General features: G+C 53.7%; 59 protein-coding genes and 1 riboswitch (1 of these 60 running past the window's edge). Of the genes, 56 read left to right on the top strand and 3 right to left on the bottom strand.

Annotation, left to right across the window (positions count from 1 at the left end; translation table 11 throughout):
• The 29 genes from infB to ACY1JZ_RS18250 form a co-directional block, all read left to right on the top strand.
• Positions 1–2,099: the 3' portion of a translation initiation factor IF-2 gene (gene infB, locus ACY1JZ_RS18390; protein ID WP_462630414.1), read on the top strand. 520 nt of this gene lie to the left of the window's left edge; the window shows 2,099 of its 2,619 coding nt (coding positions 521–2,619); its start codon lies beyond the left edge, outside the window; it ends in the stop codon at positions 2,097–2,099.
• A gap of 7 nt (positions 2,100–2,106) precedes the next feature.
• Positions 2,107–2,463: a 30S ribosome-binding factor RbfA gene (gene rbfA, locus ACY1JZ_RS18385; protein WP_270171785.1), complete on the top strand. Its 357-nt coding sequence runs from the start codon at positions 2,107–2,109 to the stop codon at positions 2,461–2,463.
• Positions 2,460–3,452, top strand: coding sequence for a DHH family phosphoesterase (locus tag ACY1JZ_RS18380; protein WP_462630412.1), 993 nt, complete (start codon positions 2,460–2,462; stop codon positions 3,450–3,452). Before rbfA ends, ACY1JZ_RS18380 begins: the two co-directional genes overlap by 4 nt.
• On the top strand, positions 3,453–4,355 hold the full coding sequence (gene truB / locus ACY1JZ_RS18375) for a tRNA pseudouridine(55) synthase TruB (protein ID WP_462630411.1): 903 nt from the start codon (positions 3,453–3,455) through the stop codon (positions 4,353–4,355).
• Positions 4,356–4,439: 84 nt separating this feature from the next.
• A complete protein-coding gene (locus tag ACY1JZ_RS18370) occupies positions 4,440–5,414 on the top strand; it encodes a bifunctional riboflavin kinase/FAD synthetase (RefSeq protein WP_270171778.1) in 975 nt (324 codons plus the stop codon).
• A 163-nt stretch (positions 5,415–5,577) separates the two neighbouring features.
• Complete coding sequence (gene rpsO / locus ACY1JZ_RS18365; protein ID WP_270171776.1) at positions 5,578–5,847, top strand: 30S ribosomal protein S15; 270 nt, start codon at positions 5,578–5,580, stop codon at positions 5,845–5,847.
• 137 nt (positions 5,848–5,984) lie between these two features.
• Positions 5,985–8,090, top strand: a complete 2,106-nt coding sequence (pnp, locus tag ACY1JZ_RS18360) for a polyribonucleotide nucleotidyltransferase (protein WP_462630410.1) — start codon at positions 5,985–5,987, stop codon at positions 8,088–8,090.
• Between the two features lie 201 nt (positions 8,091–8,291).
• A complete protein-coding gene (locus ACY1JZ_RS18355; RefSeq protein WP_462630409.1) occupies positions 8,292–9,284 on the top strand; it encodes a polysaccharide deacetylase family protein in 993 nt (330 codons plus the stop codon).
• A gap of 39 nt (positions 9,285–9,323) precedes the next feature.
• Positions 9,324–10,589: a M16 family metallopeptidase gene (locus ACY1JZ_RS18350; protein WP_462630407.1), complete on the top strand. Its 1,266-nt coding sequence runs from the start codon at positions 9,324–9,326 to the stop codon at positions 10,587–10,589.
• The gene (dut, locus tag ACY1JZ_RS18345; RefSeq protein WP_462630405.1) at positions 10,570–11,013 is read left to right on the top strand and encodes a dUTP diphosphatase; all 444 of its coding nucleotides are present in this window, start codon (positions 10,570–10,572) and stop codon (positions 11,011–11,013) included. The genes ACY1JZ_RS18350 and dut overlap by 20 nt, the downstream gene beginning before the upstream one ends.
• 127 nt (positions 11,014–11,140) lie before the next feature.
• Positions 11,141–12,040: a dipicolinate synthase subunit DpsA gene (gene dpsA / locus ACY1JZ_RS18340; RefSeq protein ID WP_270171766.1), complete on the top strand. Its 900-nt coding sequence runs from the start codon at positions 11,141–11,143 to the stop codon at positions 12,038–12,040.
• Positions 12,037–12,630, top strand: a complete 594-nt coding sequence (locus ACY1JZ_RS18335; RefSeq protein ID WP_462630404.1) for a dipicolinate synthase subunit B — start codon at positions 12,037–12,039, stop codon at positions 12,628–12,630. The genes dpsA and ACY1JZ_RS18335 overlap by 4 nt, the downstream gene beginning before the upstream one ends.
• A gap of 250 nt (positions 12,631–12,880) precedes the next feature.
• Complete coding sequence (dapG, locus tag ACY1JZ_RS18330) at positions 12,881–14,098, top strand: aspartate kinase (protein WP_462630403.1); 1,218 nt, start codon at positions 12,881–12,883, stop codon at positions 14,096–14,098.
• A gap of 65 nt (positions 14,099–14,163) precedes the next feature.
• The gene (gene dapA, locus ACY1JZ_RS18325; protein WP_462630402.1) at positions 14,164–15,027 is read left to right on the top strand and encodes a 4-hydroxy-tetrahydrodipicolinate synthase; all 864 of its coding nucleotides are present in this window, start codon (positions 14,164–14,166) and stop codon (positions 15,025–15,027) included.
• Between the two features lie 448 nt (positions 15,028–15,475).
• A complete protein-coding gene (locus ACY1JZ_RS18320) occupies positions 15,476–17,155 on the top strand; it encodes a ribonuclease J (protein ID WP_270171758.1) in 1,680 nt (559 codons plus the stop codon).
• 121 nt (positions 17,156–17,276) lie between these two features.
• Positions 17,277–18,014 carry a ClpP family protease gene (locus ACY1JZ_RS18315; RefSeq protein ID WP_462630401.1) on the top strand — a complete coding sequence of 246 codons (738 nt, stop codon included), beginning with the start codon at positions 17,277–17,279 and terminating at the stop codon, positions 18,012–18,014.
• Positions 18,011–18,247, top strand: a complete 237-nt coding sequence (locus ACY1JZ_RS18310; protein ID WP_270171756.1) for a YlzJ-like family protein — start codon at positions 18,011–18,013, stop codon at positions 18,245–18,247. The genes ACY1JZ_RS18315 and ACY1JZ_RS18310 overlap by 4 nt, the downstream gene beginning before the upstream one ends.
• An 81-nt stretch (positions 18,248–18,328) precedes the next feature.
• A complete protein-coding gene (locus ACY1JZ_RS18305) occupies positions 18,329–20,938 on the top strand; it encodes an FtsK/SpoIIIE family DNA translocase (protein ID WP_462630541.1) in 2,610 nt (869 codons plus the stop codon).
• Positions 20,939–21,163: 225 nt separating this feature from the next.
• Positions 21,164–21,949 carry a spore cortex-lytic enzyme gene (gene sleB / locus ACY1JZ_RS18300; protein ID WP_462630400.1) on the top strand — a complete coding sequence of 262 codons (786 nt, stop codon included), beginning with the start codon at positions 21,164–21,166 and terminating at the stop codon, positions 21,947–21,949.
• A gap of 137 nt (positions 21,950–22,086) precedes the next feature.
• Positions 22,087–23,385 carry an EF-P 5-aminopentanol modification-associated protein YfmF gene (yfmF, locus tag ACY1JZ_RS18295; protein WP_462630399.1) on the top strand — a complete coding sequence of 433 codons (1,299 nt, stop codon included), beginning with the start codon at positions 22,087–22,089 and terminating at the stop codon, positions 23,383–23,385.
• The gene (gene yfmH, locus ACY1JZ_RS18290; protein ID WP_462630398.1) at positions 23,382–24,668 is read left to right on the top strand and encodes an EF-P 5-aminopentanol modification-associated protein YfmH; all 1,287 of its coding nucleotides are present in this window, start codon (positions 23,382–23,384) and stop codon (positions 24,666–24,668) included. Before yfmF ends, yfmH begins: the two co-directional genes overlap by 4 nt.
• Positions 24,665–25,411, top strand: coding sequence for an elongation factor P 5-aminopentanone reductase (gene ymfI / locus ACY1JZ_RS18285; protein ID WP_462630397.1), 747 nt, complete (start codon positions 24,665–24,667; stop codon positions 25,409–25,411). The genes yfmH and ymfI overlap by 4 nt, the downstream gene beginning before the upstream one ends.
• Positions 25,412–25,579: 168 nt before the next feature.
• Positions 25,580–25,834, top strand: a complete 255-nt coding sequence (locus ACY1JZ_RS18280) for a DUF3243 domain-containing protein (RefSeq protein WP_270171729.1) — start codon at positions 25,580–25,582, stop codon at positions 25,832–25,834.
• A gap of 184 nt (positions 25,835–26,018) precedes the next feature.
• A complete protein-coding gene (locus tag ACY1JZ_RS18275; RefSeq protein ID WP_270171727.1) occupies positions 26,019–26,777 on the top strand; it encodes a DUF3388 domain-containing protein in 759 nt (252 codons plus the stop codon).
• A 14-nt stretch (positions 26,778–26,791) separates the two neighbouring features.
• Positions 26,792–27,694, top strand: a complete 903-nt coding sequence (locus ACY1JZ_RS18270) for a helix-turn-helix domain-containing protein (protein ID WP_462630396.1) — start codon at positions 26,792–26,794, stop codon at positions 27,692–27,694.
• Positions 27,695–27,723: 29 nt separating this feature from the next.
• On the top strand, positions 27,724–28,212 hold the full coding sequence (locus tag ACY1JZ_RS18265) for a YajQ family cyclic di-GMP-binding protein (protein WP_270171724.1): 489 nt from the start codon (positions 27,724–27,726) through the stop codon (positions 28,210–28,212).
• Between the two features lie 175 nt (positions 28,213–28,387).
• Positions 28,388–29,716, top strand: coding sequence for a 30S ribosomal protein S12 methylthiotransferase RimO (rimO, locus tag ACY1JZ_RS18260; RefSeq protein ID WP_270171723.1), 1,329 nt, complete (start codon positions 28,388–28,390; stop codon positions 29,714–29,716).
• Positions 29,713–30,291, top strand: coding sequence for a CDP-diacylglycerol--glycerol-3-phosphate 3-phosphatidyltransferase (pgsA, locus tag ACY1JZ_RS18255; protein WP_270171722.1), 579 nt, complete (start codon positions 29,713–29,715; stop codon positions 30,289–30,291). The genes rimO and pgsA overlap by 4 nt, the downstream gene beginning before the upstream one ends.
• Positions 30,292–30,484: 193 nt before the next feature.
• Positions 30,485–31,735, top strand: a complete 1,251-nt coding sequence (locus tag ACY1JZ_RS18250; RefSeq protein ID WP_462630540.1) for a competence/damage-inducible protein A — start codon at positions 30,485–30,487, stop codon at positions 31,733–31,735.
• Between the two features lie 123 nt (positions 31,736–31,858).
• Here the strand turns inward: ACY1JZ_RS18250 and mciZ are convergent, their stop codons facing one another.
• Positions 31,859–32,011 (bottom strand): Z-ring formation inhibitor MciZ, encoded by a 153-nt coding sequence (mciZ, locus tag ACY1JZ_RS18245; RefSeq protein ID WP_270171721.1) that lies wholly within the window; start codon positions 32,009–32,011, stop codon positions 31,859–31,861.
• Between the two features lie 103 nt (positions 32,012–32,114).
• Here mciZ and ACY1JZ_RS18240 point away from each other — a divergent pair, with 103 nt between their 5' ends.
• The 4 genes from ACY1JZ_RS18240 to fur all read left to right on the top strand — a co-directional run bounded on the left by ACY1JZ_RS18240 (position 32,115) and on the right by fur (position 35,234).
• Positions 32,115–32,687 carry an NUDIX domain-containing protein gene (locus tag ACY1JZ_RS18240; RefSeq protein WP_270171720.1) on the top strand — a complete coding sequence of 191 codons (573 nt, stop codon included), beginning with the start codon at positions 32,115–32,117 and terminating at the stop codon, positions 32,685–32,687.
• 3 nt (positions 32,688–32,690) lie between these two features.
• On the top strand, positions 32,691–33,920 hold the full coding sequence (locus tag ACY1JZ_RS18235) for an endonuclease Q family protein (RefSeq protein ID WP_462630395.1): 1,230 nt from the start codon (positions 32,691–32,693) through the stop codon (positions 33,918–33,920).
• 28 nt (positions 33,921–33,948) lie between these two features.
• Positions 33,949–34,584 (top strand): stage II sporulation protein M, encoded by a 636-nt coding sequence (gene spoIIM / locus ACY1JZ_RS18230; RefSeq protein ID WP_462630394.1) that lies wholly within the window; start codon positions 33,949–33,951, stop codon positions 34,582–34,584.
• A 188-nt stretch (positions 34,585–34,772) separates the two neighbouring features.
• Positions 34,773–35,234 carry a ferric iron uptake transcriptional regulator gene (fur, locus tag ACY1JZ_RS18225; protein WP_270171714.1) on the top strand — a complete coding sequence of 154 codons (462 nt, stop codon included), beginning with the start codon at positions 34,773–34,775 and terminating at the stop codon, positions 35,232–35,234.
• Between the two features lie 42 nt (positions 35,235–35,276).
• On the opposite strand, the gene ACY1JZ_RS18220 is transcribed toward fur, so the two are convergent.
• Positions 35,277–36,464 (bottom strand): S8 family peptidase, encoded by a 1,188-nt coding sequence (locus ACY1JZ_RS18220; RefSeq protein ID WP_462630393.1) that lies wholly within the window; start codon positions 36,462–36,464, stop codon positions 35,277–35,279.
• 161 nt (positions 36,465–36,625) lie between these two features.
• On the opposite strand from ACY1JZ_RS18220, the gene ald reads away from it, so the two are divergent.
• From ald to ytfJ, 23 genes are all read left to right on the top strand, one after another.
• Positions 36,626–37,768 (top strand): alanine dehydrogenase, encoded by a 1,143-nt coding sequence (gene ald, locus ACY1JZ_RS18215; RefSeq protein WP_270171710.1) that lies wholly within the window; start codon positions 36,626–36,628, stop codon positions 37,766–37,768.
• 77 nt (positions 37,769–37,845) lie between these two features.
• Positions 37,846–38,085: a DUF4227 family protein gene (locus ACY1JZ_RS18210; protein ID WP_270171708.1), complete on the top strand. Its 240-nt coding sequence runs from the start codon at positions 37,846–37,848 to the stop codon at positions 38,083–38,085.
• A 71-nt stretch (positions 38,086–38,156) separates the two neighbouring features.
• Positions 38,157–39,053 (top strand): site-specific tyrosine recombinase XerD, encoded by an 897-nt coding sequence (gene xerD / locus ACY1JZ_RS18205; RefSeq protein WP_462630392.1) that lies wholly within the window; start codon positions 38,157–38,159, stop codon positions 39,051–39,053.
• Positions 39,054–39,261: 208 nt separating this feature from the next.
• Positions 39,262–40,086 (top strand): purine-nucleoside phosphorylase, encoded by an 825-nt coding sequence (locus ACY1JZ_RS18200; protein ID WP_270171705.1) that lies wholly within the window; start codon positions 39,262–39,264, stop codon positions 40,084–40,086.
• Between the two features lie 177 nt (positions 40,087–40,263).
• Positions 40,264–40,431 (top strand): aspartyl-phosphate phosphatase Spo0E family protein, encoded by a 168-nt coding sequence (locus ACY1JZ_RS18195; protein WP_462630391.1) that lies wholly within the window; start codon positions 40,264–40,266, stop codon positions 40,429–40,431.
• Positions 40,432–40,881: 450 nt separating this feature from the next.
• Entirely contained in the window at positions 40,882–42,057 is a 1,176-nt protein-coding gene (locus ACY1JZ_RS18190; RefSeq protein WP_270171701.1) for a D-alanyl-D-alanine carboxypeptidase family protein, read from the top strand.
• A 115-nt stretch (positions 42,058–42,172) separates the two neighbouring features.
• Positions 42,173–42,526, top strand: a complete 354-nt coding sequence (gene spoIIAA, locus ACY1JZ_RS18185) for an anti-sigma F factor antagonist (RefSeq protein ID WP_270171699.1) — start codon at positions 42,173–42,175, stop codon at positions 42,524–42,526.
• Complete coding sequence (gene spoIIAB, locus ACY1JZ_RS18180; RefSeq protein WP_270171697.1) at positions 42,523–42,969, top strand: anti-sigma F factor; 447 nt, start codon at positions 42,523–42,525, stop codon at positions 42,967–42,969. Before spoIIAA ends, spoIIAB begins: the two co-directional genes overlap by 4 nt.
• A 20-nt stretch (positions 42,970–42,989) precedes the next feature.
• A complete protein-coding gene (gene sigF, locus ACY1JZ_RS18175; RefSeq protein WP_462630390.1) occupies positions 42,990–43,745 on the top strand; it encodes an RNA polymerase sporulation sigma factor SigF in 756 nt (251 codons plus the stop codon).
• A gap of 195 nt (positions 43,746–43,940) precedes the next feature.
• Complete coding sequence (locus tag ACY1JZ_RS18170) at positions 43,941–44,588, top strand: stage V sporulation protein AA (protein WP_462630389.1); 648 nt, start codon at positions 43,941–43,943, stop codon at positions 44,586–44,588.
• Positions 44,581–45,012, top strand: a complete 432-nt coding sequence (locus tag ACY1JZ_RS18165; protein ID WP_462630387.1) for a stage V sporulation protein AB — start codon at positions 44,581–44,583, stop codon at positions 45,010–45,012. Before ACY1JZ_RS18170 ends, ACY1JZ_RS18165 begins: the two co-directional genes overlap by 8 nt.
• A gap of 33 nt (positions 45,013–45,045) precedes the next feature.
• Entirely contained in the window at positions 45,046–46,842 is a 1,797-nt protein-coding gene (locus tag ACY1JZ_RS18160; protein WP_462630386.1) for a spore germination protein, read from the top strand.
• Between the two features lie 114 nt (positions 46,843–46,956).
• On the top strand, positions 46,957–48,288 hold the full coding sequence (gene lysA / locus ACY1JZ_RS18155) for a diaminopimelate decarboxylase (protein WP_462630385.1): 1,332 nt from the start codon (positions 46,957–46,959) through the stop codon (positions 48,286–48,288).
• Between the two features lie 373 nt (positions 48,289–48,661).
• On the top strand, positions 48,662–49,093 hold the full coding sequence (locus ACY1JZ_RS18150; RefSeq protein ID WP_270171687.1) for a peptidylprolyl isomerase: 432 nt from the start codon (positions 48,662–48,664) through the stop codon (positions 49,091–49,093).
• A gap of 121 nt (positions 49,094–49,214) precedes the next feature.
• Positions 49,215–50,015 (top strand): polysaccharide deacetylase family protein, encoded by an 801-nt coding sequence (locus ACY1JZ_RS18145; protein WP_462630384.1) that lies wholly within the window; start codon positions 49,215–49,217, stop codon positions 50,013–50,015.
• A gap of 101 nt (positions 50,016–50,116) precedes the next feature.
• Positions 50,117–50,286: riboswitch (FMN riboswitch) on the top strand.
• Between the two features lie 131 nt (positions 50,287–50,417).
• Positions 50,418–51,521 (top strand): bifunctional diaminohydroxyphosphoribosylaminopyrimidine deaminase/5-amino-6-(5-phosphoribosylamino)uracil reductase RibD, encoded by a 1,104-nt coding sequence (gene ribD, locus ACY1JZ_RS18140; RefSeq protein ID WP_462630539.1) that lies wholly within the window; start codon positions 50,418–50,420, stop codon positions 51,519–51,521.
• A gap of 43 nt (positions 51,522–51,564) precedes the next feature.
• Complete coding sequence (gene ribE / locus ACY1JZ_RS18135) at positions 51,565–52,233, top strand: riboflavin synthase (RefSeq protein WP_462630383.1); 669 nt, start codon at positions 51,565–51,567, stop codon at positions 52,231–52,233.
• 152 nt (positions 52,234–52,385) lie between these two features.
• Positions 52,386–53,618, top strand: a complete 1,233-nt coding sequence (locus ACY1JZ_RS18130; protein ID WP_462630382.1) for a bifunctional 3,4-dihydroxy-2-butanone-4-phosphate synthase/GTP cyclohydrolase II — start codon at positions 52,386–52,388, stop codon at positions 53,616–53,618.
• Positions 53,619–53,709: 91 nt separating this feature from the next.
• Entirely contained in the window at positions 53,710–54,180 is a 471-nt protein-coding gene (gene ribH / locus ACY1JZ_RS18125) for a 6,7-dimethyl-8-ribityllumazine synthase (RefSeq protein WP_270171682.1), read from the top strand.
• 21 nt (positions 54,181–54,201) lie between these two features.
• On the top strand, positions 54,202–54,981 hold the full coding sequence (locus ACY1JZ_RS18120; RefSeq protein ID WP_270171681.1) for a segregation and condensation protein A: 780 nt from the start codon (positions 54,202–54,204) through the stop codon (positions 54,979–54,981).
• Positions 54,950–55,600, top strand: coding sequence for an SMC-Scp complex subunit ScpB (gene scpB, locus ACY1JZ_RS18115; protein WP_462630381.1), 651 nt, complete (start codon positions 54,950–54,952; stop codon positions 55,598–55,600). Before ACY1JZ_RS18120 ends, scpB begins: the two co-directional genes overlap by 32 nt.
• Positions 55,601–55,649: 49 nt before the next feature.
• The gene (locus ACY1JZ_RS18110) at positions 55,650–56,348 is read left to right on the top strand and encodes a DUF2953 domain-containing protein (protein WP_462630380.1); all 699 of its coding nucleotides are present in this window, start codon (positions 55,650–55,652) and stop codon (positions 56,346–56,348) included.
• On the top strand, positions 56,321–56,791 hold the full coding sequence (ytfJ, locus tag ACY1JZ_RS18105) for a GerW family sporulation protein (protein ID WP_270171676.1): 471 nt from the start codon (positions 56,321–56,323) through the stop codon (positions 56,789–56,791). The genes ACY1JZ_RS18110 and ytfJ overlap by 28 nt, the downstream gene beginning before the upstream one ends.
• A 444-nt stretch (positions 56,792–57,235) precedes the next feature.
• Here the strand turns inward: ytfJ and ACY1JZ_RS18100 are convergent.
• On the bottom strand, positions 57,236–57,671 hold a 436-nt coding region (locus tag ACY1JZ_RS18100), incomplete at its 5' end, for a polyprenyl synthetase family protein (RefSeq protein ID WP_462630379.1).

The following is a 57,671-nucleotide window of genomic DNA, read 5'->3' as shown; positions in this document are numbered from 1 at the left end:
GCGGCCCAAGCACATCACAAGGGCAGCGCAATGATAGTACCCGTCCATCACAGCCTGCACGTTCAGGCGACAGCCGTCCGCAAGGAGGCGCGCGCGGTCCAGCTTCATCTTCCGCTGATTCCAGCCGCAGCAGCTCCAACGTCAGCCAGCAGAGCCGTTTCAACAGCAGCAACAACAACAATAACAACCGCAACAAGCCGAAGACAGGTACAGCCCAAGGCAAGGGCGGTCGCTTTGAGGATCGCAAAGATGGCGGCTTCCGCGGCGGCAACAATCGTGGCGGCGGAAGAAATAACCGGGGACGCGGCGGTTCGCAGGTTCAAGAACGGCGCGAGAAGATCGACAATACACCGAAGAAAATTATTGTTCGCGGCAACATGACCGTTGGCGATCTGGCAAAGCTGCTTCATAAAGATGCCTCCGAGGTCATCAAGAAGCTGATCTTCCTCGGCGTGATGGCAACGATCAACCAAGAGCTGGATCTGGATGCCATCCAACTGGTGGCTACTGAATTCGGCGTTGAGGTAGAGATCAAAATTCCGGTTGAGGAAGACCAGTTCGAGACCATCGAGGAGAAGGATGAAGAGGCCGATCTGAGAAGCCGCCCACCGGTCGTTACAATCATGGGTCACGTTGACCATGGCAAAACGACCTTGCTGGATGCGATTCGCCATACGAATGTAAGTGGCGGCGAGGCTGGCGGTATTACGCAGCATATTGGTGCTTACCAGGTAGAGGTGAACAGCAAGCGGATTACGTTCCTGGATACACCAGGTCACGAAGCGTTTACTACGATGCGGGCCAGAGGCGCGCAGGTAACGGATATTACGATTCTGGTCGTAGCTGCCGACGACGGCGTCATGCCGCAGACGGTTGAGGCGATCAACCATGCCAAGGCGGCAGGTGTGCCAATCATCGTTGCAGTCAACAAGATCGACAAACCGGAAGCCAACCCGGATCGCATCAAGCAGGAGCTGACCGAGTATGAGCTGGTTCCTGAGGAGTGGGGAGGCGACACGATCTTCGTTAACCTGTCTGCCAAGCAGCGTATCGGGCTTGAGGATCTGCTGGAGATGATCCTGCTTGTAGCGGAAGTGAACGACTACAAGGCGAACCCTGACAAGCGTGCTAGAGGCACGGTGCTGGAGGCGGAGCTGGATAAGGGCAAAGGACCCGTTGCTCGCATCCTCGTGCAGCACGGCACACTGAGCGTCGGTGACGCATTTGTAGCGGGCAACTGCTTCGGACGTGTACGCGCAATGGTCAATGATAAGGGACGCCGCATGAAGGAAGCCGGTCCTTCGACTCCGGTCGAGATTACCGGTCTAACCGAGGTGCCTCAGGCAGGAGATCCATTCCTCGTGTTCGAGGACGAGCGCAAGGCGCGTGCAATTGCTGATCGCCGCGCGATCAAGCATCGTCAGACAGAGCTGGGCTCCCATACTCGCGTTACGCTTGACGATCTGTACCAGCATATTAAGGACGGCGAGATCAAGGACCTGTTCGTTATTATTAAAGCGGATGTTCAAGGCTCGCTTGAGGCGCTCAAGGGCTCGCTCAACAAGATTGAAATTGAGGGCGTGCGCGTCAAAATTATTCATAATGGCGTCGGTGCCATTACCGAATCGGACATTAACCTGGCGGTTGCGTCCAATGCGATCGTCATCGGCTTCAACGTTCGTCCAGAGCCGCAAGCGATGGCGACAGCCGAGCAGGAGAAGGTGGACATTCGTCTGCACCGCGTCATCTATAGTGTGATTGATGAGATCGAGCAAGCGATGAAGGGGATGCTTGATCCTGTATTCAAGGAAAAAGTGATCGGCCATGCAGAAGTGCGTAACATCTTTAAAGTGAGCAAGGTCGGGACGATCGCAGGCTGTATGGTCACTTCGGGCAAGATTGCACGCAACGCAGAAGCGCGTGTCATTCGCGCAGGCATCGTTGTTTTCGAAGGCAAGGTCGATACCCTCAAGCGGTTCAAGGATGATGCCAAGGAAGTTGCGCAGGGATACGAATGCGGTATAACCCTCGATAAGTTCAACGATATTAAAGAGGGCGACGTCATCGAAGCCTTCGTGATGGAAACCGTAGAGAGGTGAGTAAGGAATGGCGAATATTAGGGTAGGACGGGTTGGCGAGCAGATCAAAAAAGAGCTCAGCCTCATTATCCAACAGGAACTGAAGGACCCGCGCATCGGATTTATTACGGTTACGGGTGTGGAGGTTACAAGCGACCTGTCACAAGCTAAGGTATATCTTAGCGTGCTCGGCTCCGAGGAACAGAAGGAGGAGACGCTTAAGGCACTGGGCAGAGGCAACGGCTTCCTTCGTTCCGAGCTCGGCAAACGGATGAAGCTCCGCCATACGCCAGAGCTGATCTTCAAGTTCGATAGCAGCATCGAGTATGGCAGTCATATCGAAGCCTTGCTGGAGCAGATCAATAAGGGCGGCAACCCGCAATGACACAAGCCGAATTCCTGTATGAACAGCAGTTGGCAGCAGCGCTGGCATTTGTGAGCGAGGGAGACGACTTTCTGGTCGTCTCTCATGTTCAGCCGGATGGCGATGCCATCAGCTCGACCGTTGTTGTCGGCTGGCTGCTGCGTCAGCTCGGCAAGCGGTTCACACTCATTAACGAGAGCGAGCTGCCTTCCCGTCTTGGCTTTCTGATGATGTGTGGGGATGTGGGGCGCTACGACGAGCAATTGCCGCCATCAGGCTTCACCCGTGTCATCAGCGTCGACTGTGCCGATTACAAGCGGATTGGGCTCGTTTCCTCTTCATTTCCCGAGGGCGTGCAGTTGCTCAATATTGATCATCATCCGACCAATGATAGCTTCGGCTCCGTCAATCTCATCCGCTCCGACGCGGCAGCGACAGTCGAAATCCTGTATGATCTGATTCGTCATGCAGGGCTCGCTCTTGATACTGAAGCGGCGACTGCGATCTATACCGGGCTGCTTACAGATACTGGAGGCTTTCGTTATGCGAACACCTCGCCGCATGTGATGGCGATCGCAGCGGAGCTGTTGAAGCTGGGGGTCAAGGGCAATGAGCTGGCAGATCATCTGCTGGAGAAAATGACCCGCCCTCAACTGGAGCTGCTGCAGCGAGGCTTGTCGCGGCTGAGCTTCACGGAGGACGGGCGTATCGGCTGGCTCTATATTGCTCCTTCCGATCTGGAGGAGACAGGAGCGGCTTCAGAGGATCTGGAGGGATTGGTCAATTATGCCCGCAACGTTGACGGCGTGGAGGTCGGCATGTTGTTCAAAGCCTCGCAGGAGGGGCAGACGAAGGTCAGTCTGCGCTCTGCTGGACGAGTGGATGTTGCCAGCATCGCGCAGTCCTTTGGCGGTGGAGGTCATGTCCGCGCTGCCGGGTGTAGGCTGGACTGCGGGCTGCAGGAAGCGATGAAGCAGGTTGTAGAGGCAGTAGAAAGGGTACTGATATAGATGGATGGAATATTGGCCGTATGGAAGCCTGCCGGCTGGACATCGCATGATGTGGTTGCCAAGGCGAGAGGGTTGCTAGGCACGCGGCGTATCGGACATGCTGGGACACTCGACCCGGATGTAACGGGCGTGCTGCCGCTGTGTGCTGGCCGTGCTACGCGCGTTGTAGAATATATGCAGCAGCAACCCAAGGTCTATGAGGCTGTGCTGCAATTAGGACAAGCAACCGATACGGAGGATTTGAGCGGAGTCGTTATTCAGGATGACGGCCCGGTAACGATTACGCTGGAGCAGGTGGAGAGGGCGCTGTCCCTATTCGCCGGAGAGATCGAGCAGACGCCGCCGATGTACTCAGCCGTCAAGGTGAATGGCAAGCGGCTCTACGAGCTCGCTCGAGAAGGCAAGGTTGTAGAGCGCAAGCCGCGCAAGGTAACGATCTATGAGACACAGCTTGTTGCTGCCGAGCTCGAGCAGCCTTATCCTCAGATCACGTTCTCGGTGACCTGCTCGGCCGGTACTTACATCCGTACACTGTGTGTCGATGTCGGCAAGGCGCTGGGCGTCCCTGCGGCGATGGCCCGACTAGTCCGCACCGGATCAGCCGGCATGACGCGTGAAGATTGCTTGACACTGGAAGAGATTGCTCAGTGCAAGGAAGAGGGGACGCTAGCACAGCGTCTGCTGCCCGCAGACAAGGCTCTGACGCATATGCCGGCTTATACAGCGGAGGAAGCATCCGTGGAGCGGCTGCTCAGGGGACAGAAGGTGCGGCTGGACGGTCTGTCGCCAGTACCTGTGGATGGCAGCCTGTGCAGACTCTACGCGCCTAACGGGCAGTTTCTCGGGATCTTCCAGCCCCTGCAAGATGAGGGAATGCTGAAGCCTGTGAAAGTTTTTAATTAAGAGACGGACGGAAGAAACGAGTCGGCATCATCATACAGACATGGAGGCCGTCTAAAGTTCAATAGAATTGCAGGTGGGACAGCAGTGGAGAGGATTTCGTTAACATACCCATTATCCAAGGAAACGCCGCTCGGCAGCCCGCAGGTGCTCGCGATCGGTCATTTTGACGGTGTGCATCTCGGGCATCAAAAGGTCATCTCAACAGCCGTTGCCAAGGCGCGTGCAGCCGGATTGCGATCGGCGGTTATGACGTTTTCTCCTCATCCGCGCGAGGTGCTTGGTCAAGGCGGGCAGAACACAAGCAGCTTGACGCCGCTTGCGGACAAGCTGGATCGGTTTGCCGAGCTGGGTGTAGACACCGCCTATATATTCAGGTTTGATGCCGCATTTGCAGCGATTTCTCCCGTGCAATTCGTGGAGGAGGTGCTTCGCCCGCTGCAGGTCAGAGGAGCTGTCGTCGGCTTTGACTTCTCCTTCGGACACCGTGGGGAAGGAAACCCGCAGATGCTGTCCGAGCTGGGTGAGTCGTTCATGGAGGTTGACATTGTAGAGCCATACGAGATCGATGACGCCAAGGTCAGCAGCACGCGCATCCGCGAGGCAATCGCTGCAGGGGAGCCGGAGACGGCGGCACTTCTGCTTGGCCGGTCTTACCGCATTACAGGCACGGTGGAGCACGGAGATGGAAGGGGACGGACGATTGGCTTCCCCACTGCCAATGTGTCGCCTAACAGCAATTACGCTCTTCCGCGGCTTGGCGTATACGCTGTAGTGCTGCATGTGAAGGGCAAGGTGCATGGCGGCGTTATGAACGTGGGCGTCAAGCCAACGTTCGAGACAGGGCTGACGCATCCAACCTTCGAGATCCATATCTTCGACTTTGATGAGGACATATATGGTCAGCAGGTGCAGGTTGAGCTGCTTCACTTCATACGAGCGGAGCGCAAATTTGCTTCGGTTCAGCAATTAATCGAGCAGATCGGTGCTGATTCTCAGCAGGCTCGACAGCTAGTGGAGTCATTTCTGCAGCGGCTGTCGGCAGGCGGGCTTGGACAATAGTTTGGAGTGGAGTTGGAAGTTAGGTTTACTTTCGGGTTCCATCTATGCTATAATTAACAACGTTGTGGGCCGGTAAGGCTTTCAACGAACCGTAGCTTGGTTGTCCGTCTCACCATCGGCGACGAGGCTGCTGGCGATTTTTGAATTAAGGAGGTGAAATAGGATGGCAATTACTCAAGAACGCAAGAACGAACTGATCGAAGCGCACAAGACTCACGCAAGTGATACCGGTTCACCGGAAGTGCAAGTCGCTATCCTGACTGAGAACATCGTGAATTTGACTCAGCATCTGCGGGAGCACAAGAAGGATCATCATTCCCGTCGTGGTCTGCTGAAGATGGTAGGTCAGCGCCGTAAGCTGCTTGCTTACCTGAAGAATAAGGATGTTAGACGTTATAGCGCATTGATCGAGAAGCTTGGCCTTCGTCGATAATACGGGGAAAGAAAGCAACCTGGTCCAACCGGGTTGCTTTTTAAAATATTCAGGCATTTCATTATGCCATACATAGGCCAAAGGCAGGAATTTCTGAAGAGCTCGTTGAAGCTTTGTAGAATAGGAGGGATATGTTAATGTTACAACGCGTAGAAATGCAGCTTGGAGGCCGCCCGCTCATCCTTGAGACAGGTCGTCTGGCCAAGCAAGCCAATGCTGCCGTTACGGTACGGTACGGAGATACAGTTGTGCTGTGTACAGTGACGGCATCTTCCCAACCGAAGGATCTTGATTTCTTTCCTTTGACGGTGAATTATGAGGAACGTTTGTATGCTGTCGGTAAAATTCCTGGCGGCTTTATCAAGCGTGAGGGTCGCCCGAGCGAGAAGGCTATTCTGGCTAGCCGCCTGACTGACCGTCCGATTCGTCCTTTGTTCCCGGAGGGCTTCCGCAATGATGTGCAGATTCTGGATCTCGTCATGAGCGTCGACCAGAACTGCTCGCCAGAGATGGCAGCGATGATCGGCACCTCTGCTGCGCTGTCCATTTCGGATGTGCCATTTAACGGACCGATTGGCGGCGTTATTGTAGGTCGTGTCGATGGCAAATTCATTATTAACCCGACGGTGGAAGAAGAGGAGAAAAGCGACATCCATGTTGTCGTGGCGGGCACCAAGGATGCCATTATGATGGTAGAGGCCGAGGCGGATGAAGTGCCGGAATCGGTCATGCTGGAAGCGATCATGTTCGGTCATGATGAGATTAAGCTGATTGTTGCGAAGCAGGAGGAGCTCGTTGCGGTTGCAGGCAAGCCTAAGATGGAGGTTGTGCTGCATGCAGTGAACGAGGAAGTGAATGCTGCTGTGCGCGACTATGCGAAGGATCGTCTGGTCGAAGCGATCCGTATCGAGGAGAAGCATGCGAGACAGGATGCGATCGATGCGGTTGAAGCTGAAGCGGTGACTCACTTTGAGACGGTATATGCAGATTCGCCAGAGCTTCTGGATGATGTGAAGGAAGTGCTGCATGACATTGTCAAGGAAGAGGTACGCAGACTTATAACAGTGGACAAGGTTCGTCCTGATGGCCGCAAGCTGAATGAGATTCGTCCGATCGAATGTGATGTATCGCTGCTGCCGCGCACGCATGGCTCCGGCTTGTTTACTCGTGGTCAGACGCAAGCACTCAGCATCTGTACGCTTGGCGCATTGGGCGATGTTCAGATTTTGGATGGCATCAGCCTGGAGGAATCGAAGCGTTTCATGCATCACTATAACTTTCCGCCATTCTCTGTTGGCGAAGCTAGACCGCTGCGTGCGCCTGGTCGTCGCGAGATTGGTCATGGGGCGCTTGGCGAGCGGGCCTTGTCTAAGGTTATCCCGCCAGAGAATGAGTTCCCTTATACGATTCGTCTCGTATCCGAGGTGCTGGAATCGAATGGCTCTTCCTCGCAAGCGAGCATCTGTGCCAGTACACTGGCGATGATGGATGCGGGCGTGCCGATCAAAGCGCCGGTTGCCGGGGTAGCGATGGGTCTGATTAAGGAAGGCGAGCATTTCTCCATCCTGACTGACATTCAAGGGCTTGAGGATCATCTGGGAGATATGGACTTCAAGGTGGCAGGTACCGCTGCAGGCGTCACAGCGATTCAGATGGACATCAAGATCGATGGCATCGATCGCAACATCTTGAATCAGGCGCTGGAGCAGGCACGAGAAGGACGGATGTTCATCCTGGGCAAGATGCTCGAGATTATTCAGCAGCCTCGTACCAGCTTGTCTCAATATGCGCCTAAGATTCTGATCCTGCACATTAACCCGGACAAAATCCGCGATGTTATTGGCGCAGGCGGCAAAATCATCAACAAGATTATTGAGGAGACCGGCGTCAAGATCGATATTGAGCAAGACGGTACTGTATTTATCGCCTCTTCTAATGAGGAGATGAACCAGAAGGCCAAGTCGATCATCGAAGGGATCGTCAAGGAAGTTGTTGTTGGCGAAATCTATGAGGGTACGGTTAAGCGGGTGGAGAAATTCGGCTGCTTCGTCGAGATTTTGCCTAACAAGGAAGGTCTTGTTCATATCTCGCAGTTGGCTGCTGAGCGTGTGGCGAAGACCGAGGATGTGGTTCAGGTCGGCGACAAGATTACAGTGAAGGTCACCGAGATTGATCAGCAAGGCCGTGTTAACTTGTCTCGCAAGGCCGTGCTTGCTGCACAGCCTCAGGACGCAAACAAATAGTTGGAAGGCGTGCTTACTACGCTCTGGCATCCTTGTCCTCGCTTTTATCATGTCGGTGGGACATGGGCGAAGATGGAGAATAAGGATGCTCACCAATCTTATCATTTGTCAAAGAGCCAGATTTCATCTGTCTCTTTTTGTTTGTTCTCATATTCTTGTCCCCTCTTTCATAGGATGAATTGAATGAGAGGGGCGGGAGCGATGAGATATGGCAAATGGGCAATGATGGCGGTTACGCTGCTCGTTATAGGTGCGGCGGCCTATCAGGGGGATATGATCGCTTACATCAAGCATGTCAAGACGGATCATACCGCGGGCGAGGCTTACCTGAATGTAATGACGGCACCCCAGGAGCTGGACTCGCTATATGAGCAGATTAGCCGCGAGGCGGCCAAGCGGAGGGTGGCGCCTGTCGATGCAGTCGTCGATAGGATATGGAAGGCGATCCCTGGCTATAACGGGCTGGAGGTTGATATAGAGGAGACGTACCGCAGAGCGCAGGCTGCAAGAGGCTTGCCGATCGAATATGTGGTTCACGAGATTGAGCCGGAGGTAAAGCTGAGCGATCTGGGTGCCTATCCGACCTACAAGGGCAATCCGAACAAGCCCATGGTGTCCTTGATGATTAATGTCGCTTGGGGCAACGAATATATAAAGCCGATGCTTCAGACATTGAGGGAGCATAAGGTCAAAGCGACATTCTTTCTTGATGGGAGTTGGCTGAACAATAACAGCGAGCTTGCAGAGCTCATTCAGAAGGAGGGGCATGAGCTATCCAATCATGCCTACTCGCATCCTGATATGAGCCGTCTTGGCCGGCAGGAAGCTACGTTGCAGATTTCCAGGACCGAAGCGCTGCTCAAGGAGAGGCTGAAGGTGGAAAATCGTTGGTTCGCGCCTCCTTCCGGAGATTTCAACCAGCAGACGGTGGAGATCGCTGCGCAGCAGGGACTGCGTACCGTGTTATGGACACTTGATACGATTGATTGGAGAAAACCGTCGTCGTCCAGTCTCGTGCAAAAGGTCAGATTGCGGGTTGAGCCGGGAACGCTTATTCTAATGCATCCTACCGCTTCCTCCAGTGGCGCCCTGGCTGGAATGATCCAAGAGATTCGTGCCAAAGGTCTTGAACTGGGGACGGTCAGCGAGACGCTGTCTGAAAAAAGAGTAGCTCCGGTTGAGCCGATGTCTTAATTCTGTTATAGTGGTATCATTGATTTGAGGAGGGATCCGGTGAAGAAATATACATTAAGCAATGGACTGCGTGTCGTGGTGGAGAATATTCCGACCTGCAGATCGGTTTCCTTCGGCATATGGGTAAAGACGGGATCGCGTAATGAAACGACGGATAACAATGGGATTTCGCATTTTATAGAGCATATGCTGTTCAAGGGAACGAGCCAACGCTCGGCCAAAGATATAGCCGACCTGTTTGATGGTATCGGCGGCAACGTGAACGCCTTTACCTCCAAGGAATATACCTGCTATTTTGCCAAGGTGCTGGATCAGCACCTGCCGCTGGCAGTGGAGGCGCTGGCCGATATGTTCTTCGAGTCGCAATTTGACGAAGAGGAATTGAAGAAAGAGAAAAATGTCATTCTCGAGGAAATATCGATGTATGAGGATACACCGGATGACAAGGTGCATGATGAAGCATCGCGCGCAGCGTTCGGAGTCCACTCGCTTGCGTACTCGATACTAGGCTTGGAGGAGCGGCTGCTAGGCATGAGCTCTGACGACTTGCGAGGGTATATGGCTGCCAATTATCGCATTGACAATACGGTCATCAGCGTAGCTGGCAATGTGGAGGATCAGGCGGTGCTTGAGCTGCTGGAGCGCTACTTTGGCCGCTTCAATCAAGCAGGTACATCGGATGCTTCGTCGATCCCAGTCTTCCAGAGCGATTATCTGTTTCACCAAAAGAAGACAGAACAGAATCATCTGTGCATTTCCTTTCCGGGATGCTCCATCTCTGATCCGAAGTTATATGCGATGATTCTACTTAATAATGCGATTGGCGGCGGTATGAGCTCACGGCTGTTCCAGGAAATCCGCGAGAAGCGCGGTTTGGCCTACTCGGTCTATTCGTATCATACCTCTTATGCTGATACGGGATTGTTTACCATCTATGCGGGGACGGCACCCAAGCAGACGAAGGATGTGCTGGACCTGACCGTGGAGATGATGGGCGAGCTTTCCCGCAATGGGCTGAGTGCAGCCGAACTTCATCGTGGCAAGGAACAGCTCAAGGGGAGCCTGATCCTTAGCCTGGAGAGCACGAGCAGCCGGATGAATCGCAACGGCAAGAATGAGCTGATGCTGGGAAGGCACTATACACTGGATCAGATGCTGGAGCGCATCGATCAGGTGACTGACGAAGATATTCGCGAGATTATGAATCGAATGCTGTCCGTACCGTTTGCCGTCGCGATGGTAGGCGCTAGCGATGAGGCAGCAGCGCAATTAAGGAGGGATACCCTTGTTTCCAGTTCAAATTAAACGGCTGCCAGGGAGCGAAGGGATCGAGCTGCCGCGCAAGATGTCAGATGCGGCCAGCGGCTTTGACCTTCAGGCTGCAGTAGCTGAGCCGGTGACGCTTGCTCCTGGCGAACGGCGCCTTATTCCAACAGGCTTCGCATTTGCGATGCCCAAGGAGCTGGAGGCTCAGATCAGACCGCGCAGCGGGCTGGCATACAAACATGGCATCACCTGCCTGAATTCACCAGGCACGATCGATGCCGATTACCGCGGCGAGGTGAAGGTGCTGCTGGTCAATCTCGGGCAGGAGCCATTCGTCATTAATCGCGGCGAGCGGATCGCGCAGATGGTGTTCCAGCTTGTGCCGCAGGTGGAGCTGGAGGAATGTGAGGAGCTGTCCGATACAGTTCGCGGCAGTGGCGGCTTTGGACATACCGGAGTATAGCTTAGATGTGACAAGACGGTGAAGCAGGAGTAAAATTTCCTGCCGCCGTCTTTTTTCATTTTCACCCTCCTTTGGGCTGGCGCATAAGATACCCTATACCGGGTGCGCGAGAAAGGAGTGAAACGATATGCTGACAGGTATTCATATCGTAATGCTCGGCGGCGATGCCAGAGCGCTAGAGATTGTGCGCAAGCTGGCAGAGCTGGATGCAGGCATCTCTCTTATCGGCTTTGACGGGCTGCACACGCCGCTTGCAGGCGCAGTTCATGCCGAGATGGGAGAGGAGCTGCTGGAAAAAGCAGACGCAGTGATTCTGCCTGTCGTCGGCACGGATGACCAGGGAGTCATTCAGGCGGTGTTCAGTGACCGCGAGCTCAAGCTGACGGATGTCTATATGTCCCGGCTTCCCAAGCATTGCAAAATATACACGGGTATAGCCAAAACCTATCTGCGGCAGTTGTGCGACAAGCACAGTCTGGAGCTGGTAGAGCTGCTGGAGCGGGATGATGTAGCGATCTATAATTCGATCCCAACGGCTGAGGGCGCTGTAATGATGGCCATACAAAATACAGATACGACCATTCATGGTTCGCAATCGGTCGTGCTGGGATTCGGACGGACAGGGATTACGATGGCCAGAACATTGCAAGGTTTGGGGGCTCATGTACAGGTTGGCGTCCGGCGAGAGGAGCACTATGCCCGCTGTGTGGAGATGGGGCTGAACCCTTTCTATATCAAGGATTTGCAGCTTCATGCGAGCAATATTGACTTGCTTTTTAATACAATTCCGACTATGATAGTCACAGCGCAGGTTATTGCGAAAATGCCTTCACGCGCCGTCATTATCGACCTGGCATCCAAGCCGGGCGGTACAGATTTTCGCTTCGCAGAGAAGCGAGGAATCAAGGCGTTGCTGGCACCCGGACTCCCGGGAATCGTGGCTCCCAAGACAGCGGGACGCATTCTGGCGGACTGTCTCAGTCGGTTAATACTGGAAGACGCACGATTACGGGGGGATGGACAATGAACTGGCATGGCAAAACTGTCGGATACGCTTTATCCGGCTCGCATTGCACCTTTGCGGAGGTTATGCCGCAAATCAAACGATTTATTGATGCGGGAGCGAATGTCATCCCGATTGTTTCCCATACAATCATGACGACGGATACCAGATTCGGCAAGTCAGCGGACTGGCAACAGCAGCTCAAGGATCTGACAGGTAATGAACTGATCTCTACCATTGTACAGGCGGAGCCACTGGGCCCGGCAAAGCTGATCGACGTGCTGGTTATTGCGCCTTGCACAGGCAATACGACGAGCAAGCTGGCTAATGCGCTGACAGATGGACCTGTGCTGATGGCTGCCAAGTCGCAGATGCGCAATCAGCGCCCAGTTGTACTTGCGGTTTCGACCAATGACGGTTTGGGGTTGAATGCGGCCAATATTGCCAAGCTGCTCGCTGCCAAGTACATTTATTTTGTGCCGTTTGGGCAGGATGATCCGATTCGCAAGCCGAATTCGTTGGTCGCTCGCATGGATTTGATTTTTGAGGCCGCCGAAGCGGCTTTGGAGGGAAAGCAGCTTCAGCCGATGCTGGTAGAACGTTATAATTATTAGATGACAAGTGCAAGTTCAAGCTGATGGAAGCGGAAGGAACCTGACATAGGCTGCAAAGGCCTTGAGTCTGCCGCGGCTCTTGTTCGCATCGTTGCACAGTATCTTTCCTTGTCCGCACCTTGAGTGTGTGGACAGTCGGAGCCATCCCAATTATCATTCGCGCATACAGAGCCGGGGAATATCTGTTCATTGTCTTGCTGTCCGCGCAAGGTGATTGACTGCTGCTTCTACACGATGGAGGAACAGCATTATGGCGATTCTGGTTCAAAAGTTCGGGGGAACCTCTCTATCAACGGCCGAAGCCAGAGAGAGAGTGGTTGCCCATATTGCAAGAGAACAGCAAGCGGGCTATCAATTAGTGGTCGTCGTGTCGGCAATGGGACGCCGCGGCGAGCCCTATGCGACAGATACGTTGCTGTCGCTCGTTAGCAATGAGACAGAGCAGCAGCTTCCGGCCAGAGAACGGGATCTGCTGATGTGTTGCGGAGAGCTGATCTCCGCTGCCTGCATGTGCAGCCTGCTGCATAGCAGGGGGATGAGCGCCACCGTCCTGACTGGCGGGCAGGCAGGCATTGTGACGGACGGCAAGTTCGGCAATGCGAAGATTATTGAGCTGAAGCCACAAGGCGTACTGAAGCAACTGGCAGAAGGCCAGATCGTTATCGTGGCAGGCTTTCAAGGACGCACGTCACAGGGGGATTTGACGACGCTTGGCAGAGGGGGCAGCGATACGACGGCAACGGCGCTCGGAGCTTCCCTGCAAGCTGAACGCGTCGATATTTATACCGATGTCAACGGTATTCTTACAGCAGATCCACGAATTGTCGAGAATGCGAAACCGCTTGCCATCGTCAGCTACGCCGAAATCTGTAATATGGCACGCCAGGGAGCCAAAGTTATTCACCCGCGGGCGGTCGAGATCGCGCAGCAGGCGGGTGTGCCGTTGCGTGTCCGTTCGACCTTCTCTGACGGGGGGGGCACGCTTGTTACACATGCCGCGGCTCCGTCCATCACCTCTCCGGTTAAAGATCGGCATGTGACCGGTATCGCACATGTGGAGGGCGTGACGCAGATTTCTGTTCAGTCTCAGGATCAGCAGGGCGATGTGCAACTGCAAGTGTTTCAAGCGATGGCGAGCCATCATATTAGTGTAGACTTTATCAATGTCAATCTGGGCGGAGCCGTCTACACCGTCTTTGATAGCGATGCCCGGCAGGCGTTGGAGGTGCTGCGGGGCATTGGCTTTGAGCCGCAAGCGGTTAGCGGCTGCGCGAAAGTATCGGTCATCGGCGGCGGCATGAATGGCGTTCCCGGAATTATGGCGAAAATTGTCGAGGCGCTCGCGGAGCAGGATATTCCGATATTGCAGTCGGCGGACTCCAACAGCACGATCTGGGTGCTTGTCCGCCAGCATGATATGGTGCCGGCGCTGCGCGCGTTGCATGCAAAATTCGAGCTTCATCTCTAGCATCTAAGCAGCTCGACCCTATGGGTCATAGACCGTTTTAATTATTATAATCGGAGGACAATCAGATGGATTTTGGAAGATTAGTGACCGCAATGGTAACCCCGTTCGATGCAAATGGTCAAATTGATTGGCAAACAACAGGACAATTAATAGATTATCTGATAGATGAGCAGAAGAGCGACAGCATAGTCCTCTCGGGTACAACAGGCGAGTCGCCTACACTGTCCGATGAGGAGAAGCTGGAGCTGTTCCGGTTTGGCGTGCAGCACGCGGGGGGACGCTGCAAGATCATTGCAGGCACGGGCAGCAACAATACGGCCCATTCCATTCATTTGACCCAGGCGGCGCAGAAGGTGGGTGTTGACGCTGTGCTCCTGGTGGCTCCTTATTATAACCGTCCGAATCAGGAGGGTCTGTATCAGCACTTCAAAGCGATTGCTGAGGCGGTGGATGTGCCGGCAATCTTGTATAATGTGCCGTCCCGGACAGGTGTCTCCATCAGTCCAGAGACGACCTTGCGGCTGGCTGAAGTGGATAATATTATCGGGACCAAGGACTGTACCTCATTGGATGAGATTACACAGGTTATTAATGGAGCGCCGGAGGGCTTCCTTGTATACAGCGGCGATGACAGCGCGGCATTGCCTGTGCTGGCCATTGGCGGTTATGGCATTATAAGCGTGGCGAGCCATATTGTCGGCAAGGAAATGAAGCAGATGGTTGAGTCATTTGTGGGAGGCGACGTCAAGGGAGCGGCTAAGCTTCACCAGCGTCTGCATCCGATCTTCAAAGGGCTGTTCCATCCCGCTCCGAATCCGGTCGGGGTCAAATACGCCCTTGAGGCGCGTGGCGTGCCTGTGGGCGGCGTCAGATTGCCGTTAGTGTGGGTAACGGAAGAGGAAGGCGAAGCGATTAAGAGTTTGCTGTAGACTTCATGTACATCAAGTGAACGGCTGCTTGTTCCGCTGTTGCGGAATAGGCAGCCGTTTGCTGTTGCTTCAAGGTGATCGCCACGATTGCGTTGCCCTAAGCGGCTCGCTCGGCTAAACCGTGTGCCCCGTTCTGTTCTTATGCACAAGTAGTGAAATGGGACGGAATTCAAGATGGAAAAATTGGCAGCTTAGAGTGAGCATTCATATTTTTGCACCGTGGTGATGCCTACAAAAAGGCTTGAATTCAACCTTTTCGAGGACTGAAGCAGAGGCTAGAGCATCAATCATGCTCAAAAGTCAGCCAGATCTCCTGCGGTCTTGACTTGTGTTTTGTTAAATTTATCATGTATAATGTTCTCAAGTGACTGAGTGCGGCAAATAAATTCATTGAAAATTAAATAACGTTATGGATCGACGTTGAACAACTTTAGGAGGATAGATACACTTGTCAAAGAAGAACAACCAAGATAAATTAATTATCTTTGCATTGGGCGGCGTCGGTGAGATCGGTAAGAATATGTATGTCGTCCAACATGGAAATGATATTGTCGTCGTTGATGCGGGCCTGAAATTTCCTGAGGAGGACATGCTCGGGATCGATATTGTAATACCTGATATTAGCTACTTGACTGAAAACAGGGACAAGGTACGAGGTATTCTGATTACTCACGGACATGAGGACCATATCGGCGGCTTGCCATATGTTCTGAAGCATCTGAATGTCCCTGTATATGGTACCAAGCTGACATTGGGCTTGATTGAGGGCAAGCTGAAGGAAGCGGGGCTGCTTGGTGAGACGAAGCGCATTCTAATTCATGCGGACTCCGAAGTTCAGCTTGGTACGATTAAAGCGTCCTTCTTCAAGACAAACCATAGCATCCCGGATTCGGTTGGGGTATGTCTGGACACGCCTGAGGGTCGAGTGGTTCATACAGGAGACTTCAAATTCGATCATACGCCAGTGAACAATCAGTATGCCGACTTGCAGCGCATGGCTGAGATTGGTCAGGAAGGCGTACTCGTGCTGCTCTCAGACAGCACGAATGCAGAGCGTCCTGGCTTCACGCCATCGGAGAGCATGATTGGCTCGAACTTTGAGGATATATTCCGCAAGGCACAGCAGCGTGTAGTTGTGGCTACATTCGCTTCGAATGTGCACCGTATTCAACAAGTCATTAACGCTGCGATGGCAACCAAGCGCAAGATTGCTGTCATCGGGCGCAGCATGGTCAACGTCGTCAACATTGCTTCAGAGCTTGGCTATCTGGAAATTCCAGAAGGCATGATTATCGAGCCGGATGAAGTGAACAAAATGGCAGCAGATCGTGTAGTAGTATTATCAACCGGAAGCCAAGGTGAGCCTATGTCGGCGCTGACGCGCATGGCTCGATCCACTCACCGCAAGGTTGATATTTTACCGGGAGATACGGTGATCATTGCCGCGACGCCGATCCCGGGCAACGAGAAATATGTAGGCCGCACAGTAGACGAATTGTTCCGTCTTGGCGCCAACGTGATCTACGGTCCGGGCTCGGTCTCGGGAGTTCACGTTTCCGGTCACGGCAGCCAGGAAGAATTGAAGCTGATGCTCAATCTGATGAAGCCGAAATATTTCATTCCGATTCACGGTGAATACCGCATGCTGCGCCATCACGCGCTGCTTGGCGAGTCCGTAGGTGTCGAGAAGGAAAATATATTCCTGCTGGATAACGGAGATACCGTAGAATTCCAGGGAGGCAGCGCCCGCAAAGGCAGTAAGGTGCCTGCTGGCAATGTGCTGATTGACGGTCTGGGTGTTGGCGACGTCGGGAACATCGTATTGCGTGATCGCAAGCTGTTGTCTCAAGACGGCATTCTAGTCGTAGTGGTGACGCTGAGCAAGCAGGACGGTACCATTTTGTCTGGTCCAGACATTATTTCTCGCGGGTTCGTCTATGTGCGCGAGTCCGAAGGACTGCTTGAGGAAGCGAATCGCATCGTCACGTCAACACTGCATAAGCTGATGAATGACAAGGTGAATGAATGGGCTTCGCTCAAAACGAACGTCAAGGATGCGCTCGGTCGGTTCTTGTATGAACAGACTCGCCGCCGTCCGATGATTTTGCCGATTATTATGGAAGTTTAGTCTACACAACACGCCCTCGACGCTCCTAGCAGCGGCGAGGGCTTTTTCGTGTGTGTCGTTCGTATAAAAGCAGCCGCACAACCCATACTATGACAAGTCAAAGTCTAGGGAGGGTATGGTCATGTCGTATAAGGATGAGTTAAAGCTGGAGGAGCCGCAGGTTCAGGAGGACAAGAAGAAAAGTGCGCTCGTGGAGTCGATTCAGCAGCTTGGGCAGATGCCGCAGGTCGCGCCGGAATCGAATATTTTCTGTATGACCATCATCGGGCAGATCGAAGGGCATCTCGTGTTGCCCCCGCAGAATAAGACGACCAAGTATGAGCATCTTATTCCGCAGCTTGTGGCGGCGGAGCAGAATGCTAAAATTGAAGGCATACTGATCGTGCTCAATACGGTCGGCGGAGACGTGGAGGCGGGGCTGGCTATTGCGGAGATGATCTCCTCCCTGTCCAAGCCTTCGGTTACACTGGTGCTTGGCGGGGGGCATTCGATCGGGGTGCCGATCGCAGTAGCAGGCGGAAAGTCGTTTATTGCCGAGACCGCTACGATGACGATTCATCCCATTCGATTGAACGGCCTCGTTATTGGTGTGCCGCAAACCTTTGAATATTTGGACAAAATGCAGGAGAGGGTGGTGCGCTTTGTGACGACTCACTCTAACGTGACCGAGGCCAAATTCAAGGAGCTCATGTTCAAGACGGGCGAGCTGGCACGGGATATTGGTACGACAGTTATCGGTGCCGATGCTGTCCGCTACGGACTGATCGACGAGATCGGCGGGATTGGAGAGGCGATCCGGGAGCTGAATCTGGCGATCGAGCGAAGAAAGTCAGGCATCGCGGGAGGGACGATCCAGTGACCTTATATACGAACATGCCCCCCGAGCTAGTGTGGGCCGGCTTCAATGAGGAGCAGCAGTCGCAGCCGCTGATTGAGATCGAGACGGCAGGCATACGGATGGAGATTGAGCCGGTAGGCCATGGCAGAGGCAAGATCGTCCGGCTGCTGCATGCTGCGTTAGATGATTATTTGCGGCCAGAGCTTAGCCCGGGACAGATCATCAATTATGCGAATATCTATTCGCCAAAATAATAGGAACATCTGACCACCTATGGTATAATGTTGTACCAAGAGGTGACTTTAGTGGCGAAACGTAAAAGCAAAAAAAAATCAATGGGCACAACCTTAAAATATGAAGTGTACGGCATTCTGATCATCACTCTATCTGTCATCGCCCTCTCGGGTGAAGCGACGGTCGGACGGGCTCTCTCCAAGCTGTTCGGCCTTATACTCGGCAAATTTTATTTTGTATTGCCGCTCGTTGGTATATATATTGGTCTGGCTGTGATGATCAAGCGAGCCTGGCCCTCAGGCTGGTCTACGCGCAAGACAGGCATGGTTCTGCTCGTCCTGGCGCTAACCTTGATGAGTTCGATTTCGGAGATCAAGCTTAAGCTTGCCGGGCTGCCTGAAGGCAGCAACGTCTCGGTGCTGAGCGTGCTTGGGGAAGGGATCAGGCAGGAGCTGAATGTAACCGGAGCGGATCCTACACCGATGATTGCCAGAGCCATTAGCGGCGGATATGTAGGGGCGGTGCAGTTGTCGCTGCTGAATGCCCTGTTTGGCTTGCTGATTGCCCAGTTCATCCTGATTGTGATGTTCGCCATCTCGGTCATGTTGATAACGAATAAATCCTATGTGGAACTGATTCGAATCCTCGTCAAGCGCGGCAGCCGTCTGGTCAAGCTGCTGAAGCAGAAATGGAAGTCTGCCCAGCAGGCACGGGCGAAGCAGCAGGCTCAGCGCGAGCGGCTGCGAGCCAAGGCTGCTGCAAAGCCGGCGCAGGTTCCTGTCCAGCAGCAGGCAACCGCTGACGATGAGGATGAAGATTACGAGGACTACTTTGAATATATGGGCACTACAGAGCCGGAGGCCAAGCCGCCCGCAGAGAAGAAGCGTATCAACCTGTTCTCCTGGCGCAAGAAGAACGAGTCAGGCGAACAGAATGACGAGGAGGAGAACGAGAAGCTCTCTCCACTCGAGCAAGTGGAGGAGTGGCCTCCACAGCAGCCTGCCGGACAGGCGGAGACAGGTAGTGCAGCTACAACTTGGCCGCCGGAGCCTGAGCTGCCAGACGAGGGTCAGGAGCATGTCGTTGCTTCATGGCCGGAATCGCTCATTCATCCGGTGGAGGACATCCTTCCAGCAATGCAAGGGGAGGACAGCGGGAGTATGGAAGACCTGGACGAAGCTGCGGCGGGAATGGATGCCGAGCACAACCCAGGAGCGCTAGTTGATGAAGCAGTGTCAGGAGATCAGATCGACACTGCTGGCGGTGCTGCCGCCCAACCAACTACACAATCGCGTCCCTATGTTCTGCCGAGCCTGAAGCTGCTGGCCAAGCCTAAGGGAGGCGGGCTTGAGGGGTTATCAGATGCTAACCTGCGTCATGTGCTGACGGAGACGCTCAAGAGCTTCAATGTGGATGCCAAGGTGCTGGATGTTGTGCGCGGCCCAGCCGTTACCCGGTATGAGGTGCAGCCGGGAACGGGTGTCAAGGTGAGCCGGATTGTTGGACTTACCGATGACATTGCGCTGGCGCTTGCGGCCAAGGATATTCGGATGGAAGCTCCGATTCCCGGCAAGTCTGCGATTGGCATCGAGGTGCCCAACACGGAGGTATCTGTCGTCACGATGCGCGAGGTGATGGAAACCTCGGCTTTCCAGAATGCGCCCTCCAATCTGTCTATCGCTTTTGGCCGCGACATCTCCGGGCAGCCGATCATAGGCAACCTGGCGCGCATGCCCCATCTGCTCGTGGCCGGAGCAACCGGCTCAGGGAAATCGGTCTGTATTAACGGGATCATCACCAGCATTCTGTACAAGGCCAAGCCGGATGAGGTCAAGTTTCTAATGATTGACCCTAAGATGGTGGAGTTGAATGTGTACAACGGGATACCCCACCTGCTCGCGCCTGTGGTGACCGATCCACGGCGCGCATCGCTGGCGCTCAAGAAGATTGTCGTGGAGATGGAGAAGCGCTATGAGCTGTTCTCCAAATCGGCAACCCGCAATATTGAGGGCTATAACATGCTGATGAAGGATAATCCGGCTGCAGTGCTGCCTTATATTGTCGTCATCGTCGATGAGCTGGCCGATCTGATGATGGTGGCTGCGGGCGATGTAGAGGATGCGATTACGCGCCTGGCGCAGATGGCGCGTGCTGCAGGCATTCACCTTATTATTGCTACACAGCGTCCGTCTGTAGATGTCATTACGGGCGTCATTAAGGCGAACATTCCATCACGGATTGCCTTCGGCGTATCCTCCCAGGTCGATTCTCGCACGATTCTGGATATGGTCGGCGCGGAGAAGCTGCTCGGCCGCGGCGATATGCTGTTCCTTCCTGTCGGTATGTCCAAGCCGATTCGTGTGCAAGGGGCATTTCTATCTGACCAGGAGGTCGAGATGGTCGTGAATTATGTGCGGGATCAAGCGGAAGCACAATACAAGGAAGATCTCGTTCCCGACATCGAGGAAGCGGCAGAGACTGTGGATAATGATTTGGACGAGTTGTATGAGCAGGCTGTCCAGATCGTATTGGAGGCCAAGCAAGCGTCAGTATCGCTGCTGCAACGACGGATGCGAGTCGGCTATACGCGAGCGGCTCGACTTGTCGATCAGATGGAGGCCAGAAATATTGTTGGCCCGTATGAAGGAAGCAAGCCTAGAGAAGTGTTAACAACATGGGAGCAATACCAGGCAGGCAAAATATCGTCCTGATGAAGAGAGCCTTGAAGCCGCGGCGTGTACGATTCGCCCGGCTTGAGGCTCTTTTTGCATAGGGTCAAGATGATGATGCTTTCGTCAGCGGCGGGACGATTCGCTGCGCCTTTCAGCCAGAACGGGAAATGTTATGCATAGAAGGATATCGTCTTTCTCATACTACCTTATAGCGGCATTCACCTATGTGAATGACTACAGGATGAGAAAGGCTGATTAAACCGCATGAAGAAGCGACTGATTGTGATGACCGCTGTCATCGTATGCATGCTGTTTGGCGCTTATGCCTTGAAGCAGGCAGGCGATGATCCGATTGCAGAGACCTTTAGCAACGCGACACTGACGATCGGATCATCAGGCCAGGATGTTAATGAACTTCAGGGGCGTTTGAAATTTTTAGGGTACTATGACGGAAAGATTGACGGCCAATTCGGTGAGAAAACTAAAAATGCTGTCACCTGGTTCCAATGGAAATTTGGATTAAAATCAGACGGTGTTGTCGGTGCCAAAACGAAGCTCAAGCTGTGGGAGGCCACGAAGAGCTGGAAGCCTTCAGGCAATGAAGGAGCGGCTACTGGAACAGGCTCTCAGAGTGGGGCAGAACAGAAGGGGGGCGGCTCCTCCAGCGACCTGGCGCAATCCAATCGTCTGGGTCTGTCGGCCAATGATCTGAAGATTATGGCGAATGCGGTATACGGGGAGTCGCGCGGCGAGCCGTATGAAGGGCAGGTGGCTGTAGCTGCGGTCATCTTGAACCGGGTCAAATCACCAAGCTTCCCGAACTCCGCCTCCGGCGTTATCTTCCAGCCGGGCGCCTTTACTGCCGTGGCGGATGGTCAGATCTGGCTGGAGCCCAACGACAGGGCGCGGCAGGCGGTGCAGGATGCCATCAGCGGCTGGGACCCGAGCGGAGGATGCCTGTACTACTTCAATCCGGTCACGGCAACTTCCAAATGGATCTGGACAAGACCGCAGGTGAAGACGATCGGCAAGCATATTTTCTGCATGTAGCAGCAGCAGTGAAGCAACCCGCAGCCAGCAGGAAAGCGGGTTGCTTCTTGTATTTACCATGGGTTAGAATGGTATAGAAATCGAACCGCTGGAATAGATTGACTACGTACTTCAGCGATGGAAGGGGCTATGCAAAAGTGACGGTAACGCCTTTTGAAAGAAGCTTGATGGATCGGGTGAGGCTGCATGTGCTGCCGACTAAGCGCTTTAAGACATTTGCCATATCGCTTTATGCGGGTGTGCCGTTAGCTGAGAACACCGTAACTGCTACCGCTCTAACCCCATTTGTGCTGCGCAGGGGCACTAGTGCAACGCCGGAGACGATCGCGTTTCGTGAACGTCTTGACAATATGTATGGGACCGGCTTCGGCTTTGATGTGTATAAAAGAGGGGATGCCCAGATTGTTCAGTTCCGACTGGATGCCATCCATGATCAATATGTATCCTCTTCCGTATCGCTGCTCCAGTCTGCGCTGGCGCTGCTAGGAGAGGTGCTCACTTCCCCCGCGATGGAGCCGGGAGTGGATCACGCCTTCCGCTCAAAATATGTGCAGGCCGAGAAGCAGACGCTACAGCAGCGGCTGGAGGCGATCATTAATGATAAGATTCGCTATGCCGCAGAGCGATGTCTCGAGGAGATGTGCGCCGGGGAACCGTACCGGTTTCACGCGCTCGGCCAGATTGCCGATCTGGCGGCAATCCATGAACGCTCGCTGTATGAGTCCTACCGCACATGGCTGGATCGTGCCTGCTTTGACCTATACGTGGTTGGAGATACAACACTTAGCGAAGTGCAGGAGATGGTGGCCTCGGCGTTCCGGGCAGGTGACGGACAACCCGCAGTATATAGCAAGCCTGCAGCAGGGTCCCATGTATCCGAAGTGAAGACGGTAGTGGAACGTATGGATGTCAGCCAGGGCAAGCTCAATATGGGACTTCGGACACGGACGACCTATGCCGACGATCAATATGCAGCCATGCTGATGTATAACGGCATTTTGGGTGGATACCCGCACTCCAAGCTATTTATGAATGTCAGGGAGAAGGCGTCCTTAGCCTATTATGCAGCGTCACGGTATGACGGCATCAAGGGTCTATGCTCGATTCAGTCAGGAATTGAAATTGCCAACTTCGAACGAGCCTCTCATATAATTCAGCAGCAGCTGGAGAGCATGCGCAAGGGAGAGCTGTCAGAGCTTGAGATGAGTCAGACGAAGGCAATGATTGTCAACCATCTGCGTGAAATGCAGGACTCGGCGTTTGAGATGATTGCCTATGATTTTAATTCGATCCTTACAGGACGCGAGCGCTCCGCGCAAGAGCTGATGCGTGAGGTGCAAGCGGTGGAAGCGGATGACATCGTGCGTGTGGCAGATGATGTGGTGCTGGACACGATCTATTTCTTGCGCGACGGGAAGGAGGGAGGAGAGCAATGAGACAACTGCATTATCCTCATATTAACGAGACGTTGTATCACGGTACCTTGCCTAACGGGCTGCAGGTGTATATTTTGCCTAAGGAAGGCTTCCAGAAGACCTATGCTACCTTCTCCACCCGCTTCGGTTCAATAGATAACCGCTTCTCTATCGGAGAGGAGCCACCGGTTCAGGTGCTGGACGGCATTGCCCATTTTTTGGAGCACAAAATGTTTGAGGAGCCAACAGGCGATATTTTCGCAACCTTCGCCTCTCAAGGTGCATCTGCCAACGCATTCACCAGCTTTGACCGTACCGCCTATCTGTTCTCGGCTACGGAATACATCGATCAGAACCTGCGGACGCTGCTTGATTTTGTACAGCATCCTTATTTTACCGATGAGAATGTAGATAAGGAGAAAGGCATTATTGAGCAGGAAATCAACATGTATAAGGATAATGCCGATTGGCGTGTCTATACCGGGATCATCGAAGCACTCTATGAGAAGCATCCGGTGCACATTGATATAGCCGGCTCTGTGGAATCAATCCGGCAGATTACGAAGGAAAGCCTGTACACCTGCTACAATACCTTTTATCACCCGAGTAACATGCTGTTGTTCGTGGTCGGCGGAGTGGAGCCTGAACAAGTGATGCAGCTTGTGCGCGATAATCAGGCGGCCAAGACGTTCCCAGAGCTGGGCGAGATTCGCCGCTATTTCGAGCCTGAGCCGCAGGGGGTCCGCAAGCAGAGACTGGAGATGAAGCTGCCGGTGTCGCTGCCCAAGTGCATGATTGGAATTAAAGACAAACAGCCCGTGGCTGATGCGCAGGAGCTGCAACGTCAAGACATCGTGACCAAGCTGCTGCTTGATGTATTGCTAGGGCAGAGCTCCCAGCTATACCAGTCGCTGTACGATGATCGCCTCATTTCGGATTCCTTCGGATATGAGTTCAACTCGGGCAATGGCTACTCCTTTTCCATCTTCGGCGGCGAGACCAGGAGCCCTGACGAGCTGCTGGATCGGGTGAAGCAGGCGGTGAATGAGGTGCGGGAGCAGGGCGTATCGGCCAGTGATTTTGAGCGCACAAGGCGGAAGCGGATAGGCAATTATCTGCGTATGCTGAATTCCCCAGAATCGATTGCCAATGAGTTCACCCGCCATAAGTTCCGCGGCGGTGATCTGTTCGAGCTATTGCCGATCTACGAAAGCATTACGCTGGAGGAAGTCAATGAACGATTGCGCACACACTTCGATTGGGAGCAATCGGCAATCTCCATTGTCTGCAGAGAGTCGCAATGAAGCCCCTCAAACAAATGACTGTGTTGGTGACAGGGGCGAGTCGCGGCATCGGAGCGTCAATTGCTAGGCGCTTCGCCGCGGAGGGGATGAACCTCGTCATCCATTACAACCATTCCCATGAGGAAGCCAATGAGACGGCTCGCGAATGCCTGGGGCTGGGAGCTAACGTGATGACAATCAGCGCAGACCTCCGTTCACGTGAGCAGTTGCAGCGGATGAAGGAGAAGCTGGAGGCTCATGACATGCTTCCAGATATCCTCGTGAACAACGCAGGCATCGCTCATTACGGGTTGCTGTCAGATGTAACGGATGAGGAATGGGAAGAGGTCATGGCTGTCAATCTCAAGGGCATGTTCTTATGCTGTCAACTGTTCATGCCTGCCATGATCGCGAACAAGTTCGGCCGAATTATCAACGTCTCCTCTGTATGGGGACTATCTGGCGCCTCCTGCGAGGTGCTCTATTCCACAACCAAGGGCGGTATGAATGCCTTCACGAAGGCGCTCGCCAAGGAGCTGGCTCCGTCAGGAGTGACTGTCAATGCCGTTGCCCCAGGAGCGGTAGACACCGAGATGAACGGCAATCTTAATGAGGAGGAGAAGGCAGCGCTGGAAGAGGAAATTCCCGTTGGGCGCTTCGGGAAGCCGGACGAGGTGGCTTCGCTCGTCTATTTCCTGGCTCTGCCTGAATCCGGTTATATTACGGGACAGATCATCAGTCCGAATGGCGGATGGGTTACCTGAGCTAAGCCTGTGCCGGCTTCACCAGGCTTGCTCGAACGAAAACAGTAATCGAGCTGGTGCGAGATGCCAGCCTGAGCCATCTTGCTTCCTGAATAACAGTCGGCTTTCACGCAAACAATAGGTATGGTTGCACATTTCCCAGTCACAATTTTAAGGAGGCGTAACGGCATGTCAACTGTACTGACTGATTATGATACGTGGAAGCAATTTTTGGCAGAGCGAGTAGAGCAGGCGAAGAGCCTTGGCTTGGGTGAGGACACCATCTCCAAGCTGGCCTATGAGATTGGCAGCTTCCTCGACGAGCGCGTTGACCCGAAGAACGATGAGCAGCGGGCGGTTAAGGAGCTGTGGGATGTCGGGGACGAGCAAGAGCGTCAGGTCATTGCCAAGCTGATGGTAAGACTGGCTGAGCAGTCGAAGTAAACGGTGTGCAGAAAAGCCTCCACAAGAAGGAGGCTTTTCTGCAATGTTTCTGGGAGAAGTAGCAGGAGACTGACGAATTTTGTAGAATGAGTTATAGAGCAAGTAACAAAAGCTTCGCCTTACACAGGCGATGACGATATGAAGTTGTGCTTCTCTAAACTCTCCTGAACGAGGTAATGGATACATGGAACCCAAACAATGGTATATGGAGTATAAAATACATAAAAATCGTCCTGGTCTGCTGGGCGACATCGCCTCCCTGCTAGGTATGCTTGAAGTTAATATTATTACCATCAACGGGGTAGAGGATCGCACTCGCGGCATGCTGCTGCAAACGGACGACGAAGAGAAAATAGAGCTGCTTGGCAAAATGCTGAAAAAAGTAGACAATATTACGTTGAATGCGTTGCGCCCTCCCAAGCTTGTGGATATACTGGCGGTTCGCCATGGCAGATATATTGAGCGGGATTCGGACGACAAGAAGACATTCCGTTTTACTCGTGACGAGCTTGGTTTACTCGTTGATTTTTTGGGTGAAATATTCAAGAAGGAGGGTAATCAGGTGATCGGTCTGCGGGGCATGCCGCGCGTAGGGAAGACCGAATCGATCATTGCCGGCAGTGTCTGCTCCAACAAGCGTTGGACCTTCGTGTCCTCGACACTGCTCCGCCAGACGGTGCGCAGCCAGCTATCAGAGGAAGAGATGAATCCGAACAATATCTTCATCATTGATGGCATTGTCAGTACGATTCGTTCCAATGACAAGCACTATAATTTGCTACAGCAAATTATGTCGATGCCTTCCACAAAGGTGATTGAGCACCCGGATATTTTTATGCAGGAGTCGAATTTCGATTACAGCGATTTTACCTGTATTGTGGAATTGCGCAACACGCCGGATGAAGAAATTACGTATGAAACCTTTACAACTTATGACTTTTAATAGGAGGTGATTCCATGTCCGAATTGGGAGCGCTGCTCAAGCAGGCCCGGGAGAAGAAAGGGTTCTCGCTTGAAGATATACAGGATCTGACTAAAATTCAAAAGCGTTATTTGCAAGCGATTGAGGAAGGGAACTACAAGGTATTGCCAGGCCGCTTTTATGTACGAGCTTTCGTCAAAAACTATGCGGAGGCGGTCGGTCTCAATACAGATGAGGTGCTGGAGCAATTCAACAGGGAAGCGCCGCCTTCTGTTACTGATTCTGCGCCCGAACCCGTCATGATGCCGCGGCGTTCAGCCTCAAGAAGCTCTGACCGATTCAGTAAATGGGGCTTTACATTGCTCATGTGGATGTTTCTTGTGCTGATCGTTGTTATCTTCTATATTTTCGTCATTAAGCAGCCGGACAATAATAATAAAATTGCGGACCAGAATACGAATATTACCAATGAAAGCAAGCCGCCTGCTGCTGACAATTCGCAGCCCCAAACCAACGAGCCAACAGGAGGCGAAGGTACAGGGCAGAATACCGGTGGTGGTCAGACGGAGCAGACGCCTCCGCCTAGCGCACCGGCTTCGGACTATACGCTGACCTTTGTGGAGAAGAAGGGCAGCACAGAATATTATACCGTTGATGCAGTAGGCGCCAAGACCTATACGATGAAGGTGAACGGGAAGGCCTGGAGCGAGATTCGCGAGGAGAACAATAAGGGCAAGGTGCTGCAGTCGGGGATGGACGATGCAGGCAAGGAATATACATTCGAGGTGCAGGGTGGAATTTTTTTCAATCTCGGCCGCGCTGACAATGTGGAAATCTCCTTGAACGGCAAGCCGTTGCAGTTGGAACAGACGAAGAGCACAAGCCGGAAAATAGTGATTGCGCAAGCGCCTTCTACTGGGGAGACAGGGCAGCAATAAGCAATAGATAGAGAGAAAGAGGGATGGCCATGAGTGAAAGTTCATTTGATATTGTATCCAAAGTGGATATGCAGGAGCTTGTCAATGCGATTACCCAGGCTGAGCGGGAGATAGAGACGCGGTTCGACTTCAAGGGAAGCAAAAGCAGTATCGCGCTGGAGAAGGAGGAGGTTGTAGTTGGCTCGGACGACGAGTACAAGCTCAATAGCGTTATCGACATCCTGCAATCCAAAATGATCAAGCGCGGGGTTCCCATCAAAAATCTTGAATACGGCAAGCTGGAACCGGCCTCTGGGGGCACCGTTCGTCAGCGGATCAAGCTGCGCCAAGGGATTGAGCAGGATGTCTCGAAGAAAATCAATATTATGATTCGGGACTCCAAGCTCAAGGTGAAGAGCCAGATCCAGGGTGACCAGATCCGAGTAAGTGGCAAAAGCAAGGATGATCTGCAGGCTGTTATGAAGCTGTTGCGCAGTGCTGATCTGCCTGTAGAACTGCAGTTTACGAATTATCGCTAGCAGTTGCCGTCCCCCTTTTAGTGCACCTGAGATGCACTAAAAGGGTTTTTAAAATTATCAGAATAATAAGGCGAGAGACGATCGCCATCTACCTGTCTTTTTGACACACGCTTTTGGATTGTATTATACTTGACTAAATAGTTTGGCGGTTACAGATCTGGGGGAATTGGAAATTATGACGGAAAGAGTAAAGGTAGTCACGCTGGGCTGCGAGAAAAATCTGGTGGACTCGGAGATTATGTCCGGCCTGATTCATGGTCGGGGGTATGAGTTAGTAGAGGAAGCAGAGCAGGCGACGGTTATCATCGTGAACACCTGCGGATTTATCGATGCCGCCAAGGAGGAATCGGTCAATACGATTCTGGATATGGCAGAGCTGAAGGAGACGGCACGGCTCAAGGCGCTTATTGTGTCAGGTTGCCTGACACAACGCTATAAGGAGCAGTTGATGCAGGAAATGCCGGAGATCGACGGTATCGTTGGCACGGGCGATTTCCATCATATTAATGACATTGTGGATGAAGCGTTGCGTGGCAAGAAGCCGATGAAGGTAGGCAATCCGGTGTTCGATTATGAGATGGCGCTGCCGCGTCAGGTGACGACACCACGCTATACGGCTTATGTCAAGATAGCGGAGGGCTGTGACAATGCATGTACCTTCTGCAGCATTCCGATCATGCGCGGCAAGTTCCGCAGCCGCTCGATCGATTCGATCCTTGCTGAGGTGAAGCAACTGGCGGCTCAAGGGGTGAAGGAGGTCAGCCTTATCGCTCAGGATTCGACCAATTATGGAACGGACTTGTACGATTACTTTGCCTTGCCGGAGCTGATGAACAAGGTGAGCGAGGTCGAGGGGATCGCATGGGTACGGCTTCATTACGCTTATCCTGGCTTCTTCACGGATGAACTGCTGGAGGTCATGGCGACCAATCCGAAGATTTGCAAATATATCGACATGCCGCTTCAGCATAGCGAGGACGCCATATTGAAGCGGATGCGCCGCCCAGGCAGGCAGCGGGATGCGCGCGAGCTGATTCGCAAGATTCGCGAACGGATGCCCGAGGCTGCGTTGCGCACATCGCTGATCGTCGGCTTCCCTGGGGAGACAGAGGAAGAATTCGAAGCATTGTGCGAATTTGTCCGGGAGATTAAGTTCGACCGTCTGGGCGTGTTCACGTATTCCAACGAAGAGGATACACCGGCCTCGCGCTTGCCGAACCATCTGCCGGATGAAGTGAAGCAATGGAGAGCCAATACGCTGATGGAGATTCAACGGGAAGTGTCGAAGCATAACAGCAGCAAATATGTGGGCAGGGAAATCGACGTCCTGATTGAACGCTATGATGGACGCAGCGATGTGTATATTGGTCGCTCCCAGTATGACGCGCCTGAAATTGATGGCGAAGTATTTGTATCCAAATGTTCTGTCGGTATCGGACAAATTCAACGGGTAAAAGTCACCCACGCATATGAGTTTGATCTATCCGGGGAGGGAATGGCATGAATCTGGCCAATCGTATTACGATGGCGAGAATTTTTCTGGTCCCGATTATCATGTTTTTTCTGCTGGTGAATCTGAATGTGGAGCCAATCACCTTTCAAGACTTCTCGATTACCTACAATCAGATTGTTGCCGCGCTTATATTCATCATTGCCGCGAGCACTGATGGCCTGGACGGTTATATCGCTCGCAAGAACAAGACGGTAACGAATCTGGGCAAGCTGCTAGATCCGCTCGCTGACAAGCTGCTGGTTGCTGCTGTGTTGATCTCACTGGTGGAGATGAATCGTCTGGATGCGGTCATTGCTGTTATCATTATTAGCCGCGAGTTTGCGATTACCGGCCTGCGCCAGATTGCACTGCTGGAGGGCAAGGTATTGGCGGCCAGTGCATGGGGCAAATGGAAGACAGCGGTGCAGATTACGATGATCATCGTGCTGCTGCTGAACAACTTTCCGTTTGCGTTCATTGATCTGCGCTTTGATCTGATTATATCGTGGGCTGCCGCGCTCATTACGGTTTACTCGGGCTTTGATTACTTTATGAAAAACAAGGATCTGATCCCGATCTCTGAATAGCAAGCTCTTCTTGACATCATCCCTTCACGGGATGATGTTTTTGCAACAGGTATGGAATCAGGTTGCTCTCGTGGCAGCCACCGCAGCATCCAGACTGCAAGCTGGAGGAGCGCCCAGCGTGACGTCTGCACTGCATCAGGCTGCCGCCAAGGCAAGTGCTGTCCACGAGAGTGAACCGAATGGGGGAACAAGAATGAAAGCAGAGATAATCGCTGTCGGCACAGAGCTGCTGCTAGGACAGATCGTGAATACGAATGCGCAATATATATCGCAAGGGCTGGCGGATCTGGGAATTGATGTTTACTATCAGACGGTGGTAGGGGACAATCATCTGCGGCTTCAGGAGGCGATTCGAATCGCCAGGGGACGGGCGGATCTCATTCTGATGACTGGCGGTCTAGGCCCGACACAGGATGATCTCACCAAGGATGCGCTTGCGGAGCTGCTAGGCAGAAGGCTGATCCTGCATGAGCCGTCTATGGCCAAGATCGAGGAGTTGTTCTCCTCGCGAGGTCTGGCAATGGTAGAGAGCAATCGCAGACAGGCGCTGATGCTGGAGGATAGCGACCCGCTTCATAATGAGACGGGATTGGCAGTCGGGAATGCGCTGACAGCAGAGGGCACGCACTATATACTGCTGCCAGGCCCGCCGCGTGAGATGAGACCGATGTTCGACGGTCCGGCGAAGTCATGGCTGAGGCAGGCACTGCCTGATGAGCGACCGCTCTACTCCAGACAGCTCAAATTTGCCGGTATTGGTGAATCGAATCTGGAGGCGGCGGTAATCGATCTGATTCAAGCCCAGACCGATCCAACAATTGCGCCTTATGCAAAGGAAGGAGAGGTTGCGCTGCGAATCTCTACGAAGGCGCATAGCGAAGCGGAGGCGCTTATCAGGCTGAATGACATGACTGCGCAAATCAGAGCCAGAGTGGGGCAGTACTTGTATGCACAGGAGGATATTCCGATCGAGGAAGCGGTTGTCCGCCTGTTGCGCCAATCGATGAAAACGGCCGCTGTCGCAGAGAGTCTGACCGGAGGGCTCGTCGCAGAGCTGCTTACGAGTGTACCTGGCAGCAGCAGTGAATTTCATGGCGGGGTTGTAACCTACACAAACGAGATGAAACAGCGTCTGCTCGGTATTCCGTTATCTCAACTTGAGGGACCCGAGGCTCCAGGCGCGGTCAGCGAGTCGACCGCCAGTCTGATGGCAGAGCGGGTGCGCGATCTGGCGGGCAGCGATTATGGCATCGCGTTGACGGGGGTGGCCGGTCCGGCTGAGAGCGAGGGCAAGCCGGTCGGGCTTGTCTATCTGGCGATCGCATCCCGCGAGGCGGCGACACAGAGCTATACGCTGCATCTGTCTGGCAATCGGCAGACGATCCGGGTGCGTGCGGCGAAGCAGGCGTTTTATCGGCTATGGCAATTGCTGAGCGGCAAATAACAGGTATAGACAGTAAAGCTGCCGCTTCCTTCATGAGGGACGGCAGCTTTCATATTGAACCCGTTACTCATAGACGGTGTTATTATCGTCATAGCCAAGTGCGCATCACGTAACCTCAGCTTTCTAGCGGTTTCGCTCCCGCTGGCGCTGCGACTGAAGGTAATCCTGCAGCAATGCATCTTGCGGTGCATGCTGACGGAGCTGCCGCAGCATGTGTCTGACCTGCCAGGCTTTCCCAGATAGCTTCAATTGCTTGTCCTCAATCATCTTCTTCATGTAGAGCGCCTCCCCTGGATTCGATATGGAATAGATATGCAACTGCTGCATGTTCTATGATGAATGTCTCTACAAAATAACGTGTGCAAAGGAGCAACAGATCATGACGACAATCCCGCCAAATAACGATTCGGCTGATTTTACGGAGCCGACCATTCATACGGAGCCTATCTTTCATGGAAAAGTGATTTCGCTACAGGTAGACACGGTGAAGCTGCCTGATGGCAAGACAGCCACCAGAGAGATTGTGCGTCATCCCGGAGCAGCGGCGGTCATCGCACTGCTAGATGGAAAGCTGCTTGTTGTAGAGCAGTACCGCAAGCCGATGGACAAACTGCAAGTTGAGATTCCTGCGGGCAAGCTGGATGGTGATGAGGACCCGATGGAGGCGGCACGGCGGGAGCTTGAGGAGGAGACCGGCTATCGCGCCAAGAGCTTGCGCAAGCTGTGCAATTTCTACACCTCGCCAGGGTTTGCAGATGAGGAGTTGTTTGTTTACTTTACGGAGGAGCTGGAGCCAGGTCAGATGAAGCTGGATGATGAGGAGTTTCTGAATGTCTCGGCCATCACACTGGAGGAGGCGCTGGAGCTGATCAAGGAGAAGCGGATCAGCGATGCGAAGACGATCCTTGCCGTCTACGCATGGCGACTCTACCTGCTGACCGGAGAGCTGTAGACAGTGACAGCACAGGTGGATGAGAAGCCGACGCTAGAGCTCGTCTATGCTGACCTTCATCTGCATATTGGTCGGGCGGAGAACGGGCAACTGGTCAAGATTAGCGGCAGTCGTGATCTGACGTTTCGCAATATTGCACATGAAGCGGCAGTGCGCAAGGGTATTCGGCTGCTGGGTGTGATCGATGCGCATTCTCCCTCCGTACAGCAGGATATTGCTGCGCTGTTGTCCAGCGGGGAGATGCGCGAGCTGCCTCAGGGTGGGATTCTATACCGAGATACGACCTTGCTGCTGGGGGCGGAGATTGAGGTACGGGATGAGGGGATGGCTGGTCCGGCTCATTATTTGTGCTACATGCCCGATTTCGATGCGATGCAGTCCTTTACACAGTGGATGTCTGCTTATATGAGAAATGTCGAGCTCAGCTCCCAGCGGATATATGTGACTGGCAGGAAGCTCCAGGAGGAGACGCGCAAGCGTGGCGGGCTGTTCATTCCTGCCCATCTGTTCACGCCGCACAAGAGCTTGCTCGGGAGCGCTGCCGATTCAATCGCCTCCGTGCTTGACCCGGAGCTGATCGATGCTGTGGAGCTGGGACTGAGCGCGGACAGCAAGATGGCAGGCTGGCTGCAGGAGCTGGATCAATATCCATTCCTGAGCAATTCCGATGCACACTCGCTCCGCAAGATCGGCCGCGAATATAATGCGCTGCTGATGGGTGAGCCTTCCTTTGCAGAGCTGAAGCTGGCTCTGGCTGGCGCCGAGGGACGCGAGATTGTTGCTAATTATGGTCTGAACCCAATGCTCGGCAAATATCATCGCACGTATTGCAAATCCTGCGGCATCATCGCTGAGGGCGGGGCAGTCGGGAACCAGTGCCGCACCTGCGGCAGCAGCAAGCTGGTAAGCGGGGTTATGGATCGAATCGAGCGGCTGGCTCTTCAATTCGGTCGCAAGGAGCCTTGTGTGAAGGGGAGGCCGCCGTATCGGTATCAGATTCCGCTAGACTTCATGCCCGGTCTTGGGCAGAAGCTGCTCGAGCGAATGCTGGAGACGTTCGGCACCGAGATGTATATTCTGCATGAAGCCTCCTGTGAAGCACTTGCAGACGTGGCAGGGGACAAGCTGGCGGAGCTGATCTGTGATGCCCGGCTTGGGGGCGTGCAACTGCAAGCGGGGGGCGGCGGAGCGTATGGCAAGGTTAGCGGCATAGAACGGCCTGTCCGGTCATAGAGTAGACTATCCGGACAAGAGGGGGAGGATGCGGGTGAGATCGCCCTTTCTGCAGCCACAGCTCAAGGAGCATTTGCCGCTATATCTTTTTGTGGGGGTTCTATTTATTGTGGGCGTCGTCTTTGGCACAGTGCTGTCCAGCAGCCTGACCTTGGAGCAGCAGCAGGAGCTCAGTGGCGACGTGCAGCACTTTGCACAGTTGCTTGGTGCGGGAGCCGGCCCTGACCAGGCGGCCTCCTTCTGGGACCGTGCATGGCTTCATTCGAAATGGATCGCGCTCATCTGGCTGCTCGGCATGACTGTTATCGGTGTCCCGTTGCTGCTGGCGCTCGATTTCTTGAAGGGGGTGCTGGTTGGCTTCTCCATGGGGCTGCTGGTGAGCCAGCATGCCTGGGCAGGTGTGCTGTTCTGGCTGCTGGCGGTGGCTCCCCAGAACATCATTATTGTGCCAGCACTTATGATTGCAAGTGTATCCGCGATCCGATTTGCCGTTCACTTCGTCAAATCCCGTCTATTCCAGCAGCAGGGCGCGTTGCTGCCGCCTCTCGCTGTTCATTGTGCCATCGCCATCGGCATGCTAACGATACTATGGGGAGCCGCTTGGTTCGAGGCTTATGTCTCTCCTTATGTTATGGGCTGGGCTTCCGGCTTGCTCACTGGGTAAAGCAAGAGCGCTCCCGATGACGGTGTAGCCTGGTGAGCCGAATGAGGCATAACAGGGTACAAAGATGATGTCGGCAGCATGCTTCCACACTTGATTTTACCAAAAGGTTTGACTTTCAAGTTATTTTCCCCCTATAATGAAAGCAAAGTAAAAGAGAATGGGCGCGGTGTCGACATAGGGGGGAGATTATGGAAGCCCGGATCGATAAAATTAAACAGCAGCTACAATCACAGGGCTATAAGTTGACTCCTCAACGTGAAGCTACGGTTCGTGTGCTGCTTGAGAATGAAGAAGATCATTTGAGCGCAGAAGATGTGTTTATGCTTGTCAAAGACAAGGCCCCCGAGATCGGATTGGCGACAGTCTATCGGACACTCGAGCTGCTCAGCGAGATGCATGTTGTGGAGAAGCTGAATTTCGGCGACGGTGTAGCCCGCTATGACCTGCGTACCGACTCGAGTCAGCATCACCATCATCATCTGATTTGTGTGCAATGCGGATCAATGGATGAGATTATGGATGATTGGTTGGGGCCGCTGGAGGAGCGACTGGAGAGGGAATTCGGTTTTTCCGTTATCGACCACCGCTTGGATTTCCAGGGTATCTGCCATCGTTGCCGGGATAAGAATGACCAACCCAAGGAGAAATAAAGCTGCGGCCCGTCCTGAACTCAGGACGGGTCGCTCTGGCATCTAGCCACGTCGATTGTAGCTGGCGGTTCTCCTGGCAGAGCGGAGTACAAGCCGAGCAGCTCGGCGAAGCTGGATCAGCCCGGCGCCTTGGGCTCGTCGGCCAGCACCGCGGAGCGGACGAGCTGTGCGCTTCAGCACCCGCGAGATAGCAGCCGGGCTTAGCTTCGGGCGCAATGCCAGTAGCAGCGCAGCGCCGCCGGCCACATGCGGCGCTGCCATGCTGGTCCCTGACATCACCTGATATCCGCAATGGAGCGAGGTAGACAGGATGTTCTCTCCAGGCGCGGAGACATCGATGCCGCGGCCGCGGCTGCTGAACGAAGCGATCCGATTGCGCCGCGTTGTCGCAGCGACAGCGATTGTGCCGGGGTAACGGGCAGGGGCATCGATGCCGCCTGAATTGCGGCCGTTGTTGCCCGCTGATGCGGTGATGATCAAGCCTTGCTTCACAGCCAGCCGCACCGCTTTGCGGAAGGAAGGACTGTTCAGATCAGGAGGGATGCCAAGGCTCATATTGATAATGTTCATCCTCTGATCGATGCACCAGAGAATACCCTCGATAATATCGGAGATATATCCGAACCCATCCCGATTGAGCGACTTGACGGCGTACAGTCTGGCTCGCGGCGCAACACCGGCAAGCTGACCGCAGTCGCCTATTGCGGCCGCGATGCCGGCAACATGAGTACCGTGCCCATTGAAATCCCGATAAGAGGCACCGCCAATCGTGTTGACGCCTCCCCAAACCCGCAGATCAGGATGCTTGGCGATGCCTGTGTCCAGGATGGCCACTCTTACAGGGCCCCCTCGCGTCGCCCGCCATACTTGCGGAGCCTGAACGCGCTTAATGTTCCATGTTATTCGGGGCTTCCAAGCTCTTCCTCTTCCCTGTTTCTTGCACTTGTCGAAGCGCTGGCACCATTCATGCGCACGGATGCGGACATCCTGCTCGACGAAGGCAATATCAGGATGACGGCGCAGCTTCGCCAAGTCCGCGAGCGAGTGCATATGACAGCACAGCACCCCAAGCGGCCTTAACCGCTTCAGCGGGCGCTTGCCCCGCTGCTCCAGATCGCTGCAGCAGCGCTCATAGAGCGCTGAGCTGCGCAAGCCGACCAGTACGCGCCGGGTGTGTCGGCTCGGCCGCTGCTTCATACAATGGTATAACAGATGATTCACACCGTTCATTCATGTGAGCCTCCTCAGCTAGAGTCAAGTTATTGTATGGGGACATTTGCGGAAAGGGTTGGGCGTTCGCCGGCGAGGCTCATACATATTTCTTCTGCGCCGGGGACATCGTATCGCTATATGACGTTGAACTGCAACGATTTCAAATAGGGGGTATGCGTATGATTATCGGTGTGCCGAAGGAAATCAAGACCAATGAATATCGGGTTGCGCTCACACCGGCAGGAGCGGGCATGCTGCGTGGGGCAGGTCATGAGGTTATTGTTCAGCGCGGGGCTGGCGAAGGGAGCGGCTTCGGGGATGAGCAATATGTGGATGAGGGAGCACGTATCGTCGAGGAGGCAGCGCAGGTATGGGCTGCTTCGGAGATGGTCGTGAAGGTGAAGGAACCGCTGCCCGAGGAATTCGGATACTTTCGCAACGGGCTGCTGCTGTTCACCTACCTGCACCTGGCCGCAGCACCGGAGCTGACGAAGGCACTGGTAGAGAAGGGGGTAACCGGTGTAGCCTATGAAACGATTCAACTGCCTGGCGGCGGGCTGCCGCTGCTGACGCCGATGAGCGAGGTAGCGGGTCGGATGGCGGTCCAGGTAGGCGCGCAATTTTTGGAGGCCTTCTATGGCGGGCGGGGCATATTGCTGGGAGGCGTGCCTGGTGTGCCGCCAGCCGAGGTGATTATCCTGGGAGGCGGAATCGTCGGTACGAATGCGGCGCGTATCGCGCTAGGCATGGGGGCAAGCGTCGTCATATTGGAGCGCAGCGCTGACCGCATGCGTTATTTGGATGAGGTGTTCAACGGCCGCATTCGCACATTAATGTCTAACCCGTACAATATTGCACAGGCGGTGCGCAAGGCAGACCTGCTCATTGGGGCTGTCCTGATCGCGGGGGCACGCGCGCCGCAGCTCGTTACGGAGGAGATGGTGCAGACGATGAAGAAGGGGGCGGTCATTGTTGATGTGGCTGTTGACCAGGGCGGTTCAATCGCGACCATCGACCGGGTAACCACCCATCAGCAGCCTGTCTATGAGAAGCACGGGGTGCTGCATTACGCCGTAGCCAATATGCCGGGGGCTGTGCCGCGCACCTCGACGCTCGCTCTTACGAATGTAACGCTGCCCTATATGCTGGAGCTAGCGGGCAAGGGGCTGCGGACCGCCGCATTGGGGAATGAGGCGCTGCGCAAAGGGATCAATACGCATCAGGGGCATATTACTCATCCTCAGGTTGCCGAAGCGGCCGGGCTGCCGTATACACAGGTTGAGCAACTGCTGCAGTCTGTCTCTTACGATCAATTGCAGTAGATCGCTTGGCATAAACCGTCCTGTTCCTTCATAGCTATGAAGGAACAGGACGGTTTTGCGCATGGAGGGAGAGAAGAATGATGGTCGTTTCATTACGAAAAACGGCAGCCCGGCTGCTCTTTCTCATTTTGTTTGTGTTGTTGACCCTTATCGTATTTGGAGGATACCGCTATCTGATGGTGAAGCTCATGCTGATGGATGATCCCTATGAGGCGCCGCGTGGACAAGCGGTCAAGGTGTTTCAACCAGATGAGGCGGCATTTGGTGAGGCGACTGTCAAGGAGCGGCTGCGCTGGTTTTATTTATTTGGCGAATAGGGAAGGATTAGCGGCGGCTGATGTGGAATTAATGTGCGTTGACCGTATATTGCTTGAAGAGGAGGGCTGGGATGAGGTCATACGCAGTACAGTTTATGGAGCATCTGCGCGATGACCGCGGCTTGTCCGCTAACACGCTGCAGTCCTATGAGCGCGACCTGCATACATTTTTGGTTGAGATGCAACGTCAGGGGCTGGAGGAAGCGGCTACTGTACAAAAGCATCATTTGTCGATGTACCTGCATACCATGAAGCAGCAAGGCAAGGCCGCGGCGACCATCTCACGCAGTCTGGTTGCGCTGCGGGCGTTCTTTCAATACTTGGTGGCTCTCGACCTGCTCAGCAAGGACCCGACACTTGGTCTGGAAGCACCAAGACTTGATAAGCGTCGGCCAGGCGTGCTGACCGTAGAGGAGATGGTGCGGCTGCTCGATTCGCCGCCGCTAGACTCGCCGGGCGGATTGCGCGACAAGGCCATGCTGGAATTGCTGTATGCCACCGGCATTCGCGTGTCGGAGTTGACCGCACTGACGCTTGACCAGTTGAATGTGTCGCTTCGTTTTATCCGCTGTATCGGTCAGGGGGGGCGAGAGCGTATTATTCCGCTCGGTCAGCATGCGACAGAAGCCATCCGTATCTATCTGGAGAAGGGGAGACCTCTATTGCTTCGAGCGGACAAGCAGGCTGAGACCTTATTCGTCAATCGTCAGGGAACCCCGCTCAGCCGTCAAGGATTCTGGAAAATTATTAAAAAATATGCGCATGAGTCCGGCATCAGCACTCCAATTACGCCGCATACCCTCAGGCATTCCTTTGCAGTGCATCTGCTGGATAATGGAGCGGATCTAAGAAGCGTGCAGGAGATGCTTGGCCATTCTGATATTTCTACAACACAGGTTTATCTGCAATTTCACAAAGCACCGATGAAGGAAGTGTATGAGCGCTCCCATCCCCGATCGAGAGGCTGATAGGCTACTCTTCTAGGGCGTGTCTGAACACTCTGAACGGAACAGATCTGGCCGAATTTTCGTTCCAGGCAAGGCGCTTTTTCGCAGGCGTACCGGGGGTGCGCCTGCGAAAAAGCAACGCAGCATGGGGAGAAAAGGCGGGGAGAGATGCCCTTGAACGGGTGTTCAGACACGACCTAATGAATGACAAAAACTTGGAGGTATGACAATGAATCAAATGACAGTGTCCCAAATTCGCGAGGCTGCCGCTTATATTGCATCCGTGGCTCCGCAGAGCCCGGAGATCGGCTTGATTATGGGCTCGGGCCTTGGTGTTCTGGGCGACTATATTGAAGAAGCAACCGTTATCCCCTATGATGCTATTCCTCACTTCCCGGTCTCGACCGTCGAAGGACATGCCGGTGAGCTGATGGTGGGCAAGCTGGCCGGGCGAACTGTTGTGCTGATGCGCGGTCGGTTTCATATGTATGAAGGATATGGGCCAGAGCTGACGGCGTTCCCTGTGCGTGTGATGAAGGCGTTGGGAGTGAAGCAACTGGTGGTAACCAATGCCGCGGGCGGGATCAATACAGGCTATCAGCCGGGCGATCTGATGATCATTACCGATCATATCAACTTAACGGGTCGCAATCCGCTTATTGGTCCCAATGACGAGGAGCTCGGACCGCGCTTCCCGGATATGTCGGAGGCTTATAGCAGACGTCTTGGCGCCATTGCTAAGACGGAGGCGGGCAAGCTGGGCTTCGAGCTGCGCGAAGGCGTGTATGTCGGGGTGCTGGGGCCTTCGTATGAGACGCCTGCCGAGATTCGGATGATGCGGACGATGGGCGCCGACGCTGTGGGCATGTCCACGATTGCGGAGGTCATTGCAGCTCGTCACAGCGGTGTAGAGGTACTGGGCATCTCCTGCATCAGCAATATGGCTTCAGGCATACTGGATCAGCCATTATCTCATCAGGAGGTTATGGAGACGACTGAGAAGGTAAAATCTCAATTTTTAGGGCTTGTACTCGCCGTTATACCTTCGCTCTAATCTTGATTGGCTTGCCTTAATCCGTGAGAACCGCTTGAAAAAAGCTTGATGTAGTGAAATGAAAAAGTTGAAAAATTTGTTACAAAAATGTAAAATTTGGATTCGACCCATTGTGACAACATTTGTATCGCGGTCGTCGTATACTGTCCATGACAAACCTTTAATGGAGTGACAAAAATGGACAAGTTGGGTACGGCGCAGCTTGAGAAGCTGCGTGGTCAGATGGTGGCTACCGCCACACGTAAGCAGTCGCTGCTGCATCGGGAGGTGTTGCTGCTAAGTGAAATGCTGGACCAGGTTATTATCAAAGCGCAAAAGGAAAAATGCGCCAGCCGCAAAACGTAGTCCCGAGCATGTATAATCAGCTCGGACAATCGTCGGTCTGGTGTTTTAGATACCTTGCAGGCCAGTTATCACCCGCTTGGGTATGGTTGCAGCAGGGCAGCTTGGCTGGATGGCGTTGGGGATCGCAATCCACCATGCGGCTATGCATGTCCCAAACCTCTGCACAGCACGCCGCAAGCTCGCTTCATAGCCATGAAGTGACAAGATACCTATGGGAATCACCTATCGAATGAGAATGCTGTCTTTTGCAAAAAGCGACCATGTTTCGCGGCAAAAGACAGCGACCGCCACTCATTTCGAAAGGTGATTTTTTTTATATTTTGTAGAAATGGAATAGATTTCATATAAGCGGTCGACACTGTAGAGGAGAATCTAGCTTGGAGTGTCAAGCTGCGCACAGGAAGCGCAAAGTCTTGACTATTCAGGCACCGGATACAGGAGGAGACCGCAATGAAGAAAACATATTGGTATAAAGTGATGATGCTAGGTTTGGCTGCCTTGCTGCTGTTCCCAGCAGCGGTTATGGCCGAGGAGGCGGTGCCTAGTGAGACCCCGGATCTGGCGCCATCTGCCCGTTCGGCCATATTGCTCGATGCGGACAGTGGAACGGTAATTTATGAGAAGAACAGCCATGACCGACTCCCGCCAGCGAGCATTACGAAGGTGATGACGATGCTGCTCATCATGGAAGCGATCGATTCGGAGCAGATTAAATGGACGGACAAGGTCGTTACGAGTGAATATGCCGCATCCATGGGCGGCTCGCAGATTTTTCTGGAGCCGGGCGAGGAGATGACGGTAGAGGAGCTGCTCAAGGGAATCGCGATGGCTTCAGGCAATGATGCTTCGGTGGCGATGGCCGAAAAAATCGCCGGTACAGAGGAAGCCTTCGTCAAACGGATGAACGAGCGGGCACAAGAGCTGGGACTGAAAAATACCCACTTTGTCAACTGCAACGGGCTGCCAGCAGAGAACCATTATTCCTCCGCTTATGATATTGCCATCATGTCCAGAGAGCTGCTCAAGCATCAGGAGATTACCCAATATACCGGACAGTATCAGGACTACCTGCGCAAAGATTCGGAGAAGCCATTCTGGCTGGTCAATACGAACAAGCTGGTTCGCTTCTATAGTGGGGCGGATGGGCTGAAGACTGGATATACCAGTGAAGCAAAGTTTTGCCTGACTGCAACTGCAGTGCGTGATTCGTTGCGCGTAGTGGGTGTCGTCATGGGGGAACCGAATACTAAGACTCGCAATGCCGAGGTAGGCAAGATGTTCGATTATTCATTTGCCCAATATATGAACCATCCGATCTTCAAGGCTGGCGACCAGTTGGGAAGCGTGGCTGTGGAGAAGGGCGAAACAAACGAGCTGCCGATTGCGGCAAAGCATCCATACAGTGTATTGCTTAAAAAGGGAAGCGCGACAGATAACATCCGGCATGAGTTGACCATCAACAGCCCGCTTAAGGCACCGCTAGCGGCAGGTCAAGTCATCGGCAAGCTGACAGTGTATCAAGGGGATAAGGTGCTTGCGCAATTCGATGTTGAGTCGCCGGGCAATGTAGCCAAGGCAAGCTGGTGGACGCTGATCAAGCGCACCGCGGCACAGTTGTTCTCCTAGAGCGTAGCGCTTTTTGTCAGCTTCTAGCGGGCTTCTTCTAGTTTTGTCGTGAGGCAGGAATGGTATAGCCGCATGTAGAACACTCTGATCTAACAACGGAAGGAGTGAACAGATTATGAGTCTTCAGGTTGAGCTGGAGCATTACCGCAATGTGCTGATTGTCCGCTTGCGGGGGGAGCTCGATCACCATACGGCGGATACGGTGAAGCTAAAAATGGAGGAAGCCATTCTCCGCGGAAGCAGTGATCATGTCATTCTTAGTTTGAAGGAGCTCGTCTTCATGGACAGCTCGGGTCTGGGAGTCATCCTGGGTCGCTACAAGCTGCTCAAAAGCCGAGGCGGTAAAATGGTCGTATGCGATGTGAATGCCAGCGTATACCGCCTGCTTGAGCTGTCTGGACTGTTCAAGATCCTGACAATTCATGATGACGAGCGGATGGCGCTCTCAAGTCTGGAGGTCGTATCATGAGTGGAACGAACTTTATGACGCTGTCGTTCTCCAGCAGATCGGAGAATGAAGCTTTTGCACGGGTAGCAGTTGCTGCTTTTATCTCTCAACTGGACCCTACCATTGAGGAGTTGAATGATCTGAAGACCGTCGTTTCAGAAGCCGTAACCAATTCGATAATTCATGGCTATGATAGCGATCCGGAAGGCATTGTGACGATCGAGGCGTCTATTGACGGGGATACTGTGTCCATTACGGTAATAGACAAGGGAAATGGAATCGAGGATCTGGAGTTAGCCAGACAGCCGCTCTACACCTCGAAGCCGGAGCTGGAGCGCTCAGGCATGGGCTTTACGATTATGGAAAACTTTATGGACCGATTTGAAGTGACCAGCTCGCAGGAGCATGGGACGCGCATTTCGATGATGAAGCGAATCGAATCAAAAAAAGCGCTCTACAATTAGGCGTGTAGGGGTGGAGCCTCATGGAAGTCGATATGAAGCAAGCATCGCAAACCTATCTGAACGATACGGAAGTGAAACGGCTTATTCTGCTCAGCCAGTCTGGTGATACGATAGCCAGGGATACCCTCGTCCAATGCAATATCCGTCTGGTCTGGTCTGTGGTTCAGCGGTTTATGAACCGCGGCTATGATCCAGAGGATCTGTTCCAGATTGGTTGCATCGGCTTGCTCAAATCGGTCGATAAATTTGACCTCTCCTATGATGTCAAGTTTTCAACCTATGCGGTGCCGATGATTATCGGGGAGATTCAGCGATTTCTAAGGGATGATGGGACACTCAAGGTAAGCCGCTCATTGAAGGAGCTGGCGAACAAGGTTCGAAAGACGAAGGATGAGCTCTCGAAGGTACATGGCAGGCAGCCGACGATCAAGGAGGTTGCTCAGCAGCTCGGCATCTCGCCGGAGGATGTCGTCTTTGCCCAGGAAGCGAACAAGCCGCCGACCTCGATTCATGAGACTGTGTTCGAGAATGATGGCGATCCCATCACGCTGATGGATCAAATCTCGGATGATTCACAGGAAAAATGGTTTGACAAGCTCGCGTTGAACGAAGCGATCGGCACCTTGTCCGAACGCGAACGGCTTATCGTCTATCTGCGATATTACCGTGACCAGACACAATCAGAGGTGGCCTCGCGGCTAGGCATCTCCCAGGTACAGGTGTCACGGCTGGAAAAGAAAATATTGCAATGCATTAAAGATCAGATCGCACAGTAAAGGCCTCAAGTTGCGCCTTGTCAAGGAGACAGTGGAAGAAACAAAACTTCTACTGTCTCCAGTGATAGGAGCATATAGGCCGCCACTGTGCGGTCTTTTTTCAGTTTTTACCTGTATGTCCGTGGAGTAGAGGCAGCAGCGGATTCTCATAATAAGACAGACAATCCAACATCCGTAGCAAAGGAATGGTGCGTGATGGAAGCTGTGGGGAGCTCAACCTTATATTTGCGTCTGCGCAAGCGGATTACGATACGGCCAGGAGAAGCGGTCACCTTGGGACAAGCAGCACGGCTGCTGCTGCATACTCCGTTGGCTCAAACGCTTGGCAAGCTGGAGCTGTATCGGCATCGTCCTGAGGACGGCAATCGGTATGTCATTGATATTCTGCATATTATTCAGACGATTCGAGAGGCTTATCCTGAACTGACGATTGAGCCTTATGGCGACCCGCAGGTGTTGGTCATGATCAGTCCCAAGCCGCAGAAGCCTCGAAAGGTTGTACTTATCTTTGCTTGGCTGCTGTTGTTTTTTGGCGCAGGGCTGGCGATTATGAATTTTCATGCGGATGTCAGCATGAAGGAGGTGCACCAGCGCATATCAGAGCTGGTAACGGGGAAACGTCAGGAGCACCCGCTCTGGTTTCAAATCCCTTATTCGCTCGGCATTGGCCTTGGGATGGTACTGTTCTTCAATCACCTGTTCCGCAAACGTCTGAATGATGAGCCGAATCCGCTGGAGCTGGAGATGTATATGTATCAGGAAAACGTCAATACGTATGTAATCGCAGAGGAGATGGGCAAAAAACAGCGCAACGAAAAGCAACAGCGGCAGGCCGATGATTGAGCTGCTGCTGGGGATGTTTGTTGCACTGCTGGGGCTGGGAGGCGGGCTTGCCGTCGGTAGCGGCATGGTAGCTCTGCTGGTCGTGTTCGATCTGATCCCGAGATTGGCTCAACTGGCCAACGCCTATCAGAAGTCCGTCTGGTTCGAATCTGCGCTGGTCGCCGGTTCGGTCTACTGGTCGCTGGCAGACTTTCTCGACTGGAGCCTCCGATTGCCGCTTCACGCACTGCCTCTGGCGGGAATGGGGCTGCTGGACGGCATATTTATCGGGATGCTCGCTGCGGCGCTGACTGAAGTCATGAATGTATTGCCGATTCTGGCCAAACGGCTGCAATTGGGTACGTTCATTCAGGCGCTCGTCATGTCGATGGTGCTCGGCAAGGTGCTGGGCTCGCTGTTTGATTGGCTCGTGTATCAATGGTAACGATTCAAAGTCCAGGCGAGGAGAGTGGAGCAGTTGAGAGAGTGGAATACAGGCAATAATGACGGTGGACATACCCCTCCTCATGGACAGCCGGGCGCTATGCCAGCCCATGAGAGAGATCGCATGGTCCAACCCGATGCGGCGGAAGCACACAACAGCCAGGAAGGAGAGGGGGCGAAGGCAACGGAAGGGAACCGTCAACGGAGCAGGGAGCAGAGCAGCCAGCCCGTATGGGCAGTCGATGCCTCTTGGCCAGGTGCGCTTCAGGACGGTCAGCAGCAGGATAGCGTGAATCAGAACCAGAGCGCCGGACAGCAACAAGGGGGCTCTCCCAAGCGTGGCGGGACGCAGGATGACCGACATGAGAAGCGTCAGCCTGTTCCGCATAAGCTGGATGATTTTCGGCAGTTGCTGGAGAAGAGCGTGGGGCTAGGCGACAGCTTCGACGTCGTAGCCAGAGAGATGACCTTCGGCAAGCGCAGAACGTCGCTGTTCTTCATGAACGGCTTTGTCAAGGATGTGGTGCTAACCGAGGTGCTAAAGCGGTTAACGTACTTGACTCCTGAGCAGGTCTCCTCCGATGCGCTGCATGCATTCTTTGAGCTGTACGTGCCGGCTGTTCAAGTAACGGCTGAGCATGATTTTGACAAGGTAGTGGATGCGGTGCTGGCAGGCAGCACTGCATTGTTCATCGAGGATGAAGGAACAGCGCTCATTATTGACGCCAAGCTATTCCCGGCCCGTTCGCCCGAGGAGCCTACGCTGGAGAGGGTCGTCAGAGGCAGCCGCGATGGCTTCGTCGAAACATTGATGGTCAATGTGACACTGGTGCGGCGCCGGCTGCGTGATCCGGGTCTGCGCTACGAGATTATGAAGATCGGAAGACGGACGCAGACGGATGTATGCATTGCCTATATTAACGACATCGCAAACCCGAAGCTGGTGGAGTCGATTAAGGGCAAGCTGGAAGATGTTGAACTGGATGGACTGCCGATGGCTGACAAGCAGTTGGAGGAGGCAACGGTGAAGCGGGGATGGAACCCCTATCCGCTCGTGCGTTACTCCGAGCGCCCTGATGTGGTCGCCTCGCATTTGCTGGAGGGGAATGTAGCGGTCTTTGTGGACACGACGCCCAGTGTGATGATCTTGCCGACAACCTTTTTTGACCTGGTGCAGCATGCAGAGGAAAACCGTCAGACCCCGTTTATTGGCACCTTTCTGCGCTGGGTGCGGTTTCTGGGTATTCTCGCCTCATTGTTTCTGCTGCCCCTATGGTTTTTGTATGTGCTCCAGCCGGAGCTTAAGCCGGCGGCGCTCGCCTTTATCGGCCCGAGCGAGCTTGGGCGGCTGCCGCTCGTGCTGCAGTTTGTGCTGGCAGAGCTGGGGGTGGATCTGATGCGGATGGCATCGGTGCATACACCGACTCCGCTGGCGACTGCGATGTCGCTGATTGCCGCGATTTTAATTGGCGATGTAGCCGTCAAGACGGGGCTGTTCATTAATGAGGTCATCCTATATATGGCTGTAGCAGCCATCGGGATGTTCGCGACACCTAGCTATGAGCTTGGCCTGGCGAACCGAATTGTGCGACTGCTGCTCATCATTGCAGTTGCCGTGCTCCATGTTCCCGGCTTCATGCTCGTATCCACGCTGGCGTTCATCGTGCTGGTCATGGAGCGTTCCTATAACCGTCCATACATGTGGCCGCTCATTCCATTTGATGCCAGGGCCTTGTGGAGCATCTTGCTGCGTGTGCCGGTTTTGCATAATCGCACACGTCCCAACCTGCTGCAGCCTCAGCAGCTTAACAAGATGCCTCCCAAAAAATAGTCGCAAAAGTGCAAATGTTCTTCAAGATAATCTATTTCTCATCCGTGTACTTTTCCGTTATACTGGTTACTAGGATTAAACCAGGCTGACATGGAAAAATGGAGGGAACAATATATGTACTTACATGGAACGAGCAAAATTAATGAACAGGGCCATCTCGAAATCGGCGGCAATGATGTAACGAAGCTGGCTGCCGAATTCGGAACGCCCCTTTATATTGTCGACGAGGCGCTCGTGCGTCAACGCGCCCGCGAATATGTGGAGGCATTCAAGGCCTCGGGCCTGAAGTTCCAGGTAGCCTATGCGAGCAAGGCCTTCTGTGTGATGGCGATGTGCGCGCTGGCAGAGGAAGAAGGCATGTCGCTTGACGTTGTATCCGATGGTGAACTGCATACAGCGCTCCAGGCTGGTTTCCCAGTGGAACGCATCCACTTCCATGGCAACAACAAAACCGTTGACGAAATCAATATGGCGCTGGATGCCAATATCGGCTGCTTCGTAGTCGATAACTTCATCGAGCTGGATCTGCTCAATGAGCTTGCTGGAGCGAAGGGCAAGCGCGTGAAGATTCTGCTCCGCATTACGCCAGGGGTAGAGGCGCATACGCATGACTATATTTCTACAGGCCAGCAGGATTCCAAATTCGGCTTTGATCTGGGCAATGGTTCGGCATATCGCGCCATTCAAGAAGGGCTGAAGCTGAATCATCTGGAAATTCTCGGCGTTCATTCGCATATTGGCTCCCAGATTTTTGAAGTAGAGGGCTTCCGTATGGCTGTCGATAAAGTAACAGCCTTTGCGGTGCAGGTGCGCGATGAGCTGGGCTTGACCTTCCAGGTGGTGAATCTGGGCGGCGGCTTCGGCATCCGTTACACCGATGAAGATAAGCCGCTTCCGCTGGGCGAATACGTGAAGGCGATCACGGATGCCATCATCTCCAACTTTACCCACGCGAGCTATCCGCTGCCGGAGATTTGGGTGGAGCCGGGCCGCAGCATCGTCGGCGATGCTGGCACAACGCTCTATACAGTAGGCACCAGCAAGGATATTCCAGGCATCCGCAAATATATCGCTGTGGACGGCGGCATGACCGACAACCCGCGTCCGGCGCTGTATGAATCCAAGTACGATGCCATCCTGGCGAACCGCGCCAATGAGCCTGTATCCGAGACCGTATCTGTCGCAGGCAAATGCTGCGAGAGTGGTGATATGCTGATCTGGGATCTGGAGCTGCCCGCTGTCCATAAGGACGACCTGCTGGCTGTATTCTGTACTGGCGCATACAACTATGCCATGGCTAGCAACTACAACCGTATTCGCAGGCCAGCCGTTGTCTTCGTGAAGGATGGACAGGCTGATCTGGTAGTGAAACGCGAATCGTTCGAGAACATTGTAGGCAATGACTTGATCCCTAGTCGTCTCAAAAAAGCTTCTGTGGGCAACTAAGCAAATAAACCACTAGCCTAGCTCAGCCGTTATGCGGCGGCAGCATGAAGACAGCCTCCCGGCAATGAATGCCGGGGGGCTATCTGTTTAAGTATCTGTTTAAGCTAAGCAGCCAGGTTCCTGTTGTAGGGGAGCAGATCGGATTAGCAGCTCATGCAGCAATCGGCCCTGACTTGCGATCGTGGGGGCGAGCTAGACTAGCCGTACTGTGAGGTGTCCTCATTGGGAGCAAAGCAGGCATGACGTTCATCGTATCTTTGATAGGGCTGCCAAGCGCTGCGTGATGCACTGGAACAGCTTGGCTTATTGAGGCAGATTGTAGTATGATGATAGGGTTACATAAGCAAATTCAATATAAGGAGTGAACGTTCATATGGCAAAGCAAGCAAAAATTACCTTGGCAAATGGCGGCGAGGTGCTGATTGACCTGTTCGATCAGGATGCGCCGAATACGGTTGCCAATTTCGAGAAGCTGGCAAATGAGGGCTTCTACAATGGTCTGGTATTTCACCGTGTAATTCCAGGCTTCGTCGCTCAAGGCGGTTGCCCGCAAGGAACGGGAACAGGTGGCCCAGGCTACCAGATCAACTGCGAGATCAACCCGAACAAGCATGAGCGTGGCACGCTGGCTATGGCGCATGCGGGTCGCAATACCGGTGGCAGCCAATTCTACATCTGCTACCAGCCACAGCCGCATCTGGACGGCCAGCATACTGTATTTGGCAAAGTGACGAAGGGCATGGAGTTCGTCGATGCTTTCCAAGGCCGTGACAAGATGGAGAAGGTTGAGATCATCGAGAACTAAAGGACAAGCCTCCGCTCTAGGAGTGAGGAGGAAGAACCGGCGGGCAGGAGTCTCCATACAAGAGAGCCTGTCCGTTTTGCTAAGCCCAAAATGTATGCGATTACAGAAGGAGCTGAATGAAATGGGTAAAATCATGCTGTGCTTCCCGCAAGGCAGATATAAGGCGCTGACGATGAGCTATGACGATGGTGTTTTCGCGGACAGAAGATTGGTTGCGTTATTCAATCAGCATGGCATAAAGGGAACGTTCCATCTGAATAGCGGCTTGTTCGGGAGCAGCGGCAGGCTAACTGGCGAGGAAGCGGCAGCCTTGTATGAGGGTCATGAGATTTCGGCACATACCTTGACGCATCCGACGATCGCGCGCTGTCCGAAGGAGCTGCTGGTACACGAGATTATGGAGGATCGCAAAAGACTTGAGCGATTGGCGGGCTACACGGTGCGCGGCATGAGCTATCCGAACGGCTCCTACACGACGCAGATCAAGAAGCTGCTCCCAGGGCTGGGAATCGAATACGCGCGCGTGGTGCAGACAACTGGCGGCTTCGACATGCCGGATGACTGGCATGAATGGCGGCCGACCTGCCATCACAATGACCGACTGCTGGATCGGCTGCAGACCTTCCTTGAACTGGATCGGCCGCAATATTTGTTCCTCATGAACGTATGGGGGCACAGCTATGAATTTGACGGGGATCACAACTGGGAGCTGATCGAATCATTCTGCGAGCAAGCTGGCGGTGTTGAATCGATCTGGTACGCGACGAACATCGAGCTGGTGGATTACATGAAATCATTTGATGCTCTGAAATTCTCCGCTGCTCTGGATGTCGTATATAACCCCTCGGCTGCGAGCGTCTGGCTCAGCGTCGATGGAGCAATCGTAGAGGCAAAGGGCGGGTGTCAGACAAGGCTCTGCTAGAAGTGTGGCGTGTGCACGCTTAAACGTTGCCTTGCCAGGATCGGTGCAAGCTTGCAATTATCGAGCCTTGGTGATATGATTCGGGTGAATCATATAAGTCTAGTTCCTTTCGGGGTAGGGTGAAATTCCCAACCGGCGGTGATCGTCCCTCGCATGGTGTTTAGTGAGGAGGCGTCAGTCCGTGACCCGTCTGCCATATAAGCTTGGCGGCAGCGGTGGACCTGGTGTAATTCCGGGACCGACAGTATAGTCTGGATGGGAGAAGGGAGACGATGGCGTATCAAGTTTGTGCTGTGCATTTTTGTATTTTTTACAAATACAGGAGCAGGCTTATTTGATTATGCTTTCTCTACATTCATCCCTCCGAAGGCGCTGAGACGCTGACGGAGGTTTTTTGCGTTGATGGACACATTAAATGATGCGTATTACATGAAGCTGGCTCTTGAACTGGCTGCGAACATGAAGGGACAGACGGGGGTAAATCCAGTTGTCGGCTGTGTAGTGGTGAAGGGCGGCCGCATTGTCGGGCTGGGCGCCCATCTGCGGCAGGGAGAAGGCCATGCCGAGGTGCATGCTCTCCAGATGGCAGGCAGCCAGTCGCAAGGCGCGACGGTCTATGTCACCTTGGAGCCGTGCAGCCATCACGGTCTGACGCCGCCATGCTGTGAACGCATTATCGAGGCACAAGCAGCTCGGGTGGTGGTTGCTATGACCGATCCGAACCCGCAGGTGTCTGGTCGAGGGATTACCCGGCTCCGCGAGCACGGCATTCTCGTCGAGACCGGGGTGATGGAGGCAGAGGCGCAGACGTTGAATGAAGTCTTCGTCAAGTATATCAGCACCGGCCGACCCTTCGTGACACTCAAGACGGCGAGTACACTCGATGGCAAGATCGCCTCCAGGACAGGCGATAGCCGGTGGGTAAGCGGCCCGCAGGCTAGAGAGCTGACGCATACACTGCGTCATCAGCATGCTGGCATCCTGATCGGCGTGTCGACAGCGCTGGCAGACGATCCACAGTTAACGACTCGCCTGCCGGTCCAGGGATTGCATCCCGTGAGGGTAGTTGCCGATTCCAGATTGCGTCTGCCGCCAAGTGCGCGGATGCTTCACGACGGTCTGGCAGACACGGTGGTACTGACAACGGAGCTCGCATCGACTGAGCGGGCACAGGCATTGGAGGCGCAGGGCGCGAAGGTGCTTCGCTGCGGCTCTGGCCCGTCAGTAGATCTTAGCTTGGCGATGCGGAGGCTGGCGGAGGCTGGAATCAGCTCCATCCTGCTGGAGGGTGGCGGCCGTCTGAATGGAGCGATGCTGGCTGCTGGGCTGATCGATAAGCTGGTCATGTTCTTCGCTCCCAAGATTATCGGGGGGCTGCAGGCGCCTGCCAGCTTCCAATTTGACGGGGCGGAGCGGATGGCCGATGCGGTGCGGATCGATCGCATGCAGGTGGAGCAGATCGGCGATGACGTGTGCATAACCGGCTATCCGGTCTACAAGGCCTAACTTTTGGAATGTCTATCTTCAGTAGAAGAGAGGAGGAAAGCCGATGTTTACCGGCTTGATCGAGGAAATCGGCACGATGCGGAGCATTCGACAGAAGGGGGAAGCCCTGATGCTGGCTGTGGAAGCATCGAAGGTGCTGGAGGGAGTGAGGCTTGGAGACAGTATTGCAGTCAACGGGGTTTGTCTGACGGTTACGGCGTATGACAGCCGCAGCTTCACCGTTGATGTTGTGCCGCAGACGTACAGGCACACGAACCTCCGCCAGCTACAAGTTGGCGACCCCGTTAATCTGGAGCGAGCGATGCAGGCTGGGGGGCGATTCGGAGGCCACATAGTTCAAGGGCATGTCGATGGCTGCGGCGTGATCGTCTCCCGCAGGGCGGAGGGCAATGCGGTGATCTTCCACATCGAGCCGCAGCAGGAGCGTCTGCTCCGCCATATTATCCCCCAAGGCTCCGTAACGCTCGATGGCATCAGCCTGACGGTAGCGGTGGCAGGAGCTCACAGCTTTCAGGTGTCCATTATCCCGCACACGCTGGAGGCGACAGCACTCCAGTGGAAGCAGGCGGGCGATACGATTAATATCGAGACGGACATTATCGGCAAGTATGTCGAGCATCTGCTGAGTAGAGGACATCAGGGCCAGCAAGCACAAGGTCACAGGACTGACAGGCTAACGACCGACTTTTTGGCTGAACATGGTTTTTTGTGACACGCTGACCCCATGAATTGCACGCTTGCAGCATCTTGCAGCCACTGACCGCCATGGCAGTGTCTTGGTGGTTGATCCAGCCGTGCAATGAGAGTGAGGCAGTCGGAATAGAAGGTCAAGAGCAATTTTCATCTTAAAGGAGGCTTGAGGATATGGAGAACGATATACGATTTGATTCGATAGAAGAGGCAATCCAGGATTTGATGGCCGGTAAGGCAATCATCGTGGTCGATGATGAGGATCGGGAAAATGAGGGCGATCTGATTGCTTTGGCGGATCGGATTGAACCGAGCATCATTAATTTTATGATTACAGAAGCGCGCGGACTCGTCTGTGTGCCGATTACGAAGGAGCGGGCAGAGCAGCTCGATCTGCCTCCGATGGTTGCGCATAACACCGATTATCACGGCACTGCCTTCACTGTCTCGGTAGACCATGTCTCAACCACGACCGGTATTTCTGCTCATGAGCGGGCCATGACGGTACAGGCGCTGATTGACCCGAGCTCGCGCCCGTCCGATTATCGCCGGCCAGGGCATATATTCCCGCTGATCGCCAAGGAGGGCGGCGTGCTGCGGCGTGCGGGCCATACGGAAGCGGCTGTTGATCTGGCAAGGCTGTGTGATTCTGTGCCGGCCGCGGTCATCTGCGAGGTGATCAATGAGGATGGAACGATGTCACGCTTGCCTGATCTTATGCGCTTCAAGGAAAAGCATCATCTGCGGCTCATTACGATCAAGGAGCTGATTCGCTATCGCAACGCGAAGGAGAAGCTGGTGCAGCGGGCTGTGGATGTCCGTCTCCCGACCGACTATGGTACCTTTCGTGCAGTAGCCTATACGAATGATCTGGACACCAAGGAGCACGTGGCGCTGGTTAAGGGAGTGATCGAGGCGGACGACAACGAGCCAGTACTGGTGCGCGTGCATTCCGAATGCCTGACCGGAGATGTGTTTCATTCGCATCGTTGCGACTGTGGCCCGCAACTGGAGGCAGCGCTGCGTCAGATCAGTGAGGCAGGGCGTGGAGTGCTGCTCTATATGCGTCAGGAGGGTCGGGGCATCGGGCTTATCAATAAATTGAGAGCCTATGAGCTACAGGAGCAGGGAATGGATACAGTGGAAGCGAATATTAAACTTGGGTTCGCTCCCGACCTGCGGGAATATGGCATCGGCGCCCAGATTCTTAAGGATCTTGGTGTACGCAAGCTGCGGCTGCTGACCAATAACCCGCGCAAAATAACCGGGCTTGAAGGGTATGGAATGGAAGTTGTCGAGCGCATTCCGTTGCAGATGGAGGAGAATGAAGACAACTCCGGTTATCTGCATACGAAGCAGGAAAAGCTCGGCCATATGCTCCGGTTCGATAGGAATGAGCAGGCTTAGTCGTAAATAACTGATGGCCGGGCGGTCGCACGGCTCACAATGCACAAGGAATTGCGTCAATATATCAATTGCCTGGGGAGGCTCATACAATATGACGAAAATTTATGAAGGACATTTGGTGTCCAAAGGGTTAAAATATGGTATTGTAGCAGGAAGGTTCAATGAATTCATTACTGGCAAGCTCGTATCCGGTGCGCTCGATTGTCTGAAGCGCCACGGCGTGGAGGATGCCGAGATTGAGCTGGCCTGGGTTCCAGGAGCATTTGAGATTCCGCTGATCGCGCAGAAGATGGCGGAGAGCGGCAAATATGATGCGGTCATTACGCTGGGCGCGGTCATCCGTGGTTCAACGCCGCATTTTGATTATGTATGCAATGAAGCTGCCAAGGGGGTAGCGGCGGTCAGCCTGAAGACAGGCGTTCCCACCATATTCGGCGTGCTGACGACCGATTCGATCGAGCAGGCTGTTGAGCGGGCAGGCACGAAGGCGGGGAACAAGGGCTGGGAGGCGGCTGCTACAGCCATTGAGATGGCTAATTTAACGCAAGCTTTACAGGGCTAGCAAGGCAGGAGGGCAAATGTTGTGACGGTGCTTTATAAGCTGGAGGCCTTTGAAGGTCCGCTTGATCTGCTGCTTCATCTGATCGATAAGGCGGAGATTGACATCCATGAGGTGTCGATCAGTGAAATTACAGATCAATACATGGACTACTTGAGTGCGATGCAGGAGCTGGAGCTTGAGGTGACGAGCGAATTTCTGGTGATGGCGGCTACACTGCTCTCGATTAAGAGTCGGCAGCTTCTGCCGAAGCCGCCGGTTGAGCCAGAGGAGTTCGAGGAGTGGGCGGATGACGGGTATGATCCGCAGCAGGAGCTGATCCAAAAGCTCGTTGAGTATCGTAAGTTCAAGCAAATATCTGAGCAACTGCGGGAACGGGAGCATGAACGGAGCCTGGTCTATACGAAGGAACCGGAGGATCTGTCTTCGTTCATGCCCACGGCTCCAGTCAATCCAGTCAAAGGCCTGCAGGTTGCCGATCTGATCGCAGCCTTCCAGAAGGCGCTGAAGCGCGCGGCGCGCAGATCGCTCGTTGCGACTGTCCGCAGGGACGAGGTGTCGGTCAAGGATCGGATTCGTGACATTATGGATCTGCTCCGCGATCATGAGACAGTTCGCTTCTCCAGGCTGCTGCGCCCGGAGATGGAGCGGCATGAGATTGTCGTCACCTTCCTGGCTATATTGGAGCTGATGAAAATGAAGCAGGTCACCTGTTTTCAGCATCAGCTATTTGATGACATTGTGATTAACTGGAGAGGGGAAACGGAAGAAAGTGGACTTTCCGAGCTTGAAATCGATTATTGAGGGGCTGCTATTCATGGCCGGGGAAGAGGGGCTTAGCGCCAAGCAGTTGGCGGACATTATTGGCTATGATGTGCCCTTGGTAAACGAGCTGGTCTATGAATTGAAGTCCGAGCTGGCCAAGGACGGACGCGGTGTGCGGATCACCCAGGTTGCCGGTGGCTTCCGCATGACGACCCATCCTGAGCATGCGCCGTACTTCGAGAAGCTGGCCTACTCGCCTGAGCGATCAAGCCTGTCTCAGGCTGCGCTGGAGACGCTGTCGATTGTTGCTTACCGGCAGCCTATTACTCGGGTGGAGATAGAGGAAATTCGCGGTGTCAAGTGCGAGCGGCCGCTGCACACGCTTGTGGCGAAGGATCTGATCGAGGAGGTTGGACGTGCAGAGGCTATCGGGCGCCCGATTCTGTATGGGACAACGAAGGCGTTTCTGGATTACTTTGGCCTCTCCGGTCTGGATGCGCTCCCCGAACCAGGTGCGCTGGAGCTGGAGGATCTGCTGGAGGAGCAGACTGAAGGACTGTTCGATAGGTTGAATAAGCAGGAGGATCGGCAACTGACGCTGGAGGAATTTCCTCGTCCAGAGGATCTGACATCGTTGCCCCGCCGAGACGAAGAATGAGATCTGCCCGCCGGGTCATACTATAACCAACCAGTCAGAGGAAGTTGAGGTGAAGCTGCGTATGCTTCCCGAGGGTTGGATAGGATGGATGGCGGCAGGTCTTTTTTGTGTGCTTGCCGTCGTGCTGGGACGTTCGTCGATTCTCTTTACCAGCGAATTTGTGCGTAAGAACGAAAATGACCATTTTCGCATACAGTTGCGCGCGCTCGGTGGTTTGCTTCGGTATCGACTAGAAATTCCCATCGTTCGCTTTGTGGGTGACAGTGTGGAGTTTAAGCATGAGAAGAGTAATTCGTTCGCGGTGGGACAAAGTAGTAATGAAGGTCGACATCGAGTGGGTGCCGAGACTGTGATGCGGAAGATTGAGCAGGCTCGCTTGCTGCTGCGTTATACCGATCACTTTACAAGCTGGCTGCGCCGCGCGCTCTCTTATGTGCGAATTACCGACTGGAGATGGGATACGAGTGTCGGCACAGGAGATGCGGCCTGGACGGCAATCACGACGGGGATGATCTGGTCGGCGCAGACGGGTCTGCTGGGTCTGCTTTCTCAATTCACCCGGCTCTCGGCACCCCCCCGAACTACGGTGCAGCCGTTGTATAACCAAACGTATTTTTCCACAGAGTGGCGCTGCATAGCTGAAATCAGCTTAGGAAAAGCTATGTTTGCCGGACTACAGCTTTTGGTTCGCATTAGAAAAGTGAAAGGAGGCTTTTCAGTATGGCAGAACACCCTATTCAAGGCTTAATGCAGACCGCAATGGAAAATATTAAAGAGATGGTCGATGTCAATACGATTGTTGGTGACCCGGTACAGACGCCGGACGGAAGCGTCATTATGCCGATCTCCAAGGTTGGCTTCGGCTTCGTCGCCGGGGGCAGCGATATTCGCAATGAGCATATGGAGGATACGCATCATCATGTCGGTGATGCTCATCATGCCGCGGTGTCGTTGCCGTTTGGCGGCGGCAGCGGGGGCGGAGTATCGATTACGCCGATTGCGTTTCTCGTCGTGGGCACACATGGCGTCAAGGTTGTGCCGCTTGATAATCAGACACATCTCATCGAGCGTGTTATTGATTCAGCTCCCAAAGTATTCGACAAGCTCCAGACGATGTGGGGCAAGCAGGGAACGGAGCCAGGAAGCACCGCTGGTGCGGAAACCACAGTCATTATCAACGAGACGCAATAGTCGGATCGACAACGGGGCTATCCAAAATTGAACTGCACCCCGTCAAGTAGACAGTACAAAAAATAAAAATGGTTAGGCGGCCTTGGTCCTGAATTCCATTGGACTAAGGCCGTTTAAGTTGTTCGTAATTGTAAAAATGAATGTAGTCCTCAATGTTGAATGCTCAAAGGTTTGGTAGATATGCAAGTAATACTTCTCGCATTTCAAAGTCCCTAATGTCTCATATACATTTAGATACGCTTTCTGACTATTACCGTACTTGAATTCTGTCAAGTCCGTTAGCCACTTCTGGTTCCCATTTTTGATCCGTTGTTCTAATTGCCTACGCTCGTCTTGGCTCAGTTTAATGATTCATATTCTTCCATTTAAAGTTCCTCAAATCATTTATATTGGATTTATCTGCTGGCGAATTAATTTTTGATAATACGGAGTATTAGTCTATATCTAGATACGAGGCATAAGTGATCTCCTTGAATTCCACGGCGAGGCGGCTTGCAATTGGTCGTATATCTCTTCCGCTTTTTGCAGGCACACCGATTGAACCACTTGGGAATACTCGATACACCCGGAGGTATGAATCATGTGGAGTAGCTGCTCCTTCTGCGTCAGCAGAGAATCTATGGTAATGCTCCCTGCATAATAGTCCTGGAATAGACGAAAGGCATCATCTTCAATGGAGAGCAGATACAGCGCCGGCAAGGTTCGCTTCTTGCTGAGCAGATCGTTCTTCAGATCCCATCGCAGCAGATCCCTCCTGTCATTCTCAATCTGATGAATGAGACCGAGGCAGTCGGCCAGATCGTGTAATGTCTCGATCGTCTCCGCTGTACAGTCCAGGGAAGCATAGCCCATCAGACAGGCGAAGCGGAATAGGGAGCCA

Source organism: Paenibacillus sp. J5, assembly GCF_054955055.1.
This window is presented reverse-complemented; position numbering and strand designations above follow the sequence as displayed.

Bases quoted from the DNA above. Each gene is read 5' to 3' on its own strand.
- sigF (WP_462630390.1), top strand. From the start codon at position 42,990: ATGGAAGTCGATATGAAGCAAGCATCGCAAACCTATCTGAACGATACG.
- ACY1JZ_RS18265 (WP_270171724.1), top strand. From the start codon at position 27,724: ATGAGTGAAAGTTCATTTGATATTGTATCCAAAGTGGATATGCAGGAG.
- sleB (WP_462630400.1), top strand. From the start codon at position 21,164: ATGAAGAAGCGACTGATTGTGATGACCGCTGTCATCGTATGCATGCTG.
- ACY1JZ_RS18165 (WP_462630387.1), top strand. From the start codon at position 44,581: ATGATTGAGCTGCTGCTGGGGATGTTTGTTGCACTGCTGGGGCTGGGA.
- ACY1JZ_RS18130 (WP_462630382.1), top strand. From the start codon at position 52,386: ATGGAGAACGATATACGATTTGATTCGATAGAAGAGGCAATCCAGGAT.
- lysA (WP_462630385.1), top strand. From the start codon at position 46,957: ATGTACTTACATGGAACGAGCAAAATTAATGAACAGGGCCATCTCGAA.
- ACY1JZ_RS18355 (WP_462630409.1), top strand. From the start codon at position 8,292: ATGAGATATGGCAAATGGGCAATGATGGCGGTTACGCTGCTCGTTATA.
- ACY1JZ_RS18240 (WP_270171720.1), top strand. From the start codon at position 32,115: ATGACGACAATCCCGCCAAATAACGATTCGGCTGATTTTACGGAGCCG.
- ymfI (WP_462630397.1), top strand. From the start codon at position 24,665: ATGAAGCCCCTCAAACAAATGACTGTGTTGGTGACAGGGGCGAGTCGC.
- ald (WP_270171710.1), top strand. From the start codon at position 36,626: ATGATTATCGGTGTGCCGAAGGAAATCAAGACCAATGAATATCGGGTT.
- ACY1JZ_RS18220 (WP_462630393.1), bottom strand. From the start codon at position 36,464: ATGAACGGTGTGAATCATCTGTTATACCATTGTATGAAGCAGCGGCCG.
- ACY1JZ_RS18275 (WP_270171727.1), top strand. From the start codon at position 26,019: ATGGAACCCAAACAATGGTATATGGAGTATAAAATACATAAAAATCGT.
- ACY1JZ_RS18250 (WP_462630540.1), top strand. From the start codon at position 30,485: ATGAAAGCAGAGATAATCGCTGTCGGCACAGAGCTGCTGCTAGGACAG.
- ACY1JZ_RS18145 (WP_462630384.1), top strand. From the start codon at position 49,215: ATGGGTAAAATCATGCTGTGCTTCCCGCAAGGCAGATATAAGGCGCTG.
- ACY1JZ_RS18190 (WP_270171701.1), top strand. From the start codon at position 40,882: ATGAAGAAAACATATTGGTATAAAGTGATGATGCTAGGTTTGGCTGCC.
- ytfJ (WP_270171676.1), top strand. From the start codon at position 56,321: ATGGCAGAACACCCTATTCAAGGCTTAATGCAGACCGCAATGGAAAAT.
- pnp (WP_462630410.1), top strand. From the start codon at position 5,985: ATGTTACAACGCGTAGAAATGCAGCTTGGAGGCCGCCCGCTCATCCTT.
- dapA (WP_462630402.1), top strand. From the start codon at position 14,164: ATGGATTTTGGAAGATTAGTGACCGCAATGGTAACCCCGTTCGATGCA.
- rimO (WP_270171723.1), top strand. From the start codon at position 28,388: ATGACGGAAAGAGTAAAGGTAGTCACGCTGGGCTGCGAGAAAAATCTG.
- ACY1JZ_RS18195 (WP_462630391.1), top strand. From the start codon at position 40,264: ATGGACAAGTTGGGTACGGCGCAGCTTGAGAAGCTGCGTGGTCAGATG.
- ACY1JZ_RS18150 (WP_270171687.1), top strand. From the start codon at position 48,662: ATGGCAAAGCAAGCAAAAATTACCTTGGCAAATGGCGGCGAGGTGCTG.
- yfmH (WP_462630398.1), top strand. From the start codon at position 23,382: ATGAGACAACTGCATTATCCTCATATTAACGAGACGTTGTATCACGGT.
- ACY1JZ_RS18210 (WP_270171708.1), top strand. From the start codon at position 37,846: ATGATGGTCGTTTCATTACGAAAAACGGCAGCCCGGCTGCTCTTTCTC.
- spoIIM (WP_462630394.1), top strand. From the start codon at position 33,949: ATGCGGGTGAGATCGCCCTTTCTGCAGCCACAGCTCAAGGAGCATTTG.
- xerD (WP_462630392.1), top strand. From the start codon at position 38,157: ATGAGGTCATACGCAGTACAGTTTATGGAGCATCTGCGCGATGACCGC.
- ACY1JZ_RS18305 (WP_462630541.1), top strand. From the start codon at position 18,329: ATGGGCACAACCTTAAAATATGAAGTGTACGGCATTCTGATCATCACT.
- rpsO (WP_270171776.1), top strand. From the start codon at position 5,578: ATGGCAATTACTCAAGAACGCAAGAACGAACTGATCGAAGCGCACAAG.
- ACY1JZ_RS18170 (WP_462630389.1), top strand. From the start codon at position 43,941: ATGGAAGCTGTGGGGAGCTCAACCTTATATTTGCGTCTGCGCAAGCGG.
- spoIIAA (WP_270171699.1), top strand. From the start codon at position 42,173: ATGAGTCTTCAGGTTGAGCTGGAGCATTACCGCAATGTGCTGATTGTC.
- ribD (WP_462630539.1), top strand. From the start codon at position 50,418: ATGGACACATTAAATGATGCGTATTACATGAAGCTGGCTCTTGAACTG.
- spoIIAB (WP_270171697.1), top strand. From the start codon at position 42,523: ATGAGTGGAACGAACTTTATGACGCTGTCGTTCTCCAGCAGATCGGAG.
- ACY1JZ_RS18270 (WP_462630396.1), top strand. From the start codon at position 26,792: ATGTCCGAATTGGGAGCGCTGCTCAAGCAGGCCCGGGAGAAGAAAGGG.
- pgsA (WP_270171722.1), top strand. From the start codon at position 29,713: ATGAATCTGGCCAATCGTATTACGATGGCGAGAATTTTTCTGGTCCCG.
- rbfA (WP_270171785.1), top strand. From the start codon at position 2,107: ATGGCGAATATTAGGGTAGGACGGGTTGGCGAGCAGATCAAAAAAGAG.
- ACY1JZ_RS18335 (WP_462630404.1), top strand. From the start codon at position 12,037: ATGAACTGGCATGGCAAAACTGTCGGATACGCTTTATCCGGCTCGCAT.
- ACY1JZ_RS18315 (WP_462630401.1), top strand. From the start codon at position 17,277: ATGTCGTATAAGGATGAGTTAAAGCTGGAGGAGCCGCAGGTTCAGGAG.
- fur (WP_270171714.1), top strand. From the start codon at position 34,773: ATGGAAGCCCGGATCGATAAAATTAAACAGCAGCTACAATCACAGGGC.
- dapG (WP_462630403.1), top strand. From the start codon at position 12,881: ATGGCGATTCTGGTTCAAAAGTTCGGGGGAACCTCTCTATCAACGGCC.
- ribE (WP_462630383.1), top strand. From the start codon at position 51,565: ATGTTTACCGGCTTGATCGAGGAAATCGGCACGATGCGGAGCATTCGA.
- ACY1JZ_RS18200 (WP_270171705.1), top strand. From the start codon at position 39,262: ATGAATCAAATGACAGTGTCCCAAATTCGCGAGGCTGCCGCTTATATT.
- dpsA (WP_270171766.1), top strand. From the start codon at position 11,141: ATGCTGACAGGTATTCATATCGTAATGCTCGGCGGCGATGCCAGAGCG.
- ACY1JZ_RS18280 (WP_270171729.1), top strand. From the start codon at position 25,580: ATGTCAACTGTACTGACTGATTATGATACGTGGAAGCAATTTTTGGCA.
- truB (WP_462630411.1), top strand. From the start codon at position 3,453: ATGGATGGAATATTGGCCGTATGGAAGCCTGCCGGCTGGACATCGCAT.
- ACY1JZ_RS18380 (WP_462630412.1), top strand. From the start codon at position 2,460: ATGACACAAGCCGAATTCCTGTATGAACAGCAGTTGGCAGCAGCGCTG.
- ribH (WP_270171682.1), top strand. From the start codon at position 53,710: ATGACGAAAATTTATGAAGGACATTTGGTGTCCAAAGGGTTAAAATAT.
- mciZ (WP_270171721.1), bottom strand. From the start codon at position 32,011: ATGAAGAAGATGATTGAGGACAAGCAATTGAAGCTATCTGGGAAAGCC.